The sequence below is a fragment of the Cyclobacterium sp. L-R genome (assembly GCF_056859355.1).
On sequence record NZ_JBSXOH010000088.1, the window covers coordinates 1 to 45,848 of the forward strand.

General features: G+C 36.9%; 41 protein-coding genes. 12 read left to right on the forward strand and 29 right to left on the reverse strand.

The genetic code is table 11. The features are described 5' to 3' along the window. A partial coding sequence (locus AC13EX_RS17530; RefSeq protein WP_482891318.1) for a T9SS type A sorting domain-containing protein occupies positions 1-211 on the forward strand: 211 nt, incomplete at its 5' end. 176 nt (positions 212-387) lie between these two features. Here the strand turns inward: AC13EX_RS17530 and AC13EX_RS17535 are convergent. From AC13EX_RS17535 to truA, 24 genes are all read right to left on the reverse strand, one after another. After that, positions 388-1,494 carry a glycosyltransferase gene (locus AC13EX_RS17535; RefSeq protein ID WP_482893707.1) on the reverse strand — a complete coding sequence of 369 codons (1,107 nt, stop codon included), beginning with the start codon at positions 1,492-1,494 and terminating at the stop codon, positions 388-390. Positions 1,495-1,508: 14 nt separating this feature from the next. After that, positions 1,509-2,471 (reverse strand): glycosyltransferase family 47 protein, encoded by a 963-nt coding sequence (locus tag AC13EX_RS17540; protein ID WP_048640584.1) that lies wholly within the window; start codon positions 2,469-2,471, stop codon positions 1,509-1,511. A 72-nt stretch (positions 2,472-2,543) separates the two neighbouring features. Continuing rightward, positions 2,544-3,647, reverse strand: a complete 1,104-nt coding sequence (locus AC13EX_RS17545) for a glycosyltransferase (protein WP_084011614.1) — start codon at positions 3,645-3,647, stop codon at positions 2,544-2,546. Positions 3,648-3,668: 21 nt separating this feature from the next. Then, positions 3,669-4,430 carry a WecB/TagA/CpsF family glycosyltransferase gene (locus AC13EX_RS17550; RefSeq protein WP_084011616.1) on the reverse strand — a complete coding sequence of 254 codons (762 nt, stop codon included), beginning with the start codon at positions 4,428-4,430 and terminating at the stop codon, positions 3,669-3,671. Between the two features lie 100 nt (positions 4,431-4,530). Continuing rightward, positions 4,531-5,724: a prenyltransferase/squalene oxidase repeat-containing protein gene (locus tag AC13EX_RS17555; protein ID WP_482893708.1), complete on the reverse strand. Its 1,194-nt coding sequence runs from the start codon at positions 5,722-5,724 to the stop codon at positions 4,531-4,533. Positions 5,725-5,987: 263 nt separating this feature from the next. Further along, positions 5,988-7,076, reverse strand: a complete 1,089-nt coding sequence (locus AC13EX_RS17560; protein ID WP_482893709.1) for a glycosyltransferase family protein — start codon at positions 7,074-7,076, stop codon at positions 5,988-5,990. A gap of 246 nt (positions 7,077-7,322) precedes the next feature. Further along, complete coding sequence (locus AC13EX_RS17565) at positions 7,323-9,485, reverse strand: bi-domain-containing oxidoreductase (protein ID WP_482893710.1); 2,163 nt, start codon at positions 9,483-9,485, stop codon at positions 7,323-7,325. A gap of 27 nt (positions 9,486-9,512) precedes the next feature. After that, the gene (locus AC13EX_RS17570) at positions 9,513-10,520 is read right to left on the reverse strand and encodes a glycosyltransferase family protein (protein ID WP_482893711.1); all 1,008 of its coding nucleotides are present in this window, start codon (positions 10,518-10,520) and stop codon (positions 9,513-9,515) included. Position 10,521: 1 nt separating this feature from the next. Further along, entirely contained in the window at positions 10,522-11,853 is a 1,332-nt protein-coding gene (locus AC13EX_RS17575; RefSeq protein WP_482893712.1) for a glycosyltransferase, read from the reverse strand. Positions 11,854-11,889: 36 nt separating this feature from the next. Beyond that, a complete protein-coding gene (locus AC13EX_RS17580) occupies positions 11,890-12,927 on the reverse strand; it encodes a hypothetical protein (protein ID WP_339714244.1) in 1,038 nt (345 codons plus the stop codon). Positions 12,928-12,962: 35 nt separating this feature from the next. Further along, positions 12,963-14,228, reverse strand: a complete 1,266-nt coding sequence (locus tag AC13EX_RS17585) for a hypothetical protein (RefSeq protein ID WP_482893713.1) — start codon at positions 14,226-14,228, stop codon at positions 12,963-12,965. A 3-nt stretch (positions 14,229-14,231) separates the two neighbouring features. Continuing rightward, entirely contained in the window at positions 14,232-15,521 is a 1,290-nt protein-coding gene (locus AC13EX_RS17590) for a glycosyltransferase (protein WP_482893714.1), read from the reverse strand. Beyond that, positions 15,509-16,885, reverse strand: a complete 1,377-nt coding sequence (locus AC13EX_RS17595) for an MATE family efflux transporter (RefSeq protein WP_482893715.1) — start codon at positions 16,883-16,885, stop codon at positions 15,509-15,511. The genes AC13EX_RS17590 and AC13EX_RS17595 overlap by 13 nt, the downstream gene beginning before the upstream one ends. Positions 16,886-16,921: 36 nt before the next feature. Next, positions 16,922-19,288 carry a GumC family protein gene (locus AC13EX_RS17600; protein ID WP_482893716.1) on the reverse strand — a complete coding sequence of 789 codons (2,367 nt, stop codon included), beginning with the start codon at positions 19,286-19,288 and terminating at the stop codon, positions 16,922-16,924. 93 nt (positions 19,289-19,381) lie between these two features. Further along, the gene (locus tag AC13EX_RS17605) at positions 19,382-20,182 is read right to left on the reverse strand and encodes a polysaccharide biosynthesis/export family protein (protein WP_048640595.1); all 801 of its coding nucleotides are present in this window, start codon (positions 20,180-20,182) and stop codon (positions 19,382-19,384) included. Between the two features lie 432 nt (positions 20,183-20,614). After that, positions 20,615-21,322: a sugar transferase gene (locus AC13EX_RS17610; RefSeq protein ID WP_482893717.1), complete on the reverse strand. Its 708-nt coding sequence runs from the start codon at positions 21,320-21,322 to the stop codon at positions 20,615-20,617. A gap of 339 nt (positions 21,323-21,661) precedes the next feature. Beyond that, positions 21,662-22,354 carry a sugar transferase gene (locus AC13EX_RS17615; RefSeq protein WP_482893718.1) on the reverse strand — a complete coding sequence of 231 codons (693 nt, stop codon included), beginning with the start codon at positions 22,352-22,354 and terminating at the stop codon, positions 21,662-21,664. 227 nt (positions 22,355-22,581) lie between these two features. Next, positions 22,582-23,616: a uroporphyrinogen decarboxylase gene (gene hemE / locus AC13EX_RS17620; RefSeq protein ID WP_482893719.1), complete on the reverse strand. Its 1,035-nt coding sequence runs from the start codon at positions 23,614-23,616 to the stop codon at positions 22,582-22,584. A 117-nt stretch (positions 23,617-23,733) separates the two neighbouring features. Beyond that, a complete protein-coding gene (locus AC13EX_RS17625) occupies positions 23,734-24,282 on the reverse strand; it encodes a hypothetical protein (protein ID WP_048640599.1) in 549 nt (182 codons plus the stop codon). A gap of 142 nt (positions 24,283-24,424) precedes the next feature. Beyond that, entirely contained in the window at positions 24,425-24,961 is a 537-nt protein-coding gene (locus tag AC13EX_RS17630; RefSeq protein ID WP_482893720.1) for a hypothetical protein, read from the reverse strand. Positions 24,962-25,125: 164 nt separating this feature from the next. Beyond that, complete coding sequence (locus tag AC13EX_RS17635; protein ID WP_482893721.1) at positions 25,126-25,644, reverse strand: hypothetical protein; 519 nt, start codon at positions 25,642-25,644, stop codon at positions 25,126-25,128. A gap of 5 nt (positions 25,645-25,649) precedes the next feature. Continuing rightward, entirely contained in the window at positions 25,650-26,234 is a 585-nt protein-coding gene (locus AC13EX_RS17640; RefSeq protein WP_482893722.1) for a hypothetical protein, read from the reverse strand. A gap of 287 nt (positions 26,235-26,521) precedes the next feature. Next, positions 26,522-28,297, reverse strand: coding sequence for an ABC transporter ATP-binding protein (locus AC13EX_RS17645; protein ID WP_482893723.1), 1,776 nt, complete (start codon positions 28,295-28,297; stop codon positions 26,522-26,524). Positions 28,298-28,309: 12 nt separating this feature from the next. Continuing rightward, positions 28,310-29,155: a tRNA pseudouridine(38-40) synthase TruA gene (truA, locus tag AC13EX_RS17650; RefSeq protein WP_394332059.1), complete on the reverse strand. Its 846-nt coding sequence runs from the start codon at positions 29,153-29,155 to the stop codon at positions 28,310-28,312. An 11-nt stretch (positions 29,156-29,166) separates the two neighbouring features. Between truA and AC13EX_RS17655 the strand changes: the two genes are divergently transcribed. Both AC13EX_RS17655 and AC13EX_RS17660 read left to right on the forward strand, forming a co-directional pair. Next, a complete protein-coding gene (locus AC13EX_RS17655; RefSeq protein ID WP_339714214.1) occupies positions 29,167-29,646 on the forward strand; it encodes a DUF4293 domain-containing protein in 480 nt (159 codons plus the stop codon). 60 nt (positions 29,647-29,706) lie between these two features. Next, positions 29,707-30,822, forward strand: coding sequence for a trans-sulfuration enzyme family protein (locus tag AC13EX_RS17660; protein ID WP_482893724.1), 1,116 nt, complete (start codon positions 29,707-29,709; stop codon positions 30,820-30,822). 1 nt (position 30,823) lies between these two features. Here the strand turns inward: AC13EX_RS17660 and AC13EX_RS17665 are convergent, their stop codons facing one another. The 5 genes from AC13EX_RS17665 to AC13EX_RS17685 form a co-directional block, all read right to left on the reverse strand. After that, positions 30,824-31,285 (reverse strand): bactofilin family protein, encoded by a 462-nt coding sequence (locus tag AC13EX_RS17665; protein WP_482893725.1) that lies wholly within the window; start codon positions 31,283-31,285, stop codon positions 30,824-30,826. A 129-nt stretch (positions 31,286-31,414) separates the two neighbouring features. Beyond that, the gene (locus AC13EX_RS17670) at positions 31,415-32,953 is read right to left on the reverse strand and encodes a YifB family Mg chelatase-like AAA ATPase (protein ID WP_482893726.1); all 1,539 of its coding nucleotides are present in this window, start codon (positions 32,951-32,953) and stop codon (positions 31,415-31,417) included. 56 nt (positions 32,954-33,009) lie between these two features. Continuing rightward, positions 33,010-33,363 carry a DUF485 domain-containing protein gene (locus AC13EX_RS17675; protein WP_048640608.1) on the reverse strand — a complete coding sequence of 118 codons (354 nt, stop codon included), beginning with the start codon at positions 33,361-33,363 and terminating at the stop codon, positions 33,010-33,012. Positions 33,364-33,397: 34 nt separating this feature from the next. Continuing rightward, entirely contained in the window at positions 33,398-35,230 is a 1,833-nt protein-coding gene (locus AC13EX_RS17680) for an ABC transporter ATP-binding protein (RefSeq protein WP_482893727.1), read from the reverse strand. A gap of 267 nt (positions 35,231-35,497) precedes the next feature. Beyond that, entirely contained in the window at positions 35,498-37,168 is a 1,671-nt protein-coding gene (locus tag AC13EX_RS17685) for a hypothetical protein (protein ID WP_482893728.1), read from the reverse strand. Positions 37,169-37,378: 210 nt separating this feature from the next. Between AC13EX_RS17685 and AC13EX_RS17690 the strand changes: the two genes are divergently transcribed. The 9 genes from AC13EX_RS17690 (at position 37,379) to AC13EX_RS17730 (ending at position 45,581) form a co-directional block, all read left to right on the forward strand. After that, a complete protein-coding gene (locus tag AC13EX_RS17690; RefSeq protein ID WP_048640610.1) occupies positions 37,379-37,624 on the forward strand; it encodes a type B 50S ribosomal protein L31 in 246 nt (81 codons plus the stop codon). Between the two features lie 72 nt (positions 37,625-37,696). After that, positions 37,697-38,902: a GlmU family protein gene (locus AC13EX_RS17695; protein WP_482893729.1), complete on the forward strand. Its 1,206-nt coding sequence runs from the start codon at positions 37,697-37,699 to the stop codon at positions 38,900-38,902. An 11-nt stretch (positions 38,903-38,913) separates the two neighbouring features. Beyond that, entirely contained in the window at positions 38,914-40,041 is a 1,128-nt protein-coding gene (locus AC13EX_RS17700; protein WP_482893730.1) for a DNA polymerase III subunit, read from the forward strand. Positions 40,042-40,097: 56 nt separating this feature from the next. Further along, positions 40,098-40,532, forward strand: coding sequence for an ATP-dependent zinc protease family protein (locus tag AC13EX_RS17705; protein WP_048640613.1), 435 nt, complete (start codon positions 40,098-40,100; stop codon positions 40,530-40,532). Between the two features lie 6 nt (positions 40,533-40,538). Then, complete coding sequence (rimK, locus tag AC13EX_RS17710; RefSeq protein WP_048640614.1) at positions 40,539-41,447, forward strand: 30S ribosomal protein S6--L-glutamate ligase; 909 nt, start codon at positions 40,539-40,541, stop codon at positions 41,445-41,447. Then, entirely contained in the window at positions 41,447-42,385 is a 939-nt protein-coding gene (gene hemC, locus AC13EX_RS17715) for a hydroxymethylbilane synthase (RefSeq protein WP_482893731.1), read from the forward strand. Before rimK ends, hemC begins: the two co-directional genes overlap by 1 nt. Further along, positions 42,378-43,229 carry a peptidylprolyl isomerase gene (locus tag AC13EX_RS17720; protein ID WP_048640616.1) on the forward strand — a complete coding sequence of 284 codons (852 nt, stop codon included), beginning with the start codon at positions 42,378-42,380 and terminating at the stop codon, positions 43,227-43,229. The genes hemC and AC13EX_RS17720 overlap by 8 nt, the downstream gene beginning before the upstream one ends. Continuing rightward, positions 43,204-44,151 carry an SDR family oxidoreductase gene (locus tag AC13EX_RS17725; protein WP_048640617.1) on the forward strand — a complete coding sequence of 316 codons (948 nt, stop codon included), beginning with the start codon at positions 43,204-43,206 and terminating at the stop codon, positions 44,149-44,151. Before AC13EX_RS17720 ends, AC13EX_RS17725 begins: the two co-directional genes overlap by 26 nt. Before the next feature lie 38 nt (positions 44,152-44,189). After that, complete coding sequence (locus AC13EX_RS17730; protein ID WP_048640618.1) at positions 44,190-45,581, forward strand: sodium-dependent transporter; 1,392 nt, start codon at positions 44,190-44,192, stop codon at positions 45,579-45,581. Positions 45,582-45,848 lie beyond the last annotated feature (267 nt).

The following is a 45,848-nucleotide window of genomic DNA, read 5'->3' on the forward strand; positions in this document are numbered from 1 at the left end:
TTTGGAAATCAATGCTGAAATTGGAAGAGGAAGGGTGCTTATCCACAACATGAACGGTCAGTTGGTTAGCCATTTTGACTTGGCCAGCATCAAAACTGAAAACAACCAGTTCAATATCCCACTAAACAACCTTACTCAAGGAATGTACCTGGTAAGCATCAGCAACGAACAAACTGTGATCAACAAACAAAGGTTGATCGTCAATCCATAAGCAAAGGATTTATCAATCATAAAAGGCTCCCTGATACTATTTCAGGGAGCCTTTTGCTATTTAAGAACTTACTAAGTGAGAAGGAAATTCCAAATACCCCTCACAATTCAATTTTCAATATCAACTTAGCGATCATCATGCATCAATTCAGGCAGGAGCTGCTCCATAGGAAAGATTTACTTACGGTTTAAAACAGTCTTGAAAACTTCAGCCAATTGATTAGCGAAATTTTGAACATTGTATTTCTCAACATGAAGAATTTTGGCTCTTTCTCCCATTTCATCAAGATTTAATTCGCCGCCTATCATTTTCTTCAATTTTTTATTCCATCCCTCTGGATTATTTTCATTAACCCAGAGCCCTATTTTTTCTTCTTCTATATCGATATCCAAAAATGAATGCTGTGTCATTAAAATTGGTTTACCTACCGCCATGGCATCCAACAAAACTGTAAGTCCATAGGTATTTCCTTTTTCTCTAATTTCTTCTTTTAGTGGGATAATAATAAACGAAGAATTAACGTATGACTCCAAAAGTTGATCATATGGCACCCAGGTAGTGTCAACTGTTACATTTGCTGGAAGATTTACTGAAGAGGGGATGGTATTTGGGGTACAATATATCTTTAAGTTATAGGGTAAATTTTCAAAAGCTTTAATGAGCATGTCATAATCTCTATCAGCTGTACCGGCACAAACTGCATAAGGAGCTTGATCACTTTCCTTCTTCGCTTTCAAATTTTTATAAAAGCCCACATCTGCCCCCCAACTTACAGGGAAACATTTACTCTCTTTTTCTTCCTCGTTATAATGAAGATCTCTTTGTGTTTTTACCATCAAATTTTTTGAAAAAAACGCAAACGCATCAAACTGCCGCAGATGTTTAACTCCCAACTTATTCAAAATAGAATTCTTGTTCTTATAATAAATAAAATTTTGATGAGCTAAACCTACCAAAGGAATCTTGAGCAACCCTAAAAACCTCAAGAATGTTAACAATTTATTGATAGAAACTGGATAAGGCATATAAACAAGATCATAATTTTTAATTATAAATAATGCTCTCACCTGTTGATCTAGGAATGGTATTTTTAGGTACTTACCTATTTTGTCAAGCCACTTGTATTTTTGATGTTTGTGGATATCTACTATAAAATCTCCTGATTTCTCTAATTCAATCTTCCCCATTAGGTAATGGCTTGGATTGGTCCCCTTTTTCCAATTTTCGTAGATATTTTCAAAGGAATAGGAGTTGATTAAAAGTACTTTTATCTTTTTCTCCATAATTTGCAGCCAAATTAGATTCGTTCCAATTCTTCTATCTTTGCGACGATGTACTGGGCAGTAGCATGTTCTGAACACTTTTCCTCCCACCATGCGAGTGTTTTTCGATGAATTTCCTCAAGCTTAGCCTCATCCTTTAATAACTCTTGTGCAATATCACATCCTTTTTCCCAATTGTTCACTTGAATTAAGGGAGAATTGGCATAAAAAGGAGTATCTGGCAAAGGTTCAGAAATGATTACACAGCCTGCTCTCATCGCTTCAAAATGCCTAAAGCATTCTGTCATAAAATACCCCTTTGGGCACAGTACAATTTTAGAATCTGCCAATACTTCCCCATACTTCTCTGGAGAAAAGCCAGCTTTAAATCCATTATTAAAAATGACAATAGAATTAGAAAAAAACGAACTAAAATCACTGCCAAGCTTCAACAAAAACTTTCGGTAGTAATCATGTGTTAAAATTTTCTCTGAAGGTAAAATAAAACCCCATTTGGAAAAAATTCGGTAAAAATCTATTCTGTTCATATTAAGGTTTCCCCTAAAAAAAACATTGTATTTCCTTTTATTTATAGGTTTATTTGGAAATTCAGGAACAGCATTCACATAGCCTAAGGCAAGAGGGAAAACATTTTTAGCCTTAGCTTTCATTCCTATATAGGATTTAAAAACTGCAAAATACTTATCAGAAAAACAACTAGGATCTAAACCCCTCTCATCTGAAAAATAAAGTAATATTTTCTTTTTACTGGATTTATAATCGCCACTAGGTGGCATAATATCAGTTCCTGAATCAGGGTTTCTTTTATTTACGCGGTGATTGGAATAAATAAAAAACTCAAAATCATCAAACTTCCCTTGTAGAATCCCCCTTAACTCATCAATTACATTCTTTATAAACTTTGATTCATTCAATTCCTCAAATCTATAATCTGATTTGTCTTCTATTGAAACATTGGTAAGACCAAACAATTTCATACCTTAAATATGTGTTTATTAGTTAAAAATGGAAAACAAATTCTAAAGAATCGAAATATTATCCTAATATAGCTATCTTAAACGAATTTTTAGAACAGCTTTCTCTAATTTTTCTGCAAATAATTCGGAATTGAACTTTTGCAAATATACACGATTTGCTTGATCACTCATTTTCCGAAACATCCGTTTGTCTTTTGCTAATAGCTCAACGGCTTCCACCCATCCATTTACATCTCCTTTACCTACAGTAATTCCAAAACCCTCTTTAGCAGCATCTATATTAATCATTGGATTCTCTGTGATAACAGTGGGTTTTCCTAAAGCTACTACATCTTGTAAGCTTGTCATACCTTGACAACCTTCTTGACTATCAGGGTATTTAAGAGGTATTAATATAGCAATAGACTCTTTATAAAACTTAAGCAGTTCTTCATAAGGAATAAAGGAAGCATTAATGGTCACATTACTAGGTAAATCTTTTACCACAGGTTTTGAACTTGGTGTGCAAAAAATCCTAAGTTGGTGATCCATTTTTCTAAATGCCTCAATTAATGTGACATAATCCCTGGCTGTATGACCAGCGCTTATAAAGTAAGTCAAAGCATCTTCTTCATTGCTAACTACCTTATCGTAAAACTTAGTATCTGGCCCCCATTGCGCTGTATCAATTTTAGCCAAATCACTCTTTTTAGTAATATTTAGTGCCCTAATTGTATGTTCCTTCAGCTTTTCACTAAGAAAAACAATACCGTCATATTGAAACAAAAATTGCTTACTGACCCACCTTAAAAATGAATTTGAAGAATTCATTTTCATAAAAGGTTGGTGTATGGTCACTAAAATTGGTTTTCTGTACAAACCCAATAATTTTAACACTATTAGTAGCCTGGTGTTCGACCAAGAATAAGGCGCGTACAATATATCAAAATGCTTACCATAATTCAACAATCTCAACTGTTGGTCCAGGTGTTTGACTTTTAACAAACTACCTATTCGATTAAGAAAAGAATATTTTTCATGCTGAAAAATTTTAACTTCAACATTTCCTCTTCTCTCCAACTCAACTTTTCCCCAAACATGGTGACTTCCACTTTTACCCTGTTGCCAAAGCGCATAGGCATTCTCCATGCTATAATTGTTAACCAGTAGTAACCTTGGTTTTTCCCTTTCTTCCAATATCTTAATCGTTTATTTAAATTAGGTTTTCCTTCTGTTACTAGGGCTAAGCCTCTCTGTCAGAAGAAGCTTCACAAATGCTACATTAGTAGTAAGGTACCGTTTCCACATTCTACCAGGTTCTTGCATTGTCCTGTAGAACCATTCAAGACAAATGTTCTGCATCCACACAGGTGCTCTTTTCACTTTTCCAGATACCACATCGAAGCTACCCCCTACTCCCATTATAAAGGGCACATCCATGACCTCTTTGTATTTATTTAAGAAAATCTCCTTCTTTGGGGAGCTCATTGCTACGAATAAAATATCGGCATTAGAGGCTTTTATTTGCTTGGCGATTTCAAGTTCTTCATCCTTTCCAAAATACCCATTCCTGTAGCCTGCAATTATATCTTTATTGTATTTATTTGAATAAATATCAACAACCTTATTAACTACATCTTCTTTGGCTCCGAGAAAAAATATTTTATAATTTTCCTTAGCAGCTAAACCTACTAAATTATCCATAAGATCAATTCCTGCTACTCGCTCAGGAAGATATTCTTTTAAAAAACGGGCTGCCCAAACGATAGATTGCCCATCTGCATTAATAATATCACATTCAACTATTGATGCTTTTAGCTCAGGATCTTTTTGAGCATTAACAAGCTTTGCAGCATTCACTACTACGTGGTGCAAATTTTCTTTCTTCTTGATACTTTGGTTTATCAATGCCACAGTTTCATCCATGGTTAAGGAATCTACAGGTACATTACAAATACTAATTCTTTTTACCTCTTTCATAAGATTGCTCTTTATGTAAACTTAATGTTTTATATTTTTCATTTTTATCAGTAGAACTTATCCTTGCTAGTACCTCTCTTTAAGCTATCCAAGCACCCTATCAGGAGTGTTTTTTGTTGTAAAAAGAACTTTCTTTTTTAAATAATACTGTAAAAGATAAAAACATCCACGCTTGCGCCCACCGCATATAAGGGATTCTAGACGTAAAATGTTTGTTAATCTGATAATAAAAATAACCTTTTGGAGATTGCATGTTAGCTATAGTCCATTGCATCACTTTAACAGCCATTTCTTTGTGTTTATCAAATTGCCCTAACTTATCTAATGTAATCAACAATTGGGTAGGTGCATGAATATCCACTGGGAAAGTACTGTTATTATAATATTTTGAAATACCTTCATCAGTAAAAAAGGTATTGATATAATAGTCAAATCCCTTTTCCATATAACTATCAAAGGAATGGTCACCAGAATATCGCGCATAATCAGACAAGCACTCAAGGTTATAACCAGTGTGGAAATTATCGATCCAATGATGAAAAGGCAATGTCCCATAACTCCAAGCACCGTTTTCTTTCTGATATCCACAAGCGAAATTCACAGCTTTCTTGGCTTCCTCAATTAATTCCTTCTCACCAGAAATAGAGTAAACCCTACTTAGTAATCGTGCTCCTAAAAGTGAAGCATTGAAAACAACACTCTTATCTAATGGAGAATAAGAAAAAGAGAAGTCTCCTTTGTCATCGTAAGTACGATAAAGATCCTTTAAAACAAAATCACAGGCACTTCTTGCTGCAGCATAAAACTCCTTTCTCTCAGTAATGGCAAAAGCATCAAGTAACCCACAAGCTATAAATGTAGTGGCCACTACTGTAGGAGTATATTTAGGTTGGAAAAATGCCCTGGCTTGCCAGTCAAAATTGTATCCCCAACAACTTCCACTCCACCCCTTTGTTTGTAGATCCAAAATTTTATCTCCAAAAAAATTAATCTTCTCCAAATAATGGGTTTGTGGATCAATTTCGTAAAGGTTACAATAACTTGTTAGAAATAAACCCAATGCTTTTGGGTTAAATTCTTTAGGCACACCTACAAGAGGCCTTAGGTTCATAGGTGCGCGCTTAAAAAACTGCGTCCAAGCTAGCTTAGCAATACGAGATTTCGAAAGCAAAGGAATGGACTGAAACAGTTTACTATTTAAACTATCATACGGATCATACCCTTTATATTCCTCCTTGGAACAAAAGTCGGCCAATTGTTCAAAGGAGTAGAAAAAATCGTTTACTTGACTCATTGTTTCTTTGTTTGATGGCATTTTAATATTGTTTCAATCAGTATTTTCCGAAAATCAATGTATCTATTTTGAGAGAATTAAACCAGCTTATCGTATAAGTAAAACTCAAAGTATTGAATTAAAAACACCAAGTTCTCTTTAAAGACAAATAAAATAAGTCTTTAAACCAGTGCGCTTTCCTTCCTTTCGCATAGGATTTCCGACTCCCGAGAATGTTTGAGATATATGATTGTAGCTTACATCCAATATACCTACCAATTCTATTAATAATACTTTTCTATATAAGCTAATAGTTGGTCTACCCTTTTGCTCCAAGAATTGTTTGCCGCAATAGTGATTCTTTCTTTGATCAATACTTCAGTATTTTCGTCGAATGCCTGCTTTACAAAAGATACAAATTCATTATCGTTATTCGCTTTATAGACTGTTCCTTCTGGAAACTCCCAATGCCTCACATTCGGAAGATTGGTTATTACTGCAGGTCTACCAGTGGCCAGATATTGCCACATTTTATTTGGTGTTCTACCTGTATTTGGATCATCCATATAGTATGGAGCGATAGCGACATCCATCTCCAACAATTTCAAACTCAATGGATCACCTGTCATTACACCATGAGCAACCACTTTTTTAGGCATAGATAAGTGGTCCAGAAAATCATCTTTAATAGGCCCAATCAAATGTAATTCTACATTTTCTATTTCCAAAATTTTATTAATGAGTGCCAGTGGTGTTTTTTTCTTGTCGATATAGCCAAGTAAAACCACTCTTATCTTTTCTTCTATTCGATTTATGGTTAATCGGGATTCCTCTACTTTGGGAAATTCAGGTGCTCCTAATGCTAACTCATAGGATTTTGGATTTATCTTACTAAAATCATCAACTAACTTTTTTGCAGTCCCCAAGGAAAAGGTCGAAGTTTTTATCAACCTAGTCTGTGTGAAAATGGCGTAAGCTTTCATCCAACCAGGAACTTTGACATTGTTAATAAAGTCATCATTGGCCATATAAATAAATTTCTCAAAATATTTACCAACCAAATGCCCACCAAATTCAGTACAAATAAAAATAACATCTTTACCCTTAAACCGCTTTTTTAGCTTGCTAAATAGCCACACTTGGTAAGCTTCATTTAAGACCGGCATTCTGTACCTAAGTCTAAAACTAGATGGAAAAGATGGGCATAGTAATTCGAAGTTATCGTTTACCAACGTGCTTTCCAATTTGGGGATACCGATGGTATTTGACGACACAAAAGTAACCTTAAATCTTTTCGCTAATGCATGGGCCAATTGATGCCTGGATCGAGGTGGTCCGTCCCATTCTGTATTGGTATAAACAATAAATTCCATTGATCTAATAAATTTTATTTTCTTTCAAAAAATAATCAATCGTTTAACGATTTCGATATTTATAATAGATTGGTTTGAGAAGTGGTAGTGACGCCAAACCCATACCTGAACCTCAATTAGCTAAGGGAGTGCTCCTATTATTAGGGCACGTCCCAAAAGCATTTGGTTTTAACAACCTAAGTTAATATAAGAACGAACTGCCCAGCTAAAAAACAGCCACACTCTATAACCACTTAGAATATTAAATTATGAAAACAGTTCGTCTAGGCTTACCTCCTGAGGCATACCTGTAGAAAGACTGTCTAGTATTTTAAATGTAGTCAAAGTAGTCAAGCAAATGGATTCAAAAGATATTGGACTTTGCTTACCTTCTTTCACATTATCAAGAAAGCTATGCACTTCTTCTAAATGGCCTTTACCTGAAGACTTAAGCTTGGTCAGTTTGTTCTCCTTATGTAGGCTTCCTGCTCTAAAATCCTGAATGATTCCAACTTTCCCTCCAGAGAAAACCTCAATATTCTCCTTAGGAAGTGATTTATCACCATTAGCTAAATAAGTAAGGTTGCCTACCGAACCATCACTGAACTTAACCGTTACGGCCATATTATCGGCAGAAGTAATTTGTTCATTAGAAGTATTTATGGATTCAGCATAAACCTTAATTGGATCGGCATCAGTAAAATACTGCATTAAATCAATGAAGTGACAAACTTCACCAACAATGCGACCCCCTCCAATTTCAGGAATTTGAGACCAATGGTCTTTAGGAATAAAACCTGCATTCACCCTTATATTTACTACAAGAGGTTCTCCAGTGTTTTTAAATTCTTTTTTCAATTCCTCTGAAATCGGTGCAAATCGCCTATTAAATCCAACCATTAAGGATTTATCAGCACTTTTCTTGGCATGGATCACTTCTTTCAATTGCTCCATGTTCATAGCTAAAGGTTTTTCAACAAAAACATTTTTCCCAGCTTTAAGGCTATCAATCACATAGGAAGCATGTGACACATGAGGAGTGGCAATAAACACTGTATTGATTTCATTTTTATCAAAAACATCTTTTGCATCTGATGAGCAAAAATTGAATTTAAACTTATCTGAAACGCTTTTTGCAGTTATACCTTTTGAAGTAACTACTCCATCTAAAGATCCTCCCCAAGACTTTACATTCGGTATCAAATAGCTTTGCGCGAAACTACCTGCACCAATAAAGCCAGCATTTATTTCCTTAATGGGCTCATTGTTTACCTTAGTAACCGATTGAAGTTTGGCCGCTGATTCTTGGTATTTTAGTAAAATACCAATATGAGGTTCCTGAACTTTCCCCATCACAATATCATATGCTTTTACTGCTTCATCGATATCAAACAAGTGGGTTATCAAAGGTTTGATATTAATGGCCTTGGCCGCTATCAAATCCAAGAATGCTTCCATATTCCTCTGCTCAGTCCATCGGACATAAGCAAATGGGTAATCCTTGCCTAACTCTTCATAATCTACATCATATCTACCTGGACCATAAGAACAAGAGATTTTTAGCTCCAATTCATTTTTGTAAAAATAAGGTTCACGAGGGATATCCATTTTCACTGCACCTACAACTATAATTTTACCTTTTTTACGAGCTATTTCAGTAGAAAGGACTATTGGGTCATTGGTAGGTGTTGCCGCTGTAATGATGATAGAATCAAAGCCTCTTCCATTCGTGAAATTCTGACAAGCAGCGATCAAATTAGAATCGTTTCTATGCATGGATTGTCCTGCCCCTGACTCTTTTGCTAATTCGATCAACTTCTCTGACATGTCTATTCCGAAAACGGAGCAGCCATTTGCTTTCAAGAGTTGAACAGTTATTTGCCCAAGTAAACCTAGACCTATTACACAAACCTTTTCTCCTAATTTAGGGTCTGCTTGTCTTACTCCTTGCAGTGCAATGGCACCTAAAGTGGTAAAGGCTGCTTCATCGGAGCTAACATTATCTGGGATTTTTGTAACTAGGTTCTGAGGCACAGAAATCACCTCAGAATGAGAAGCATAATCAGCTCCTGCACAAGCTACCCTGTCACCAGGCTTAAAAGCTCCGTTACTATCCATGGAGGCGATAACTTTTCCAGAAGTACTGTATCCTAAAGCCTTTAATGAATCAAGTTTGGTTTTAACCTTATCCATAGTGGCCTTAAAACCCTCTTTACGAATATTCTGGATCACCTGTGCTACCAGGTCAGGTCTTTGTTTGGCTTTGCCTATAAGACTTGCCTGTGCTACCTTTACTGTACTTCTTTCCGTACCAGCACTAATTAGTGAATATTCATTTTCAACCAATACCATACCTTCAGAAATAGCCGGTACAGGAACCTCGTCTACATAAAGCTCTCCAGTCTTAAAATTTTGAATTACTTGTTTCATTGCTATAAAGAATAAATTAAATAATGTTTAGATACCTGTAATTTTTTCAATTTTTTGCACAAAATTATGCCAGGTGTTTTGCTTCATAAAAGTATTTCTATCCGCTTCTATTCGCTCATCAGCTGGGTCAAATTCCTCGATTATCTTGGGTATATCATCGAAATCTTTAAAAGTTCGCATAAAAGCCAAATTGCCCATATCTTTAAATGCACCATGATCCGGACCTAAAACGATTGCCCCCATGCGTATACTGTCCACCAATGAGCCAGAGCTAATTACGGTTTGGGATTTATAGGTAAACAAAGTAAAACGGGCCTGATTAGAATAATTTGCTATTTCTTCTAAACTTAGCAATTCATCCTTATAATCAGCACTTTCAGGCAATATAGAAAGAATTTTACTTTTATAATCCTGGTCACTACATCTTCCTATAATCAATACTCTCGCCTTATTTAATGCAGGTGATGTTTGTAGATAATTTAGAAAAATATCTATCCCTTTGTATGGGAAAATACTTCCCCAAATAAGGAAATCATATTTTTTCTCATCCGCCTGATAATTCCCCAATTTTTGAGTAAATGGGTGTGGAATCACATGAACTTTAGATAAAGCATCAGGATAATCCACAGCTACAAAATCTTTACCTGCATTCGAATGGGTGATAATAAAGTCAGAAGAACGCATCAGCCTATTAAACATATCACGAGTCACTTCATTCTCACCTTTATGGTGTGATCCTTTATTGTGTAAAACCCACACAATCCTTTTCGAGAATTTTTTAGCCATCCATAAAAACAGGCTAAAAAGTCTTTTTTGAACCCCTCCAAACTTTTTTTCTGGGATAGTTTCCGGCCAATTAAGAATGAATAGTTCTGCGTTATTGAAATGGATGAAGAAACTAAGAATTCCACGATTAGGTGCATTTGCATTCACCACCCTATGATTTTCAGCCAGGGCTTTCTGAAAATTAAAGATATAGGGATTTGGTGACCCTATTATCTTATCTATCTTTGGATACAAAAAAATGGCTGCCATTTTAAGCTTGATTTACCTTGTTTTCTAATGCTCCCAATTCAGACAATTCCTCTTTGAATTGCTTTCTAACCTTACTTGCATCATGCCTTTCCTCTGCAAGTTTTATAGCTGCTTCAGAGATCCTTTGTCGCAACTCTTTGTTATTAATCAATTCCATCAATCCATCCCGAAGTGCTTGGACTTCATTTTTTGTCACTACCTGAGCCCATTGATGATCCTGTGCATAAGTAACCAATGCTGTATCTTCAGGTGCAAAAACCAATACAGGCGTTCCACAGATCATGTATTCAGATGCTTTAGTCGGCATGGAGTATTTTATAAAAGCATTTGCCGAAGGGGTAAAATCATAGGGCAAAAACAGAAAATCTGCCTCTGAAAAACGGTCAGGTAATTCCTCATAAGGGACAAACCCTCTATGGACAATACAATGGTATTTATCAACCCATTCAGGCCTTTTACCTACCTGCAGCACCAATTCAACAGGTGTTTTTAGTTCTTTATTTAGTTCATCCAAGCATTTGGCCATGGTCTCCAAGGAACTCTGAATACCTAAACCCATTCTACCGGCATATAAAATTTGAATTTTATCCCCAAAATCATAAGAATTCCGCTGGCTCTTGCTCCAGAATTCAAGCTCTATGGGATTATGATAGGTAGAAAATGTATATCCATACCGTTCCCTATAAGCTAGTGCCATTGGTTCACTTATACTAAAATGTCTATCACAAGTAGACAACATTTCTCTAAACTCTTTATCTACAACTTTATGCCAATACCCACCCATTAAACCATAGCCAGGCAGCACTTCGATCCAATCATCCATCATATGGAAAACCATTGGTTTTTTTAAGTAACGCTGAACTAGAGTGCAAAAGACAACTGCTTCCCGCCTTTGTGCCTGGGCATAGATAACATCTGGCTTAAACTCATCAAGCCATTCCTTTAATTCAGGGGAAAGCTGAATACTGGAAGCCCAATTCAAGACTCCAAGCCAATTCAGTGCCGGATTAATGTACTCATTAAGCAAGGTTACCCTTAGCGGAGACTTCTTTATGGTTTCTACATTCTTCTTCTTCCTGTCAATTTTCAATGGGCCTGAAGGATATTTTCTCTTCATTAAATTTAAAGGGAAATTCCAAACATGCTCCTTATGACCCAATTGATAATACTTATCACAAATATCCAATTGTGTTTTTTCATTAAAAAGGTTACCTAAGCACACAGCAGCTAGGTGATCTTTCTTCCAGCCTTTAAAAAGATTAGATAAGGTGATTCCTCCTCCGGAAACATTGTTAAAGGGCTGGTTAAGAATCAATACTTTAGGATAATTCATATAGTAATCAACTTATAGTAAATGAATACACAATATTTAGAGCGTTCCGCTTTTCAACTTTTCAAGAAAATAATTCAGCTCAGCTTTGTTTCCATTATAATAATCTGAATAATTTTCCATAAAAATCTCAAATACCTTTTGCGGCGTTTTCTCTAGGTCATACTCCAATTTATACTGTCTCAATTTTTCTTGCAAACCTTCTTGCCCATCATAAACCACAAAGCAATCTGCTAACTTCCCTGGGCCGTGTATTTCCACTTCATCATCCAACCTCCAAGCCATACCCCATGATGTGTCGGGCGTAAAAACATAGGCGCCGCAACTCATGCATTCTGCAATCGGCAGACCAAAAGATTCAGGAAATTGAAGGAAATAAAATGTAGCTTTTTTATAAATCTCTCTGATTTCATCAAAAGTATATGATCCAGATAATTCAATATAAGGAATTCCTACTGCTTCTAATGCTTTTATCTGCTCATTCCGTTCTTTCTCGTAGCCCTCCCTATAAAAATCTATAATTGCCAAGTGTTCTTTTTTGGAAACTGGGGCTAGTCCTGTACTCTTCAAATACAAGCCTACCTGACTCCATGGTGCCTTTGGCTTACTCCTAATTTCGGTTACTTCAGAAACGGACAAATGCCAATCAAAAATATCTTCTTGGTGGTGTCCTCCATCATTTAGGTAGGAAACCATAGTTGGAGCATTACCTAAATAATAAACTTCATGAAAGATAAGTGGTATGCCTTCTAATTTCTTCCTTAACTTCACAAAGTCAAACGAATCACTCAAAAACGCCTTGGGACTACATTCTACGATTATTACTGCATCATATTTCTTTAACTTACGTAAGAACAATTGATCCTGAATATAATGGATCAACTGATATCCTTTCCAGGTAATATAATTGTAGTTTTTGGCTACTTTAGCATAACTCAACAACCGCTTAAACACGAATAATTCATAGAACACTTCAGACTTAACACCCTCTGCTTGAGATAAAAAACTGTGCAGGCAGTTGGCTAAAATTCTGGGGCTTGAATAATTTGGTTTGGTAACTATTGCTATATTTTTCATTGTCAAAACGTAACTTTTATCTAAAAACCTTAAAATCACTCAACCGGTTTAAAAAGAGATTTCATTTTCTCCTCTGGAATGCTTCGAATAAATGGGGAGTAACAAACCCCTACTCCAAACCAAACCAAAAAATAATTCATCGTAAACACCTGTACTGTAGAAGGATGAGTATTAATAAGCCAAAATAAAATCCATAGAGCAAATGCTTTAGTTAAATAATTTTTAGAGCTGAAAAGACCTAAAAATATAGCAGGAATCAAAATCACTAATAAAAGTACAAGGTTTATGATTCCTCCCTTCAATATCATGTTAAGGTAATCTGTTTCCACAGTTCCTCTATAGTTTCCGGATTCCATGGTTGGACAATAATATTCTCCCCTCATTCCCCGACCTATAATCCAATCTAAGCCTTGCATATCTTTATAGAAGTAGATTTCTATACCAGACCGGGTGTCTGTAACACCTCGATCTTGGAGGTAGTACAGGGCTTCCATTTCTACATTTAAAAAGACATAAACCCCTCCAATTACTGCAAAAAATAGCAGCGCTAACAGGATGGTGCCAGACAATAATTTTGATTTTGCACTAATAAAATAAATATAACCAGCCATTAGCAAGCCTAGACCTGCCATAAACAATAGTCCACGTCTTGCTCGAATAACTCCTAAAATTAGAACCACAACTATCACTACAAAAGCAAAAAAGTTTTTGGTTTTGGAATGGTACATGTGGGTGAATAAAATGAATAAGGCTGTAATTCCTAAAGATTTGGTAAAATATTCAACAACACTCCTATTTAGATCGTCAGGTATTACTTCTGTTAATATACCTCGAAACATTAAACTGAATAGAAGAAAAATAACACTGAGCAGAATTATTGCTGAAAAGAGTTTTTTATAGAGCAAAAAGCTCTTTCTAAACAATACTACGAGCGGAACCAAATAAAACATCCCTCCAAACCACGGGTTTAGAAAGATCAATTTTAAAACATTTTTATTGAAGGAAAATCCTCTAAATAAAATCACAAGTGCCCATAAAGCGAATAAAAAGAAGAAAATTTTAAAGTATTCGGACTCAAAATTAGGCTTTAGCAAATAGGCTGATGAGGCAAATATAGCTGCCAGTCCCAATAATTGCAGGGGCTGAAATAACATAAACGGCATCTCTTTGGTAGAAAGGATCGTAGAACTAGCTATGTAGGCAATGAATCCCAGCCAAAACACATTAATGGCTATCAGCTCATACCTATCATAGTGTAAAAACTCCTTTAAGGATGCGTTATATTTATTTACTTTTTCCACAAATCACTCCTTGATGGCGTCTTGCATTAAGGCCAGGTGCTGGTTAACAATTACACTTTTATAAAAATCAGGTAGCAAGTACCCTCCCAGATTATTGGACAGACAATAATTTAATCCATGTGAAAGATCAATTGCGTCCTTATACTTTGCCAAATATCCATTTTTAAGATGATCAATCATGTCCGGAATTCCTCCAACATCAAACCCAACAACAGGTGTTCCACAGGCAAGACTTTCCAAAATTGTTGTTGGAAGATTGTCTGCAAGGGAAGGTGCTACAAAAACATCTGAAGCATTGTAAACCAAATTAGTGGTATAATCATCGGTTATAAAGCCCATAAACTTACATGGGAAAGGTATCGAATCCTGTATTTCTTTATTTGGACCACTTCCAAAAATTAAAAGACAAATATTTAAATTTGGCTGCCTTTGTTTTAAGTCCTTCAACGCATCCATTAAATAGGTCCAACCTTTATAAGGGCTTGTGATTTTATTGGCCCCAAAAGAAATGACATATTGGTACTGGTCAATATTTAATATCTTCTTGGCAACTTTTTTCTCAAATGGCTTAAACAAATCCGTGTCAAGTGGGTTTGGAATCCTAAAAACAGGCTTATCCTTTAGTAGTGTTCCTTTTTTTGCTAGATTAAACAACCATTTACTTGGAGCAACAAAAGAAAGATTATCGTAATTGTGGTAAAATTTAAACTTTTCTTCAAACTGAGTATAGGAGAGGTCTTTTTCCTTGTCTCCCGGAAACATCGGGCAATTTTGACAATGACTTAAGAATTTTTGACAATCAAAACTATGAAAGCATCCCCCCGTAATGGTCCACATGTCATGCATGACCATAATCATAGGTTTGCCAAGTTTGGCAATTTTTTCTAATCCGTCAATGCTTAAAAAACCACCTAAAATCCAGTGAACATAGATGACGTCTGCATTTTTAACCCAATCATGGGAAGTTACATCACTACCAAAAAGTGATAATGCAAAACCACCTGCATCTTTATCAATGTTTCTTGTATAAAAATCCTGAATTCTTTGGTTTACCTTTCGAATAAGAACACCTTTTTTACCAATACGCTGGATTTTGGGATCACCTATAACATTGGAGTGCAATGAAAGTACACATGAATCGAGCCCACGTTCCAAAAAGGCTTCATGGTATCTCAACACATAATTTCCAGAAGGACTTGAGCCATATTGCAAATGAACTACTCGCTTCTTATTTTTACTTTCAAACCCTTGGTCCGAATTTACAATAAGCTTTTTACTGTCTACCTGATCCATAGTCCTTTCTTTTTCTTGTATATAATGAAATAATACTGAAGTGGGGCAATAATTATTCCATTGAAACTCGCAATTAGGGATGAGATAAAAAGTGCATGAACCCCCATACCATAATAATCTATTAGTAAATAAGCTGATCCTACAAAAATCAAAGGGCTAATAAGACTTGCCCAAAATTGAATCTTCAGTGCACTTATCCCATTTAAAAAGTTAACAAATATACTTGCAAACATAAAGGATGTGAAAAATATTAATCCCCAAAGAGATAAGGTAAAGTCTATATCTACCTGCCCTTTTAGCCATACCCTATAAACGGTGTCTGAAACAAACAACATAACAACACCTGCTAATACAAAAAGTAAGCCTATTTGCAAGTATTTAATGGTAGCCTTTTTAATCCAATTAATGTCATTTTTAAAAAATGCATCTGTTGATGCTGACCAAAATGGTGTTAAGAATATTCCAAATCCCATTCCCAAAACATTAAAGTATTTGTAAACCACATTGTAGGTAGTTACTTCATATGGTCCAAAACTTTGTGCAATTATTATATTAGAAGTTTGGTATTGAACTAGGCTAGCAATTTGAATTATGAAAAACACCAGGCCTAAACTAAATAGATTTTTGGATTGGGAAAAATTAACACTAGAAATAGATGGCTTTAAGTTTTTATAACTAGTGCCGAAGAAGTAAAAATTAGCAGCTACCAATACGGCTACTGGAGCAATGCAAAGCGCCAAACCCAGATTGATAAGTGATCCTTCAGTGGTTTTTACCAATACAACTATGACCAACAAAGAAATAATCTGTCCTAAAAAATTAATTAGAGAAGCCTTTGCCGGTTGTTGATCAGCTGTGATTAAGGTATTAATGATTTTTAATACAAATTGAAGACAAAAATAAGTAAAAATGATAATGGCAAGGATCGAAAGTTCCAACCTCATTTCTGAAGATGCATTTAATATATTGACCCAGTCTAGAAATGGGTTAACAATTAAGAATACTAACCAAACCGCCGAAAACACAATGGTCAGCACGGCATAGGTAGTACTTATGTACATTTTTGCGGCTGCATTGTCACCTTTAGTCCTTGCTTCTGCAAATTTATTTCTTAACCCGTGAGTCATGCCCACATTAAAGAAACTAAACCAGCCTACGATTGAACTTAGAGCCAACCATATCCCATAACGTGTGGGATTTATGTAGTCAATAGTTAATGGAACCATTATCAAACTGACAGCTATGCTACCACCTTTGATAAAAATTGAACCAACAATATTTTTTTTAGCAAGAACCGTTCTTGCATTTCCTTTTACAAGGTGTTTTTTAAAATATTGATAAATAGATGAAAATAATCTTTTCATTGGTTATATAAAAACATAAAATATAGGCTAAAAAAATTAAGTAGATGATTTGGAAGATTTTTTATCTTCCTCATAATAGCCATAAGAATAACCATAATACCCATTTGTCTGTTTTGCATCATTCATCACCAGCGAAGTGTTTTTAAGCTTGCTCTTGATGTCAATGTCTTCCATAAAAATAAGGTTTTCTTTCTTGGTGTAATTGTACCTGATCAAAAACAAGGTTCGGTCGCAATAAGGAGCTAGATTGAATGCATCTGTAACTGTGCCCACAGGCGCAGTGTCTAAAATAATATAATCAAATCTCTCTTTAAGCTTTTCTATTAGCTCCTTCACCTTGTCACCCAAGGTTAACTCAGCTGGATCTTCTGGAATATTGCCACAACCTATTAGAGACAATCCATCCACTTTTTTGAAGTCAAGAAGAATATCTTCTATTTTAACGTCATCGTTAGATAGAAAATCTGCTATACCAAGCTTGGTTTTCATTTTCACACTTCTGAGAAGCGCCGGCTTACGAAGATCAAATTCCAATACAACCACTTTCTTTTTAGCGATACTTAAGCTTGCACCAAGGTTTAAGCTAAAGAATGTTTTGCCCTCACCACTAATGCTTGATGTTACCATAAGCACTCTATCATCCTTTCCTTCAGCAACAAATTTCAAATTGGTTCTTAACAACCTAAATTGCTCTGCAATAGGCGTTCTTCTCCTCTCAGAGATAGCCAAAAGCTCGCCACTATTGGGATAATTGCTAATTTCCGATAAAATAGGGATATCGGTAATATCTTGAACTTGAGACTTATGAATAATTTTACTATTCAGTGTATTCTTAATATAGATAAAACCAAATGGACAAATAAAACCTACAATTAAAGCCATCCCCAAAATCACCATTTTATTGGGTTTCACTGGGGAACCACTTGAGGCTGCTTTGTCAATGACTCGAGCATTGGATACAGTAGTAGTTGCCAGAGATAAATTGGCTTCTTCCTTTTTAGATTGCAAATAATTGTATTGTTCTTGCTTTCTGACTTGCTCTCTAGAAAGTTCTAGTAGTCCTCTTTCAATTTCGGGAACATTAGATATTCTAGTATTTATCTGTGCCAGATCACTTTTAAGATTCTGACTTTCAATTCTCAACCCATTTTTAATATTCGCTATATTGGTACTTATATTGTCTTTTAAAGACTCCAACTGTCCAATTATAGTTGCCACCACAGGATTGTTAGGCTGAACTGTCCTTAATAAACGTTGCCTTTCATTCTGAAGACGATTAAATTCATCAACCAAACCTGTTAACGTTTCATCAATGATTGATAGATTAGATGCCACTTCAATACCTGTACTTTCGGGATCTTGTAAGTATTCTTCAAGATAATTCAGAACTTCAGTCTGTGTCTTAATTTCTGAAAGTTGGGCTTCAATTTCCTTACTGCTTTGAACCATCAGGGAATTTTCTGTCCCCATATCTGAGATATTATTCAACCTCCTGTACTCTTCTATTCGTCTCTCAGTATTATTTAATTCCCTCATTAAGGTGTCTAATTGGGAATTAATGAAATCTATGGTATTACTGGCCGTTACGTTTTTCTCCTTTACAGCCTGAAGGTTGTACTGCTCAATTAATTTATTAAGAATATCTTCGCCCTTTTTTGGCACAGCGTCTACCAAAGAAATATTAAAGACAGAAGCAAATCTTTGTGAAAGGTTTACCTGAATTCTTCCTTTATACATGCCAGCCACCTGATCTTTATTCTGAAAATAAACATGAAGAACATTAGGCATTTCCCCTAAAAACCACTCAGATTTATTGATTTTGATCTCTCCATACCAATTATCGATAAGCTCACCATATTTGTAAACCTTTTCTTTTTCATCTTTTTGAACCAAGATGAAATAATCATCAAATGGTTTGATGGTAACCCTTACCTCTTCAGGGTATTGACCTACATCAGGTTTTTTTAGTAAAGTTTTAACCTCAACAGGAATTTCTTCCCCATACAATTCTCTTTTCCTTGAATACTTGTCCTCCGTATAAAAGAAATAATCTAAAGGTAATTCCTCCACTGCATCTCTCATCAAACTATAAGAGGCTAAGATTTCCATCTCGTTTTCAACAAGCTTATTGGACTCATAGGCCTCTAACTCACTATAAACGGTGTTCTGAGCGAAGTCAGAACCTCCATCAACTTTGATAAGTATAGAACTGGAAACACTGTAGAGCGGTGTAGAGAAAAAGAGGTATGCGAAAGCCAAACCCACAAATAAAATTGTGGATAGCACGAATAGCCACCAAAATTTCACATAGCTTAATATTATCAATTTAAAATCCATAGGTCTTGCGTCTTGGTCGATAAATCCATCCAGTAATAGGTCAGATAAAATATCAGATTTCTTCATAAGGTTCACTATTCGAACCAATGGTTTATAACCAGGTTAACTATTATATTGCTCTATTTAAAAAATTTACTTTTTAAATCTGTTCAATTCTTTCTACTCGTTAAAAATATAACGAAGGTTGAACATCAATGAAACACCAAATGAAACCAAAATACTTAAAATTGTAAGCGATCGCTGATTGGTGCTTGCTTGTACAGACTTGATTTTATCAGGTTCTACATACAAAACATCGTTTTGTTGTAGCATAAAATAAGGTGAATTTAAAATAGCCTTGTCATTTAAGTTTAACCTTACGGCTTTTCTTGTGCCATTTTGGTCACGAATTAAAAGCACATTTTCTCTTTTACCATATTGAGTCATATCCCCCGCTAGACCTAATGCCTCCAAAATACTAATTCTATCCGTCGATAGGGTGAAGGTATTTGGATTAGCAACCTCTCCTATGACTGTAATTTTAAAATTCAAATATTGAATATTAACTATCGGATCTTTTACATATTCCTCAAGAATCTCAGTCATTTTGAGCGTAGCTTCAGCTCTGGTCAATCCAGCAATATCAATTTTCCCAACTACAGGAAAATTGATTTGGCCATTTTTATCAACAAGATACCCTTCATTTGCGGGCAATTGTTGGGTCATCATTCTATTTTGAGAATCATTAGAAATCACACCCGAATTAAATAATAAATTTGATTCAGGACTTTGCGTACTTACAACGATCTTTATTAGATCTGCAGTTTGGATTATCGGTTCTTCAACTTGACTGATATTTGTAGTATAACTGCTACCTGATTCGATATCACTAAAATAGACCAGATTTCTTTTCGCACATCCAAACAACCCAGAAAAGAGAATAATAAAAGCCAAACTATAAATTAGGTTATTGTTTTTCATTTGTAAATAAAACTGTTTAATCGGTTTAACCTGCTGAGTGATTAATTTGGGAAAAAAGTTAAAAATTTATAATGTCTAATAATTCCTTAAACACCTCGCAAGTTACTTAATTATCAGAACAATAAGAACTGAGATGAATAATTTTAATTGAATTAAGCTATGCCTTACTCACCTAGACAACATTTTAAAACACTTAGCCTCCTTGAATTCCGTTCCCAAAGAGGGTGTATTATGATATTTAATTAACTTTTGAATAGGTAAAAAGCATTTATCTGTCAAAGTTTTAAACCCATTGTCATTTAAACTAAGGCTGATTTATTTGCGAAAAAATTCAAATTAAATCTTTATTCGCCTTAAAAATTACTAACTCAACTGATAAACAATGGTATAGGATCTAAGCTGTTTAATCCTTTTGCTGTTTATTTATCCTTCTTAATACGCTTTCTCACTTTTACTCATTAAAGAAATAGCGGTATCAATTATTATCTTAATATCAAAGATAAGACACCATTTCCTAACGTAAAAGGAATCCAACCTAAACCTTGAATACAATTCATGGTAGCTATTTATTTCTCCTCTAAAGCCCTTGCTTTGAGAAAGACCTGTAATACCTGGTTTAACCTGGTGACGAGACATGAAATTATCAATCTCTTTAGCAAACTCGATATTCATTGGCACTGCCTGAGGCCTAGGACCTACTATAGACATATCCCCCAAAATTACATTTATTACTTGTGGTAACTCATCCAAACTGGATTTTCTTAAGAACTTACCAATCCGAGTAATCCTTGAATCATTAACAGTAGCTTGCTTGGTATCTGCGTCCTTGTTTTTGACCATCGTTCTAAATTTATAACAATAGAACAATTCATTGTCTCTTCCATGTCTCAACTGCTTAAAAAACACACTGCCTTTTGAGTCCAGTTTAATCAAAATTGCAATAATTGGAAATAACCACGAAACAACAAAAATCAATGTAAAAAAAGACACAAACAGATCAAAAGCTCTTTTCAATACTCTTTTGCTGTTATCATCATTTTGACCATATAGAATTTTGATTTCTCTTTGAGTTTGGTCATTAACAAAATTTTCCTCTTCTAAGGTTCGACCAAATTTTTGGTCTACTAAAACATTTTCCATCTCTAACAATCTTTACGAATCCTCTCCTAAACCTAATTACCTATCTAAAAAACATTTATGTATATCTGAAATACATTTTTACAAATATATAAAGCATTTTTCACAATGCAAGGATTTGGAGAAAAAAATAATCTTAAAAGTCTTTTTTTTGTATTTAAAATTCATTTTTATGGTATTAAAAATAATTTAGGTGGTTTTTACTCCTATATCACTTGAATAAAGTTGATTCAATGCACAAGCAATCGGATTAATGCAGACATGACGACCTCTACCAAAAAGCGTTCCTGAATTTTATTGAAAGTAAATAGCTGATAAAATCAAATTTAAAGAGGCTGCAATTTAATAAGCAGCGCCATTCTTGTTAAAAAAAACACCCAAGGTCCAGAACAAAATTTTAAAATCTAAAACCAATGACCAATTCCTGATATAAAAATGATCTAATTTAATCCTACCATAAATATCATAAAAGCCTAATATCTCACCTCTAAAGCCTTTTATTTGAGCCAATCCCGAAATACCTGGCTTTACAGAATGCCTAAACATATAATTACTTATGTCTGTAGAAAACATGTAATTCATAGGCACAGCATGTGGCCTAGGGCCAATGACGGACATCTCCCCCATCAATACATTAAAAAACTGAGGGATTTCATCTAAACTGGACTTTCTTAAAAATCGCCCTATCCTTGTTACGCGGGCATCATTTCTAGAAGCTTGCCTAGTGTCAGATTCCTGATTCTTTATCATGGTCCTGAATTTATAACACCTAAATGTCTTATTCCCTCTACCATGTCTCAATTGCTTATAGATAATCGGCCCCTTAGAGTCAATCCTAATCAATAATGCAATAATCGGAAACAACCATGGCATGATGAATAATATAAACAAGGAAGAGAAGATCAAATCAAAGGCTCTTTTCACCTTCAAATTGAACTGATCACTAAGGAAAATTTTTCCCTCGGGAGTAATATAACCACTGAGCTTGTTCGTTAAAAATTCTGGCTCATCCCTCTTTCTTAAAAATTTTTCCATGTTAATGATCTGTGAATCACCGGACTTAAACTATAAATCGTTTTACTGTATTTGAAATACAATAAAGCAAATATATTCAGCAATTCCGGTATAAACAAATTTTTGATGAATTTAAAATCAGGCAGTTAGGGCTAAAAATCAAAAAAAGGTTCGCCAGAAGTACAAATACCGGCGAACCTTAATGAATAGCAAATTTCACTTTGTCACATTATCAAACCATAAAAATTTTAAGTAACTCTAGTGTAATCTTTTACAGTTTGAATAAATAGCTTTACTTTTTCTGGAGATATATCAGGATATACTCCATGGCCCAAATTGGCTATGTGCTTATCGCCTTTAAACTGATCAAGCATTTTCTTAGTCTGAGCAACCAATACATCATCTTCCGCATACAATGCTGCTGGATCAAGATTACCTTGCAGCACCTTGGCCCCATTCATTTGCTTACTAACGGTGGCTATATCCATATTCCAATCCAAACCCACAACTTCACAAGGAAGGTCTTTAATGTCTTCCATTGCGAAATAGGCCCCTTTGGCAAAAACTGTTACTGGTGCTTCCGTTATGGCCTCACATATACGTTTAATGTATTTCATGGAAAACTCCCTGTATTGGTAAGGAGGTAAAATACCTGCCCAACTGTCAAATACCTGAATTAAATTTGCCCCTGCCTCTATTTGAGCTTTCAAGTACTTTATGGTGGTTTTGGTAATCATTTCCAAAAGCTGATGAGCCAATTCAGGGTTTTGGTATAACATTGCCCTAGCTTTAGAAAAGGTTTTACTTCCAGACCCTTCCACCATATAGGCAAAAATTGTCCAAGGAGCACCAGCAAAGCCTATCAATGGCACTCTGCCGTTCAATCCTTTTTTGGTTAACCGGATGGCTTCCAAAACATAATTTAAGGATTCGCCTGGATCTGCTATCTGCAAACGTTTTAAATCCTTGGCAGACCCAATGGTCTCCGGAAACCAAGGTCCTTTCTTTTCAATCATTCTATATGGCAAGCCCATGGCTTCAGGAACTACCAATATATCAGAAAATATAATTGCTGCGTCTACTCCTAATAAATCCACAGGCTGTATGGTGACCTCTGCAGCTAATTCAGGCGTCTGAGCCAACTCAATAAATCCACTTACACTTTCTCTAACTGCTCTGTATTCGGGCAGTATTCGTCCGGCCTGACGCATAAGCCATACCGGAGTTCTTTCCACTTTCTCCCCCCTAATGACTCTTAGAAGTAAATCATTCTTTATTTGCATGCCACAAATATAATCCAACTTACCACAAAAAAGAACAAGAAAGTACAAACAATAAGAGCCATTCCTGAAAATACAGGAATGGCTCTGGTAACTTAATAGTACAATTAGTTAATTTTTTTAGTCCAATTTTACAACATCGGCTTCACTTACACCCAGCGCTTTTGTAACCGCTTCATAGTCATTAAGATCTATTTTAGCATTGGTTTGGAGAAAATCCCCTGGTAGATAGACAATTCTAAAATAATGATTGAGCTTCCAATCTTCGGAAATTTCAGACAAATTAGTATTCGCAGTCATAAAGACCATGAAAAAATCCGCTGTAAATTGATAGTTGTAAATCAAAGTCTTTTCTTCATCTAAAAAAACCGTATTAGGTAATGGTGCCCAAAGAGGTTTTTCATCGATAACATTCCAAAGCATATACACCAAGAGATTATCTCCCTCCCCTATTTCAAAAGTAAATGCACTCGAATAATTATTTTCTGCAGTAAAGTCCACCTCTGCTTCCACAACCAAATTAAGTAATGAAATTCCATCTTCACCGTCTTCACCATCCTGACCATCAACTCCTGCAACACCAGGAGGGCCTTGGGGTCCTTCTGGGCCCTCACATGCTGGCAACACGAATAGAGCCACCATTGCAATTAGATATACAATTTTTCTCATAAAACTATAATTTTCTTCAAGTTTTCACCAAGCTATTTATGAAAGATAATGTGTAAAATCTCCAATTACAACAAAACATAAAAAAAACAGCTTACCAATAGGTAAACTGTTTTAAGTAAGTTATAGAAGGTTTTAACCTTGATTAATTCAAAACCTTCCTTTGAATATCATTTTCATCTACACCTAGCATTTCCAAGACTGCACTATGATTTGAATAATCCATCCTCAGATCTATACGATCAGCAGGAATGATCAACACTCTGAATATCTGATTGTCTGTATATCCAGACTCTAATGTATTTAAGTTAAAGTCCCCGTTCAAAAATATGGAATAATCGTAGTAAGTAAAATCAAAATCATAAGTGAAAATCCCATTGGGATGAAATTCAACCTGTGGCAATAACCTCCAAATATCAATACCATCTTGGTCCAATCCACCCAGCCTATAAATCAATACCTTATCAGATTCCAAAATATCAAACCCGTATTCACCCCTAATACCGAAATTTCCAGCTTGGGTAAAATCACCTTCTACTTCAAAGACTTCGGCAACAATATTGACTCCGTCTGCTCCAGCAGGTCCTACCGGTCCTACTGGACCTTCACAGCTCCACATAACAAAAGCTGCCAAAAGTACAAAAAGTGACCTCATGCCTAATAATCGATTACTTCTATTCATATGTATAAAATTTATTTGTATCTATTTTAAGAGAATCCAAAATCATACCAAATCATTTATTCAAGAGCAAAACATTTGATTTCTGCAACTCTCCCTCTTTTAAAACTATTTGCCTTCTTTAATAATAAGCATATTCAAAATTTAGACTTGGTTTGCACCTTCTGTTATGAACCTACTGGAGCCCACACCTCTACATGATCACTGGATATTATTTTATCGATGTAAATCCCTTTTAAAGTAAGCCCTTTTTCTTTCGCGAAATCCTGAATTGCCCTTTTCGTTTTATCAGGTCCGGGCATAACAAAACGATTCATTTCAAGTTTTGCCACAATTGCACTTTGACACTCTACCGATTGGGAGACCCAAGGTGTTGAAAGGCCTTCATTTATCCGATCGGATTCATAGCCAATAAAAACATGTAGAGTATCTCTTTTACCTTCAGGTTCTATATAGTAAATGGTCTGCAAAGGTTTGTCTTTTCGTGCAGTTTCTACCTCCCGAAAATATTCCCCAATCTTTTCATCCTGCGGAATACCTATATAATTCAACCCTACCAAATTCAAATCAGAACATTCTGTCTGCCTAAGTTCAATGGCAATAAATCCTCCCAAATAAACATAAAGTGAACTAAGAAGGAGTAAGAATACACCTATAGACAGTAATATTATTTTTCTTTTCACCATTAATTTTAAAATAAATACCTAGCTCCAATAGCTCCTTGGCCTTTTAGATGTAGCCTATCTACAATCTCAGTCAGAAACCCTACCTCAATAAAAAAACCAATAGGCAAATCCTCTAAATAATAGGCAGAACCTAAAAACACCTCAGGACCGAAATCAATATTTGTACGGCTTTCTCTTACTTCAGCTGTATTTGGAGTAGCATTAGGTGTGGTATAAAAATAATCGATATTGACTGATCGAAACTGCAATCCTAAACCTGCATATACGGTAAGGTCTCCCTCAGATATATTAAAATCATCACTGAATGATTCTTCATAAATACCTCGGGCATGTAACGAAAAAGCACCAGAAACCTGATGTCCAAAATACCTGGCAGAGCTTACAGGTCTATTATTTTCAAATGTCCGTCTATAATACTGACTACTATTCTGGCTCCCTCTCCCCAAAATACCTTCAACGGAAAACTTACCATTTACAGGCGTTTTATAAGTAATCCCATAGGGGTCTCCAATTCTCAACCCCAATTGATGTTGCTGAGCAAATGAGGTAGACGCAACTAAAATTAAAAGAAATGACAATAGGTATTTCATGTTCAATAACTAAATTTAAATTCCTTGAATAATGCCTTACAAACGCTTACATAACGGAATAAGTTACAGTTTAGCTTACTTTATCGAAAAGGATTTACACCTATTTAAATAAGGCCAAAACAATCAATGAAATAGATTGAGCACCTAAAAAACTTAAAACGATAAACTCATCTCTTTAATACATTGATTTCAACTACTTAGTAATAAAAAGCTTAAATGGCTTTCTTTCTTCTGACATTTCTAATCAAAGAATAGAGCCCCCTAGTGCATGCCTCCGGCTCCTAAACTCAATCCACCACGACAGAATTCAACTGCATTTCATGCAATTGAGAATAATAACCGTCCTGCTTTAATAAAACTTCGTGTTTACCTTCCTCAACAATTTCTCCTTTATTCAAAACTATAATCTTGTCTGCCTTTTGTATAGTAGACAACCTATGGGCAATGATTATGGAGGTTCTACCATGCATCATTTTCTCAATCGCCCCTTGAATCAATTCTTCTGTTTCTGTATCTACAGATGAAGTAGCTTCATCCAAGATTATTATTTCCGGATCATAAACCATTGCTCTAACAAAAGATATCAATTGTCGCTGTCCTACAGACAAGGTCCCTCCCCTTTCTTTCACATCATATTCCAAACCTCCAGGTAATCTTTCAATGAACCTCCTTGCTCCTACCAATTCAGCCGCATAAAGCACCTGCTCCTTGGTAATATCTGGGTTTCCAAGAGTAATATTTTGAAATATAGTATCAGAAAACAAAAATACATCCTGCAAGACAACACCTACATGTTGGCGAAGTGTGGCCAAATCAAACTCCTTAATTGGACTTCCATCTATTGCTATTGACCCTTTATTGATATCGTAAAAGCGACTTATAAGATTGATCACTGAGGACTTTCCTGCTCCTGTAGCTCCCACTAAAGCTATGGTTTCTCCTTGCTTTACATTAAAGCTTAAGTCTTTCAATACCCACTCTTCATCATTATAGGCAAACCAAACATTTTTAAATTCTATCTCTCCTTTAACGCTCTCTGGAGAATTCGCTCCCTCATCTGGGATTTGTTCATCATTTTCTAAAATGCTGAAAATTCTTGAGGAACTAACCACTCCCATTTGAAGGGTATTAAACCTATCCGCAATCATCCTTATAGGTCTAAAAAACAACTGCAGGTACATTATAAATGAAATAAGCACACCGACTTTGATTTCCATATCAAAAACACCTGTAGCACCGTACCAAACTACCAAACCAATCCCCATTGCTTGAATAATTTCAGAAACCGGATAATAAACAGAGTAATACATTACGGATTTAAGATGCGCCTTCCGATGCTCCTTATTTATAGATTGAAACTTTTCATACTCCCTTTCTTCTCTATTGAATACTTGAATTATATTCATGCCCGTGATATGCTCTTGTAAAAAAGAGTTTAGGTTAGAAACAGCATTTCTAACATCATTGAAGGACACCTTTACTTTTTCTTTGAAGATATAAGTAGAGATAATAAGCAATGGCAAGGTGCATAAACTTACCAATGTAAGTTGCCAATCTACATAAAACATTACGCCTAAAATCGCTACCAATTGCAATAAATCGCCTATAATCTCTGCCAACCCTTGACTAAACACATCCGAAAGGGTCTCCACATCTGAAATATTTCTGGTAACCAGTCTGCCTATTGGGGTATTGTCAAAGTATTTTAAGCGCATTTTCAATAAATGCTTGAATAGTCTGACCCGTATATCCCTGATTATAACCTGACCTATCCAGCCAGAGAGGTAGGTATGACCAAATTGCACCAATGCATGTACAACCAATAAACCTATTAAAAGATAGGTCATTCTCATTAGGCCAGCTGCATCCCCTAATGTGACATAATCATCAATAGCCTTCTGAATCAACAAAGGCCTTGTGGGAGCCAATACAGCCAATAGTAAAGTAAGGGCAACCAAGATATAAAACCGTTGCTTATAAGGAGTCACAAACTCGTAGAGTTTCCTTAAAACTTTGGTGTCAATTATATCACCACTTTTTACATTTTCTTTTTCAAGTCCCAATACGGTAATATTTTACTTATAAATTCGGTCTGTATAATTCACTTTGCTCAGAAACAATCCCTGAGGAGGCGCAGAAGTTCCTGCTAGGTTCCTGTCTTTATTGGCTATTATTTCTGTGACTCCTGCACTATCGAGTTGTCCTCTACCAACTTTGACCAAAGTCCCTACTATAGCCCTTACCATTCCTCTTAAGAATCGGTTGGCCTGTATATGAAAGACCAAACCGTTACTAGTTTGTTCCCAATAAGCATTATTAATTTCACATTCGAAGGTTTTTACATTGGTTTTCCTTCTGCTAAAGCATTCAAAATCCTGCCTTCCCAACAATAAAGAAGCAGCTGAAGCCATGGCCTCAAGGTCCAGGTCGTAATAACAGTGCCAGGCTTTCCCCATAATAAATGGGTCTTTTCTAAATGTAATATGGTATTCATACCTCCGAAAGGTCGCATCAAACCTAGCATGTGCTTTTTTATTGACAGGGAAAATATCAAAAACAGCTATATCCGGAGGAAGCAAGCCATTGATTCTTTTGATAAAATATTCTCTTGTTAATTCCAGTTCATAATCAAAGTGGGCGAATTGTTGCAAGGCATGCACACCGGCATCCGTACGTCCACTACCCATAATGCTAATGGGCTGACGAAAAAGTATAGACAAAGCTTTTTCCAATTCTTCCTGAACGGATATGGCATTGGTTTGCTTTTGCCAGCCATGGTAGTTTTTGCCGTCGTAGGAAAGTTCTATAAAATAGCGGGGAGATTCATTCATTTCAACTGCAAAGATAAAAATATACCCTAATTTCAAGTTGGATTTTGAATATTCCTTGCGAAAATTCAAATAACCCAGTTTCTTTGTCAAAAGATTTAAAGATGATTCAAAGAATTCAAAGTGTATTTCTACTTTTGGTAGCCGTTGCGATGGTTACCTCCACCTTGTCACCCATCTGGTTACAAGTAAATCCATTGCAGACACAGTCTATGGAAATGACAGCATGGTATACCACTGTTATGGAAATCCCACAAGAAAATGTTATCTCTCAAGAAGGAAACATTTATATAGGGATATTAGCGCTTCTGGCAGCTTCCTTGGCCATTTTCAGCCTGTTTCAGTACAAAAACAGAAAAAAGCAATTGCTTTTAAATATGGTCAACGCCATCTTGATGGGTGTTACACTAGGTTTAGCCGTCTACACAAGTTTTAAAGCCAACGAAAACTTTAACCCCACCGTTGGAGGAGCCTTTTTAATTGGGTTTTACAGCATTGTCCTTGGGTTAATTTTAAACTTGGTAGCCAACAGGTTTATCAAAAAAGATGAGATGCTTGTTCGCTCTGTAGATCGAATCCGATAATACAATACACCTACTCCTTAAAGGAGAGTTGAAAGGTAAAACGCAATAAAAAGGTCTAACATGAAAATTGAAACTATTGCTGTTCATGGTGGGAACATAGTAAGCGACCCACTAAAACCTGTAATCCAGCCTATTACCCTTTCAACGACCTTTGAGCATCAGGAGGGGACCATGATGTACACCCGACTGCAAAATCCCAATAGAAAATCATTGGAAGCCGTTTTGGCTTCTCTTGAAGGAGGAGCCGATGCTGCTGCATTTTCCTCAGGAAACGCAGCAGGTAATGCCGTTTTCCAAGCACTTCCTGCAGGATCTCACATCATCGCTCCCGATGACATGTATCATGGAATGAAAATGCTCCTCAAGACTGTGTATTCGGGAAAAATAGAAGTGGATTTTATTGACCTAACCAAACCAAACCAACTTACAGATGCAATAAAACCCAATACAAGATTGCTCTGGATCGAGACGCCTTCAAATCCACTTCTTAAGATCTCTGACATTAAATCTCTTTCCGAAATTGGCAAAAAGCACCAACTCATCATCGCCTGTGACAGCACCTTTGCCACACCTGTTTATCAACAGGCCCTGTCACTGGGAGCGGATATTGTTATGCACAGCAGCACCAAATACATTAGTGGTCACAGTGATATCCTAGGTGGAATTTTGGTCACTAAAGAGCAAGACTCATTTTGGGAAAGCATTAAAAATATCCAGCGATTGGCGGGGGCCGTACCGTCTCCCATGGACTGCTACTTATTGACCAGAAGTATAAAAACTTTGCCTTACCGTATGAGGGCCCATACCCACAATGCAGGTAAAATTGCGGACTTCCTTAATAGCAGAGTGGAAGTTGAAAAGGTATTTTACCCAGGACTAAGCGACCACGAAGGTTTTGAAACGGCAAAAAAACAGATGTCTGGTTTTGGAGCAATGTTATCCTTTCTCATCAAGGGAAATGCCAATGACGCCGATCTTCTGATAGGTAAATTAAAATACTTTACTGACGCAACCAGTTTGGGAGGGGTAGAAAGCTTAATTGAACGAAGATCTAAAGTTCAGGCGGACGACGCTGGCATTCCTGATCAACTCATTAGAATGTCTGTAGGTATTGAGAACTGTGATGATTTGATAGAAGACTTAACTCAGGCTTTTGACAGCATCTATAAAGATTAACTTATTCCTCCATTTTCACTATAGACTTATCAAATAGTCTCTGGGAGATTATGGGGTTTGCTGCGTGAATTGATGCTTGCTTTTCCTTAATTTGACTCAAATACTTTTTATATTTAGATAGGAGCACTTCCATATCAGCACCAGATTCAATTTCGATTTTTTCGGAGTAAACTTTTCCACGCATTTTTGCTTCAGAAGTAAACCTTGCTAGACCTTCAATAAAGATATCGCCCAAAACTTCGCCCATCACACAAATTTCGGAAGCTTTTATATCTCCCTCTACCTTACCTGAAATCCCGATAATAATTTTTTTGGGAGTAGTTACATCACCAAACACATCTCCCTCTATTCTAATATCACTTACAGCCTCAATATCTCCCTTGATCGTTAATCCAGGTGCAAATACCGAAGTAGAATTAGCCATTTCCATCTCTGCTTGAATTTTGGTTTCTTTAGTCCACATAAAATCAATTCAATTATTTTGATATTTATCAAAATCATCTTTTCCAATTATCACTCAGATGATCAGGCAAATATAAGCAAACCTACTTGATTCTTCTATGAAAAATTAAGTAGGACTATTCATTCGGAATCATCCTGCCCATCCATCCCTATCAAGACTGCGGTATTGAATGGCTTCTGCCAGGTGCTCCACTTTTATATCCTCTGATAGCGAAAGGTCAGCAATCGTTCTGGAAACTTTCAATATTCGATCATATGCCCTTGCCGAAAGTCCAAGCCTGTCCATTGCCGTTTTAAGTAAAGTTTTCCCTGCTTGGTTAATTTTCACCACTTCTTTCACTGTATGTGAAGGCATCATCGCATTGCAATGTACCTCCGTGCTATTGGCAAACCTTATTTGCTGAAGCTCTCTAGCCTTGGTCACCCTCTCCCTGATAGACCTGCTATCTTCAGATTTTCTATCTGAAGTCATCTCATCAAAATTCACTGGAGTCACTTCTACGTGAAGGTCAATTCTATCCAGTAAGGGTCCACTCACTTTATTGAGGTATTTCTGCACTACTCCAGGACCACAAACACATTCTTTGTCAGGGTGATTATAAAATCCACATGGGCAGGGATTCATACTTGCAATTAACATGAAGTTGGCTGGAAAATCCACCGTAACTCTCGCCCTAGAGATCGTCACTCTTCGTTCCTCTAGCGGCTGGCGCATCACTTCAAGAACAGTTCTTTTAAACTCAGGGAGCTCATCTAAAAACAAAACCCCATTGTGAGATAGCGATATCTCCCCTGGTTGAGGATTCCCTCCACCTCCTACTAAGGCAACATCACTAATGGTATGGTGTGGGGAACGAAAGGGCCTTTGGGCAATCAAGGATGAACTTGCACCTAATTTTCCCGCAACAGAATGGATTTTGGTGGTTTCTAATGCCTCCTGAAGGCTCATAGGAGGCAATATTGAAGGCAACCTTTTGGCCAACATCGTTTTTCCAGCACCAGGAGGACCTATCATAATGACATTGTGTCCACCCGCTGCTGCTATTTCCATAGCCCTTTTAATATTTTCCTGACCTTGCACATCTGCAAAATCAAAATCACTCTCCTCTATGGATTCATAGAAGATATTTCTAGTATCTGTAACCAATGGTTCAATTGACCTTGTACCCTCAAGAAAATGAATTGCTTCTTGGAGCGTTTCCACTGGTATTACATCAAGGTTATTTACAATGGAAGCTTCTTTCGCATTTTCCTTGGGTAAAATAAAACCTTTAAAACCCTTTTTTCTTGCTTCAATAGCTATGGGCAGTACACCTTTGATTCTTCTTAACTTACCATCCAAAGCCAGTTCTCCCATGATCACGTATTTCTCCATCTCAGGGAAAACGACTTGCTCAGAAGCCTGCATAATTCCAATAGCTATTGGAAGGTCATAAGACGATCCTTCCTTTTTAATGTCAGCGGGTGCCAAGTTTATAACTACCTTTTGTCTTGGCATCCTGTAACCATAATATTTAAGGGCTGACTCTACTCTTTGCTGACTTTCTTTCACTGCACTATCAGGAAGACCTACCATAAAAAAACTTGTCCCCTGACCTACATTTACTTCAATGGTGATCAACTTGGCATCTACACCTGAGACTGCACTACCAAAAGTTTTCGCTACCATTCTTAAAAGCTTTTTATGAAAATGAAAAATCCATACCCACTCATCGAACAAATTGACTATTTAAAATTCTCTCTTGGTTTGATGGAAGATGGCTCAACGTCATCCTGTGATACTTCTGGTTTCTTAACTATCTGATCTGCTTTCATTCCTCTCTCAAGATCAAACACCATGGCTTTAAGGTCCTTTTTTTCTAATTCGACTTTCTTAATCCGGCTGTTTAGACTACTGGTATATCCCCAACTCGTCCCCCAAGTAATCAGGTAGATAACCAAGCCTGCCAATAACCAGGAAACAACTTCACTGGTCATTGGAATACTACTCCACATTTTCTCATAGGTGAGAAAATAAACCAGTCCTATACCGAAAAACAAAGCTGTTAAAAGCTGAAATATGCTGTTAATTTTTTTCATAACATGTTTTATAAGGGTTTCTTTACACAATATACTAAACAGACTGCATTTGAGAAAGTTTATTATACAATCCTCCTTTTTGGATCAATTCCTCATGACTACCCCTTTCTACAATACTTCCGCCCTCTATTACCAAGATCTCATCTGCATGTTGAATTGTACTCAATCTATGGGCAATGACCAAAGAAGTTCTGTTTTGCATTAAGTTAGACAATGCCTCTTGTACCAACCTCTCTGATGCTGAATCAAGTGCGGATGTTGCTTCATCTAAAATTAAAATTTCCGGATTTTTTAACACTGCCCGGGCTATGCTAACCCTTTGCCTTTGTCCTCCAGACAACTTGCCTCCCCTTTCGCCTATATTTGTCTCATAGCCCTGCTCGAGATCCATAATAAAATCGTGAGCATTGGCGATTTTAGCAGCTTCCTGAACTTTCTCCAAGGACACACCTTCCATACCAAAGGCAATATTATTGAAAACGCTGTCATTAAAAAGAATCGACTCTTGCGTTACTATCCCCATTAATTTCCTAACATCTCCGATTTTATAAGTACTCAATCCAACACCATCAATTTTAATTTCCCCTTTGGTAGGATCATAAAACCTAGGTAACAAATCCGCTAAAGTGGACTTCCCCCCTCCCGATGGACCCACCAAGGCAATGGTACGGCCTTTCTTTAATTCAAAATTTATATTATTCAATACAGCTGCCTCCTGATAGGCAAAAGCCACATTTTCAAAAACTACCGAATCCGTAAATGCATTCAAAGACTTGGCATCTGAGCCATCTTCGATCATAGGTTTGGTATCCACTACTGCAAAAATTCTACGGGCCGACGCCAAACCTCGCTGTATACTACTGAGTGCCCTAGAGATTTCTTTGGCCGGGTTCAATACTTGGGTAAATAGAATAATGTAGGCAATAAATTCACTCGCACTTAATGAGGAAGTATTGTTAAGGACTAGATTCCCTCCATAAAGCAAGATCCCAGCGACCACTGAAACCCCTAAAAACTGGCTTATGGGTGAAGCTAGTTCATTTTTTCTAGCCATTGACACATTTACCCTTGCATAGTAATTCGTCTCAGATTCAAATTTATCCTGAACAAATTTTCTCGCTCCAAATGCCTTGACCACACGCATGCCTCCGATTGTTTCATCAAGGATATTGACTATCCTTCCTAATGACTCCTGACTTTGCTCTGCTTTTTTCCTAAGTTTCTTCGTAATATAACCGATGATCGCTCCAGACACAGGGATCAACAAGATCGTAAATAAGGTAAGTTGGTAGGACATGAAAAACAATACCCCGAAGTAAAGAATAATGGTCACCGGTTCTTTGAAAATCACCCTCAGAGACTGTACAATACTGTTTTCAACCTCTTGAATATCATTGGTCATTTTACTAATCAAATCTCCTTTCCTCTCATCGGAAAAATAACCGAGATGCATATTACTTACTGCATCAAAAATATGCACCCGCATACCTTGGATAATATCCGCCCGTACTTTGGCTAAGACCACACCGGAGAGGTAAGCAAATAAATTGCTTAGAAACACAGAGATTACAATGATAATACAAACATAAGCTAAAGTGCCAAATCTCCCATAAGTATCGGCAACCTGAAGAAAGTAGTGGTTAAATAAATGCATGAAGTAATTCACGCTAAAAGAAAAATCCGGCTTATTGGCGTAAACCTGCAATTCATCCTTTCCCACCTGCTCAAAAATCACATCAAAAAGTGGTTTTAACAGCGTAAAATTCAATAGACCAAAAACAATAGCCAATAACGCATAGGAAATATAAGTAGGAAAATACCTCCTGTATGGACGCGCATAAGCCAATATTCTCAAATATGTATTCATAAATTAATCTAATTATCACGATGAAAACAGCATGCCCATTAGGCCCTAATAGTATCAACCTAAATCATGCTAATTCTAAGCTTTATAAAACCTGAATCTAAACTGGTTAAAGACCTTCTTAGATCTGGCGAGACGATAAAAATCACCTGGCCTACCCAATTAGGAAACCTCAACATATTTCAGCTAAATTATAGTTTCCAAATAGGCAGATTAAGCGTGCAATTTACCACTTTTTAATAGGAGGAGTCGCTAAAAATTGAATTGGTCTTAAAAATGTTGATCAAATCTTCCCATATTTAATCTTAGTGCCAATTGTCCATAAGAAGTCTTAGAGCTTATACCACCATCCGACTGGTCTTGCCTGAAGGTTTGAGAAAGATCTATATATAAGTTGTGACGCAACATAAAGTGCGCTTGAAGGGTGGCCATGCTCACTTTGTTTTTGTTACCCTGCCCAATAAAATTACCATATAGACCAGTACTTGTCTGCCTTCTGTTTTTTAATATATCTCCACCAAAATTATCCTCTTCGGTAGGATCTGCACCATACATTTGATACATCAAAGTCCCAACAAGAGTCAATCTAGGTAAAGGCTGAAACCTCAAAACAGACAAAACCTCTCTGAAATTCGCACCTCTTGGATGGGTTAAAGGTATACGGTAATTGGTATAAGACTGATAGTCAAATTTCTCCTGAAAAGTAAAAGGTCTAGCCTGATTGTATTCCATTTGCAAGTCCAGGTTGTTAATACCTGCAATGTCTATGTATTTGTATCCTAATTGCACACCGTGTTTATTTCGACTAGACCCATCTCCAGAAATGCTGAAAAACTCATTAAAGACAAATTCATCGAGAACAAACTGACCATAAACCTGCATCCCACTAACAGGGTGCCATTTCACATCTGTTCCAAGCATTACTTTGTCGGGAGTCCCTAGTTGGTGCTCTACCCAACGGTAAAAAATTACTGGATTAAAATAATTCCAATCGGCCTGACTTGCCATCACCGATTCAAAAACACCAACATTGATCTTTTTACCTAAGTTAATGCCAAGTCGGTGTAATGAGAACCATTTTTGAGGATACCTTCCATCAGTAGGAACACCTCTAGAAGTAAGAATATCTGCTATCATCTGCCCCCATAAATTGGTGAAGTCGACTTTACCAATTTTCGTATTGATCCTCAAGAACATAAAGGGATTGGAGAAATCAGAAAGAACCAAAGACCGCAAACCTTCGCCAATAAAATGACTATCATGTCCCATTTGAACCTGAATGTGTTTGGTGGCGGCAAAGGAAATATGTCCTCTAGCCGAAAAAAAGTTGTACCCATCATCCCCATACCGCTTCCAAAAACCCTGACCGGGAATCGCTCCATGCCCCTTCACATAAGCATCCACCCAGGAAGGAAAGGCCAGGTCAGTAGTTGCCAACATGGTGTAGAAGCCAACTTTTTTATCAATGCTGCCATGAATGGCTATTCCTCTGGTATTTCTAAATGGAATTCTATCAATGGAAGATTCTACTCCACCCTGTACGTATAAGACAGGATTGACATGCACATCAAAAACTTCATCATTGTAATAATAAAAATCTGAAGGCCTTTTATAAAGGTGTTTTCCCAAACTGCGTTTAGAAGCAGCCAAAGAATCGGAGACATACTCCCAATTGTCTTGTAGCAGATAGTTGATGTTAAATTCATCTTTGCTGCTTATATTGTTGCCTTCTTTATTTAGTTTTTGCAGAAATTGAGCAACCTCTTTTCTTTGGTATGGCTTGGTTCCAGTATGAAATGAATCATCAAAATTTCCATTTTTTATTTCATACCTTTCCACAAGACTATAGAGGTCCCGATTGAATGGTAAAAGTGGACTTTGTGCAAATACACTTGAATTGTAGGAAACAAAAAACGACAAAAAGTGAAAAAAGTACTTCATAAATACTATAATTTATATCAAGGAACCCGTATTTCGAAAATTTGAGCCTCTAAACATCCGTCTGAAAATTAGCCTACTGGTTGATTTGGCCCTTTATGACATAAAATTAACGAAGTATTTTATATTTGAAAGGGAATGTTTTGGAGAAAATTATAAAAAGGGGTAAATTTGTGCCTCAATTTGAAGAGGAAAAAATTAATAGGCTATACAATGAAAAAAGAAATCCATCCAAATTACAGAGAAGTAGTTTTCTTAGACACTTCCAGTGATTATAAATTTATCACCAAGTCTACCATTGAAACCAATGACACCATCACTTGGGAAAATGGCGAAGACTACCCATTGGTAAAGGTAGAGGTTAGCTCTGCATCTCACCCGTTCTATACTGGTAAGAAAATGCTTTTGGATACTGCTGGTAGAGTAGAGAAATTTAATAGAAGATATAAGAAAAATTAAGTTTTTCATATTATTCTTTGAGATAAAGTCTATCAGAAGCATAATTCTGATAGACTTTTTTATTTTTGTAATATGGACGATATTGTTTTATTTGATGACCCGAAAAGTAGAGGTAATCTATTACCTTTTACATTCACCCGCCCTATAGCAGAAATAAGGGTTGGAATTTTTAAAATTAGTGAAAAATGGCAATCCTTACTCCACGCCAAAAACCTAGGATTCCTGACTCAGCAATACCTGCAACCTAAATTCCAAGCACTGAATGTCAAGGCCTTGTATATAAACGGGGCCTTATGCCCTGATGAAGATCTGGTAATCGCTATCAATTCACTTAAAGAAAATGAGGCCCTATGGCACCAAGACACTTTATTGGCTTCCTTTTTTGAAAGTCCGGAGCAATTTCATAGTGATCATTTGCCTGACAAAAAACGCATTGACTTTGAAGGTGAAATCAGACTTCTTAGCAGGACATGGCAGATTTTTCAGTGGAATGGAGATGAAATCAGAAAAGACTTTAACATTATCACAAAGCGAAGGGTATCATGGGGGACTGATGACCCTCATACCCATATGTACAATGAGCCAGCCATTTTCATAGAAAATGGAGCCAAAGTACGAGCTGCTATTTTGAATGCTACCAACGGCCCTATCTATATAGGGAAAAACACAGAGGTTTCAGAAGGAGCGATGATCAGAGGGCCTTTCGCCTTATGCGAAGGAGCGACCATAAGTATGGGAGCCAAAATCCGAGAAAACACAACAGTTGGACCTGCCTGTAAAGTAGGCGGTGAGGTATCCAATTCGGTTTTTTTCGGATACAGTAATAAATCCCATGATGGCTACATCGGCAATAGCGTAGTCGGTGAGTGGTGTAATCTAGGAGCCAACACCGTGGTTTCAAATATGAAAAACAACCTAATGCCCGTGAAAATCTGGGATTACACCAAAGGTGGATATGGAGACACAGGGCTACAGTTTTGTGGTTCTATGGTGGCGGACCATACCAAATTAGGGATAGGCACTACGCTGAATACCGGCACTGTAGTAGGTGTTGGATCAAATGTATTTGGAGAAGGGTTTCCCCGAAAATTTGTCTCTTCTTTTGCCTGGGGTGGCGGAGCTTCAGGTTTTAGCACATTTAAACTCATGAAATTCGAAGAAACAGCCCAAAAAGTAATGGCTTTGAAAGGAATGGAGTTTGACGAAAAGGAAAGAGCAATACTTCAAAAGGTATTTGAAGTTACCAGACCTTATAGGATATGGGACAAAGAATTTTAAATTAACGAACCATGCTTTTTTCATCCATCCCCGGACTTGGGGAAACGAAAGTCAAATTAATAAAGGCAATCCAAAACGACCATCTGGCCCATGCTTTACTCTTCCATGGAAAAGAGGGGAGTCCAAACCTCCCATTGGTTTTGGCATTGGCCACCTACATCAACTGTGCTGATCCTGGAGAGGATGATGCATGTGGAAAATGTCCCTCATGCCTTAAAATGGAAAAGTTAGTACATCCAGACCTTAATTTTGCCATGCCTCTGCCTGCGGCAAAGAAAAGCAAGAGTGATGAGGATGAAGTAATGGATCTGCTTTCCTCTTGGCGTTCATTTGTTCTAAAAAACCCTTATGGAAATCTTCAAGATTGGAATTACCATCTGGCTATCAATAAACCATTGAGCATTTCAAAAGCGGCAGCCAAGCAGATCGTTAAAACACTGTCTTTAAAATCTTTTGAAGGTGGCTATAAGATGATGCTCATTTGGGCTCCTGAGACTATGAATGCCTCCGCAGCCAATGCCCTGCTCAAAATATTGGAAGAGCCTCCTGCCAAAACACTCTTCCTTATGGTTTGTCAACAGCCGGAAAGCCTTCTGACCACCATTCTCTCAAGGACACAGAAGATACATGTAAGGAATTTTACAGACGAAGAAATTCAGGATTTCTTGGTTGATAAAGGCTTATCTACTACAGTGGCTGCACAGCAAATTGCTCCCTTGGCTGACGGGAATTTAAGGGAAGCGATTTTACTTTCTCAAAATATCGAGGATAAAAACACATTAATATTTAGAGATTGGCTTAGGAACTGCTATTCAGTTAAAATTCAAGAATTGGTAAATTTCGCAGAACAAATCACCTCTTTCTCAAAGGAAGGACAAAGGTCCCTGCTTTTGACAGGCATTAATGTGATACGGGAGTCTTTACTAAACAGATCTCAGCTTAGTGAGTTAATGCGGACAAGTGATGAAGACCGAGATTTTATACAGAAATTCAGCAGTGCTGTATTGAATGATGACAAGCTTACTAAAATGTATACGGCATTAAATGATGCACATTACCATATTGAGAGAAATGCAAATCCTAAAATCCTCTTTTTAGATCTGGCTTTCAATTTAGCACGGATTATCAAAGCTGCATAAATTAATAAAACCTCAACAGGCATCACTATTGTTCAAGTAAAGCTTAACTTTATGCCATGGAAAAAATAATTATTGGGAGAAAAGAAACAATAGATCTTCCAGAATGGGGAATTAAAGCGATCAATGCCAAAGTAGACACAGGAGCTTATAATTGTTCTATTCATGTTTCTTCTGTAGAAGAGGTGGAAGTTGACAATAAAAAAACACTGGAAATCATCCTATTGGCCCCTGGAGACAAGGGCTATACGGGAGAGAAAATAAATATTAGTAATTATAAAGTAAAAAAAGTAAAAAACTCCTTTGGTCACATTGAAAAGCGATTTTTAATCCATACTACCTTAACCCTCGGGAACCACAATTGCCAAGCGGCTTTTACACTTTCTGATCGTGCCAAAATGAAAAATGCTGTATTAATAGGGAGAAAAGTCCTTAAAGGCAGATTTTTGGTAGATGTTGAGAAGGTAAATCGTACTGGCCAGGCAAAAAAATAAACGTTGATGAAAATAGCCGTATTATCTAGAAATCCACAACTATATTCCACGAGGCGGCTTATGAAAGCCATCCAAGAGGCTGGGCATGAAGCCTTAGTTATAGACCATTCAGCTTGTGATTTGGTCATAGAACAAACCGGTCCTTACATTATATATAAAGGTGAGAAGCTGAAAGGAATTGATGCCATTATCCCTAGAATAGGCGCTTCAGTCACTTTTTACGGCACAGCTGTGGTCAGGCAATTTGAACTGATGGGTGTGTTTTCTGTGATTGAATCTCAGGCAATTGTTCGGAGTCGTGATAAATTACGCTCCCTTCAAATCCTTTCCCGTGAAGGCTTAGGCATGCCCAAAACTGCATTCACCAACTTTTCTAAAGGTGGTGAAAAACAAATTGTAGAAATGGTGGGAGGCGCTCCTCTGATTATAAAATTACTTGAAGGCACGCAAGGCCTGGGTGTTGTTTTAGCTGAAACAAAAAAGGCTGGACAATCGGTAATAGAAGCCTTTCATGGACTGAAAGCACGCATCATTGTTCAGGAGTTTATAAAAGAAGCAAAAGGAGCTGACATTAGGGCTTTTGTAGTGAACAATAAGGTGGTTGGAGCAATGAAAAGACAAGGAGCTGAAGGAGAATTTCGTTCCAACCTACACAGAGGAGGGAAAGCAGAGGTAATCAAGCTTTCTCGTGCTGAAAAATCCGCAGCTCTCAATGCCGCCAAGGCTCTTGGGCTTTCTGTTGCAGGGGTAGACCTATTGCAATCAGACCGTGGCCCCTTGATTCTGGAAGTGAATAGCTCACCAGGTTTGGAAGGGATAGAAAAGGCGACAGGAATTGACATTGCAGGAAACATCGTTTCGTTTATTGAAAATTCTGTTCAGAAAAAAAACGCAAAAAGGAAATCGGACTCATAATGAAATCAATAAGAATAGGAACAAGAGGAAGCAAACTCGCTTTGTTTCAGGCCAATTATGTGGCAGATTTATTAAACAAAAATGGTTTATCTACTACCATAATACCTATAGAGACAAAAGGAGACAAGGTACTAGATGTCTCCATTTCAAAAATAGGAAGCAAAGGAGTTTTCACAGAAGAATTAGAAGCCAAACTAGCAATTGGAGAAATAGATATTGCCGTTCACAGCGCCAAAGATTTACCATCGCGCCTTCCTGATGGTTTTGAAACCATCGCCTTTACTGAAAGGGAAAAAGTCAACGATATTATTATCAGCCATAAAGACGATTTTCCAGATTTAGCAGACACTAGTAAGCCTATAGTACTCGGAACATCAGCTACTAGAAGGGTGGCTACCTTAAAGTACTTTTACCCTCATGTCAAAACCGTTGATGTTAGAGGCAACCTGCAAACGCGAGTAGGCAAAATGGAAAGTGGGATTTGCGACGGCTTACTCTTGGCTTACGCAGGAGTGCATCGCATGGGATACGACAACCTAATCAGGAAAGAGTTACCTATCACTGAATTTATCCCTGCCGTAGGACAGGGAAGTATTGGTGTAGAAATTCATGAAGGACTAGATCCAAGCCTGAAGACCATAATAGAATCTGCAGTCAATCATCCAAGGTCTGCAGCCTGCTTAAAGGCCGAAAGAAGCTTTTTAAGAATACTAGAAGGGGGTTGCAGCATTCCTGCTTTTGCCCTAGCTCAATGGGAAGGCGACACTTTAACCCTTGAAGGTGGATTAATGCAGATTGATGGCAAAGAGCGACTTTTCGCCTCTTTTAGTGGCAAAGAAGAAGACGCCGTATTCCTAGGTGAAAAATTAGCAGAAAACATTAAATCCCAGGGTGGGGACCAGTTATTAAAGGAAATTAAGCAGAGATTAAATGGCTAAATATTCATTAATAAGAATAATCACGGGTGCAATATTAATTCTATTTGCAGGCTCATGCGCTACAGAAAAGGACTATCTTATTACCATTGACACTAACTATGGTAAGATGTATGCCATTCTCTACGATGAAACACCAGCGCATAAGGAGAACTTTATCGATCTAGCAAGCTCAGGAAGGTACGATTCAACCTCTTTTTATAGAATCATTGAGGATTTTATGATTCAAGGAGGAGATGTATTCAATAAGGAAGGCTTGGACCAGGAAGACTGGTACACTCTCCCTGCTGAATTCAATGAAAACCTGATCCATGAAAAAGGCAGTATCGCAGCGGCAAGACAAGGTGACAACATTAACCCAGAAATGAGATCAAGTGGTTGTCAGTTTTATATAGTAGAAGGTAAAGTTTATGATGATACTAGCCTAACAACGGATATTAGGAAACTTCAGAAAGCATTCTCAAAATACCTCCAACTGGACAGCAATACTGAATTAAGAAATAAATACAGTGAACTTTATCAAAAAGGCGAATATGATAGCATAAATTCCTTAATGCTTTCCAATAAAATAGTGTTGGAAAAATTTTTTAACTTAAATTTGGGATTAGACAAAAGAAAAAATCAGATTCAAGCTTATACTACTGTAGGAGGAACCCCCCACTTGGATGACACCTATACTGTTTTTGGAAAGGTAATAAAAGGACTGGATGTTCTAGACGATATTTCATCGTTGGAAACAAGGGGCAATGATTTGCCTGTAGAACCAGTATACATGAAAGTAAATGTAGAATTAGTATCTAAAAAGAAAATCGCAAAAGAATATGGATATCAATATCCTCAAGAGTAAAAAACCGAAAATACTGATTACCGGAGCGAATGGTCTATTGGGACAGAAAATCATAAAAGAAATACTTATTGAAGGAAAATATGATGCCATAGCCACCGGTAGAGGGGATTGTCGTTTGCCTACAGAATGGGATGGGTACATTTACGAAGAAATGGACATCACCAATCTTAAAGATGTGATAGACGTTTTTAGGGTTTATTCGCCTGATTACGTCATTCATGCCGCTTCCATGACGGATGTCGACAGATGCGAAGTCAATAGACATGACTGCTTTGAGCAAAATGTTACTGCCACATTAAACATCATGAAAGGCAGCGAATTGGCAAAATCTCATTTGATATTTATTTCTACAGATTTTATTTTTGACGGTAAAAATGGTCCATACGATGAATTGGCAAAGCCTAATCCATTGAATTACTACGGTAAAACAAAAATAGAAACTGAAATTGCCCTTCAGGATTACAAATACAATTGGGCCATAGTCAGGACAAATTTAGTTTATGGAATTGCCCATGACATGAGTCGTTCAAACATCATCCTATGGGTCAAAAAAGGCCTGGAACAAAACAAGGAACTAAGTCTTGTTGATGATCAGTTCAGAACCCCCACCCTTGCGGAGGATTTAGCGAATGGTTGTTTACTTATTGTAGAAAAAAATGCTACTGGGGTATTCAATATTTCAGGAGATGAATTACTAACACCTTATGATATGGCCATGATGACGGCCAATTTTTTTGATTTAAGTATTGAAGGAATAAAGAAAACAGATTCCAGCATTTTTGCTCAAGTTGCTGCCCGACCTTTAAAAACCGGGCTGGATATTTCAAAAGCAAAAAACATTTTGGGTTTCAAACCCAAAACTTTCAAAGAAGGGATTGCAATTTTAGCAAAACAAATTAAATTAGCTAATTATAAATTGTAACCATTTTTTTGTGAACGCCTATCAACCACCCCAAAAATATGCAAAAATCTAGTAAAACCCCATCTCGAGGACAATGGGGATCATCATTTGGTTTTATCATGGCTGCCGGCGGATCTGCCGTTGGATTAGGTAACATTTGGAGATTCCCCTATATAACTGGCCAAAATGGTGGCGGTGCATTCGTCTTTGTCTACTTGGTTTGCGTCCTCCTAATAGGACTTCCTTTACTTCTAAATGAAATTGCCTTAGGTAGAAAGTCAGGAAAAAACCCTGTAGGTGCTATCAAAGAAACTGGAGGAAATAGGTTCTGGCAATCCTCAGGGGTATTGTGTGTGGTAGTTTGTTTTGCCGTACTTAGCTATTATTCAGTAATTGCAGGTTGGACTATTGGGTACATATTTACTGAACTAATAAACATCCCCATTGATTTTGAGGTTTTTATTCAGACACCTCATTATGTGATTCCTCTTTGCATGATTTTCATACTATTAACCATTAGTGTGGTTCTAGGTGGGATTTCAGGTGGGATTGAAAAAGCGGCTAAATTTCTAATGCCCGTATTGTTTCTAATTATCATCCTTATCGCTGCAAGGTCAATTACACTACCTGGAGCATCAAAAGGCCTAGAATATTACCTTTCTCCAGACTTTAGCAAAATAAATGGCAAAGTGGTTTTATCTGCTCTTGGACAAGCTTTCTTTAGTTTGTCTGTAGGTTGGGGACTGATGATAACTTTTGGATCGTACCTACCGAAAAGCAATAACATCATCAAGTCTTCTGCCTGGATAGCCGGAATGGACAGCACCGTGGCACTTATGGGAGGTTTAATGATTTTCCCTGCACTATTTGCTTTATTACCAGGTGTGAGCCCAGATGAAGGACCTGCTTTGGTTTTCAATGTTTTACCAAGAGTTTTTGATCAAATTGAACCATTCGGAAATATTATTGGAGGTTTGTTTTTCTTACTCTTATTGGTCGCTGCACTCACCTCTAGTATTTCCATGCTTGAGGTTCCTGTTGCCTATTTTATAGATGAAAGAAAATGGTCAAGAAAAAGGGCAGCTTGGACAATCGGTATAGCCGCAATGTTTTTAAGTATTCCTTCTTCCCTGGCATCTGTTAAAGGAAACTTCTTTAACGTTATGCACATCAACTTCTTTGGTAATGATATCATAGGCTTCTTTAATCTTATGGATTTCTTCTTTGGAACTTTAGCCATTGTAGTGATTTGCTTAATGCTAAGCCTTTACTCCGGCTGGATTAAAAAAGTCAGCGTTTTTGCTTCAGAACTTTCCATGGGCGCTCCTTCATTTGAAGGCTTTCCAGCAAAGGCTTGGATGTTTTTTATCAAATGGATCTGTCCCATCGTGATAATATTTGTATTACTCAATATGGTAGGTGTATTCGGAGAACCTGGAGAAGGCGGATGATTCAACACTGAACCTTAAACCCTTATTACCTACAACAAAACGACATTATTAGAAATCAAAAAAGGCAACCTCAATGGTTGCCTTTTTTGATTTCTATCTATAAGTATTAAACCCGGATTATGTAACAGGATTTCTCCGTCCTGACAATAGTCAGGGGTGAAGCCTGTCCCGTGTTTACGGGAAGTGTTGCAATCGCAAGAAAATCAGGCTGTTTGGAAATTTTAGCATAGCACCGCTATGGTGAAATTGAAAACAGCAACGAAGTGG

Excerpts from the sequence above, each read along its gene's own strand:
- AC13EX_RS17535 (WP_482893707.1), bottom strand. The coding sequence starts at position 1,494 with ATGGAGAAAAAGATAAAAGTACTTTTAATCAACTCCTATTCCTTTGAA.
- AC13EX_RS17540 (WP_048640584.1), bottom strand. The coding sequence starts at position 2,471 with ATGAAATTGTTTGGTCTTACCAATGTTTCAATAGAAGACAAATCAGAT.
- AC13EX_RS17550 (WP_084011616.1), bottom strand. The coding sequence starts at position 4,430 with ATGAAAGAGGTAAAAAGAATTAGTATTTGTAATGTACCTGTAGATTCC.
- AC13EX_RS17555 (WP_482893708.1), bottom strand. The coding sequence starts at position 5,724 with ATGAGTCAAGTAAACGATTTTTTCTACTCCTTTGAACAATTGGCCGAC.
- AC13EX_RS17560 (WP_482893709.1), bottom strand. The coding sequence starts at position 7,076 with ATGGAATTTATTGTTTATACCAATACAGAATGGGACGGACCACCTCGA.
- AC13EX_RS17565 (WP_482893710.1), bottom strand. The coding sequence starts at position 9,485 with ATGAAACAAGTAATTCAAAATTTTAAGACTGGAGAGCTTTATGTAGAC.
- AC13EX_RS17570 (WP_482893711.1), bottom strand. The coding sequence starts at position 10,520 with ATGGCAGCCATTTTTTTGTATCCAAAGATAGATAAGATAATAGGGTCA.
- AC13EX_RS17575 (WP_482893712.1), bottom strand. The coding sequence starts at position 11,853 with ATGAATTATCCTAAAGTATTGATTCTTAACCAGCCCTTTAACAATGTT.
- AC13EX_RS17580 (WP_339714244.1), bottom strand. The coding sequence starts at position 12,927 with ATGAAAAATATAGCAATAGTTACCAAACCAAATTATTCAAGCCCCAGA.
- AC13EX_RS17590 (WP_482893714.1), bottom strand. The coding sequence starts at position 15,521 with ATGGATCAGGTAGACAGTAAAAAGCTTATTGTAAATTCGGACCAAGGG.
- AC13EX_RS17595 (WP_482893715.1), bottom strand. The coding sequence starts at position 16,885 with ATGAAAAGATTATTTTCATCTATTTATCAATATTTTAAAAAACACCTT.
- AC13EX_RS17600 (WP_482893716.1), bottom strand. The coding sequence starts at position 19,288 with ATGAAGAAATCTGATATTTTATCTGACCTATTACTGGATGGATTTATC.
- AC13EX_RS17605 (WP_048640595.1), bottom strand. The coding sequence starts at position 20,182 with ATGAAAAACAATAACCTAATTTATAGTTTGGCTTTTATTATTCTCTTT.
- AC13EX_RS17610 (WP_482893717.1), bottom strand. The coding sequence starts at position 21,322 with ATGGAAAATGTTTTAGTAGACCAAAAATTTGGTCGAACCTTAGAAGAG.
- AC13EX_RS17615 (WP_482893718.1), bottom strand. The coding sequence starts at position 22,354 with ATGGAAAAATTTTTAAGAAAGAGGGATGAGCCAGAATTTTTAACGAAC.
- hemE (WP_482893719.1), bottom strand. The coding sequence starts at position 23,616 with ATGCAAATAAAGAATGATTTACTTCTAAGAGTCATTAGGGGGGAGAAA.
- AC13EX_RS17625 (WP_048640599.1), bottom strand. The coding sequence starts at position 24,282 with ATGAGAAAAATTGTATATCTAATTGCAATGGTGGCTCTATTCGTGTTG.
- AC13EX_RS17630 (WP_482893720.1), bottom strand. The coding sequence starts at position 24,961 with ATGAATAGAAGTAATCGATTATTAGGCATGAGGTCACTTTTTGTACTT.
- AC13EX_RS17635 (WP_482893721.1), bottom strand. The coding sequence starts at position 25,644 with ATGGTGAAAAGAAAAATAATATTACTGTCTATAGGTGTATTCTTACTC.
- AC13EX_RS17640 (WP_482893722.1), bottom strand. The coding sequence starts at position 26,234 with ATGAAATACCTATTGTCATTTCTTTTAATTTTAGTTGCGTCTACCTCA.
- AC13EX_RS17655 (WP_339714214.1), top strand. The coding sequence starts at position 29,167 with ATGATTCAAAGAATTCAAAGTGTATTTCTACTTTTGGTAGCCGTTGCG.
- AC13EX_RS17660 (WP_482893724.1), top strand. The coding sequence starts at position 29,707 with ATGAAAATTGAAACTATTGCTGTTCATGGTGGGAACATAGTAAGCGAC.
- AC13EX_RS17665 (WP_482893725.1), bottom strand. The coding sequence starts at position 31,285 with ATGTGGACTAAAGAAACCAAAATTCAAGCAGAGATGGAAATGGCTAAT.
- AC13EX_RS17670 (WP_482893726.1), bottom strand. The coding sequence starts at position 32,953 with ATGGTAGCGAAAACTTTTGGTAGTGCAGTCTCAGGTGTAGATGCCAAG.
- AC13EX_RS17675 (WP_048640608.1), bottom strand. The coding sequence starts at position 33,363 with ATGAAAAAAATTAACAGCATATTTCAGCTTTTAACAGCTTTGTTTTTC.
- AC13EX_RS17680 (WP_482893727.1), bottom strand. The coding sequence starts at position 35,230 with ATGAATACATATTTGAGAATATTGGCTTATGCGCGTCCATACAGGAGG.
- AC13EX_RS17685 (WP_482893728.1), bottom strand. The coding sequence starts at position 37,168 with ATGAAGTACTTTTTTCACTTTTTGTCGTTTTTTGTTTCCTACAATTCA.
- AC13EX_RS17690 (WP_048640610.1), top strand. The coding sequence starts at position 37,379 with ATGAAAAAAGAAATCCATCCAAATTACAGAGAAGTAGTTTTCTTAGAC.
- AC13EX_RS17695 (WP_482893729.1), top strand. The coding sequence starts at position 37,697 with ATGGACGATATTGTTTTATTTGATGACCCGAAAAGTAGAGGTAATCTA.
- AC13EX_RS17700 (WP_482893730.1), top strand. The coding sequence starts at position 38,914 with ATGCTTTTTTCATCCATCCCCGGACTTGGGGAAACGAAAGTCAAATTA.
- AC13EX_RS17705 (WP_048640613.1), top strand. The coding sequence starts at position 40,098 with ATGGAAAAAATAATTATTGGGAGAAAAGAAACAATAGATCTTCCAGAA.
- rimK (WP_048640614.1), top strand. The coding sequence starts at position 40,539 with ATGAAAATAGCCGTATTATCTAGAAATCCACAACTATATTCCACGAGG.
- hemC (WP_482893731.1), top strand. The coding sequence starts at position 41,447 with ATGAAATCAATAAGAATAGGAACAAGAGGAAGCAAACTCGCTTTGTTT.
- AC13EX_RS17720 (WP_048640616.1), top strand. The coding sequence starts at position 42,378 with ATGGCTAAATATTCATTAATAAGAATAATCACGGGTGCAATATTAATT.
- AC13EX_RS17725 (WP_048640617.1), top strand. The coding sequence starts at position 43,204 with ATGGATATCAATATCCTCAAGAGTAAAAAACCGAAAATACTGATTACC.
- AC13EX_RS17730 (WP_048640618.1), top strand. The coding sequence starts at position 44,190 with ATGCAAAAATCTAGTAAAACCCCATCTCGAGGACAATGGGGATCATCA.